56 protein-coding genes, 1 tRNA gene and 1 pseudogene are annotated in these 57,671 nt (G+C 40.7%); 44 read left to right on the forward strand and 14 right to left on the reverse strand.

The window, feature by feature from the left end; translation table 11 throughout:
- Window positions 1-149: 149 nt before the first annotated feature.
- The 3 genes from proB (at window position 150) to proC (ending at window position 3,324) form a co-directional block, all read left to right on the forward strand.
- On the forward strand, window positions 150-1,226 hold the full coding sequence (proB, locus tag L6410_RS03195; protein ID WP_237395986.1) for a glutamate 5-kinase: 1,077 nt from the start codon (window positions 150-152) through the stop codon (window positions 1,224-1,226).
- 64 nt (window positions 1,227-1,290) lie between these two features.
- Entirely contained in the window at window positions 1,291-2,529 is a 1,239-nt protein-coding gene (locus L6410_RS03200; RefSeq protein ID WP_237395988.1) for a glutamate-5-semialdehyde dehydrogenase, read from the forward strand.
- A gap of 9 nt (window positions 2,530-2,538) precedes the next feature.
- Window positions 2,539-3,324 (forward strand): pyrroline-5-carboxylate reductase, encoded by a 786-nt coding sequence (gene proC, locus L6410_RS03205; protein ID WP_172089408.1) that lies wholly within the window; start codon window positions 2,539-2,541, stop codon window positions 3,322-3,324.
- A gap of 173 nt (window positions 3,325-3,497) precedes the next feature.
- Here proC and L6410_RS11075 read toward each other — a convergent pair.
- Window positions 3,498-3,755: pseudogene (locus L6410_RS11075) on the reverse strand (TetR/AcrR family transcriptional regulator); the annotation flags it as partial.
- 127 nt (window positions 3,756-3,882) lie between these two features.
- Between L6410_RS11075 and L6410_RS03215 the strand changes: the two are divergent.
- A complete protein-coding gene (locus L6410_RS03215; protein ID WP_172089407.1) occupies window positions 3,883-4,743 on the forward strand; it encodes a DegV family protein in 861 nt (286 codons plus the stop codon).
- A gap of 246 nt (window positions 4,744-4,989) precedes the next feature.
- Here the strand turns inward: L6410_RS03215 and L6410_RS03220 are convergent, their stop codons facing one another.
- Complete coding sequence (locus tag L6410_RS03220) at window positions 4,990-6,252, reverse strand: aminotransferase-like domain-containing protein (protein WP_172089406.1); 1,263 nt, start codon at window positions 6,250-6,252, stop codon at window positions 4,990-4,992.
- A 115-nt stretch (window positions 6,253-6,367) separates the two neighbouring features.
- Between L6410_RS03220 and yaaA the strand changes: the two genes are divergently transcribed.
- Both yaaA and glf read left to right on the forward strand, forming a co-directional pair.
- On the forward strand, window positions 6,368-7,096 hold the full coding sequence (gene yaaA, locus L6410_RS03225; RefSeq protein WP_237395990.1) for a peroxide stress protein YaaA: 729 nt from the start codon (window positions 6,368-6,370) through the stop codon (window positions 7,094-7,096).
- 8 nt (window positions 7,097-7,104) lie between these two features.
- Window positions 7,105-8,214 (forward strand): UDP-galactopyranose mutase, encoded by a 1,110-nt coding sequence (gene glf, locus L6410_RS03230; protein WP_237396000.1) that lies wholly within the window; start codon window positions 7,105-7,107, stop codon window positions 8,212-8,214.
- A 116-nt stretch (window positions 8,215-8,330) separates the two neighbouring features.
- Here the strand turns inward: glf and L6410_RS03235 are convergent, their stop codons facing one another.
- Window positions 8,331-9,221, reverse strand: a complete 891-nt coding sequence (locus tag L6410_RS03235) for a DUF975 family protein (RefSeq protein WP_336512757.1) — start codon at window positions 9,219-9,221, stop codon at window positions 8,331-8,333.
- 234 nt (window positions 9,222-9,455) lie between these two features.
- Between L6410_RS03235 and tgt the strand changes: the two genes are divergently transcribed.
- Window positions 9,456-10,598, forward strand: coding sequence for a tRNA guanosine(34) transglycosylase Tgt (gene tgt, locus L6410_RS03240; RefSeq protein ID WP_172075792.1), 1,143 nt, complete (start codon window positions 9,456-9,458; stop codon window positions 10,596-10,598).
- Window positions 10,599-10,820: 222 nt separating this feature from the next.
- Here tgt and L6410_RS03245 read toward each other — a convergent pair whose 3' ends face one another.
- Window positions 10,821-11,906, reverse strand: a complete 1,086-nt coding sequence (locus tag L6410_RS03245; RefSeq protein ID WP_237396003.1) for a M24 family metallopeptidase — start codon at window positions 11,904-11,906, stop codon at window positions 10,821-10,823.
- A gap of 205 nt (window positions 11,907-12,111) precedes the next feature.
- On the opposite strand from L6410_RS03245, the gene ccpA reads away from it, so the two are divergent.
- From ccpA to thrS, 6 genes are all read left to right on the forward strand, one after another.
- Window positions 12,112-13,113 (forward strand): catabolite control protein A, encoded by a 1,002-nt coding sequence (gene ccpA, locus L6410_RS03250; protein WP_237396673.1) that lies wholly within the window; start codon window positions 12,112-12,114, stop codon window positions 13,111-13,113.
- Between the two features lie 116 nt (window positions 13,114-13,229).
- The gene (locus L6410_RS03255) at window positions 13,230-14,273 is read left to right on the forward strand and encodes a glycosyltransferase family 4 protein (RefSeq protein WP_024396667.1); all 1,044 of its coding nucleotides are present in this window, start codon (window positions 13,230-13,232) and stop codon (window positions 14,271-14,273) included.
- Between the two features lie 20 nt (window positions 14,274-14,293).
- A complete protein-coding gene (locus L6410_RS03260) occupies window positions 14,294-15,607 on the forward strand; it encodes a glycosyltransferase family 4 protein (RefSeq protein WP_024391251.1) in 1,314 nt (437 codons plus the stop codon).
- A gap of 14 nt (window positions 15,608-15,621) precedes the next feature.
- Complete coding sequence (locus tag L6410_RS03265) at window positions 15,622-15,996, forward strand: hypothetical protein (protein WP_237396005.1); 375 nt, start codon at window positions 15,622-15,624, stop codon at window positions 15,994-15,996.
- A gap of 269 nt (window positions 15,997-16,265) precedes the next feature.
- Window positions 16,266-16,592, forward strand: a complete 327-nt coding sequence (locus L6410_RS03270; RefSeq protein WP_419580009.1) for a nucleoside triphosphate pyrophosphohydrolase family protein — start codon at window positions 16,266-16,268, stop codon at window positions 16,590-16,592.
- A 13-nt stretch (window positions 16,593-16,605) separates the two neighbouring features.
- Window positions 16,606-18,555 carry a threonine--tRNA ligase gene (thrS, locus tag L6410_RS03275; protein WP_237396007.1) on the forward strand — a complete coding sequence of 650 codons (1,950 nt, stop codon included), beginning with the start codon at window positions 16,606-16,608 and terminating at the stop codon, window positions 18,553-18,555.
- A gap of 72 nt (window positions 18,556-18,627) precedes the next feature.
- On the opposite strand, the gene L6410_RS03280 is transcribed toward thrS, so the two are convergent.
- From L6410_RS03280 to L6410_RS03295, 4 genes are read right to left on the reverse strand one after another with little or no spacing between them, the layout of a single operon-like run.
- A complete protein-coding gene (locus L6410_RS03280; protein ID WP_160864594.1) occupies window positions 18,628-19,287 on the reverse strand; it encodes an amino acid ABC transporter permease in 660 nt (219 codons plus the stop codon).
- A gap of 14 nt (window positions 19,288-19,301) precedes the next feature.
- Window positions 19,302-20,000 (reverse strand): amino acid ABC transporter permease, encoded by a 699-nt coding sequence (locus L6410_RS03285; protein WP_160864593.1) that lies wholly within the window; start codon window positions 19,998-20,000, stop codon window positions 19,302-19,304.
- Between the two features lie 16 nt (window positions 20,001-20,016).
- Complete coding sequence (locus L6410_RS03290) at window positions 20,017-20,856, reverse strand: transporter substrate-binding domain-containing protein (protein WP_237396009.1); 840 nt, start codon at window positions 20,854-20,856, stop codon at window positions 20,017-20,019.
- Window positions 20,857-20,865: 9 nt separating this feature from the next.
- Window positions 20,866-21,627: an amino acid ABC transporter ATP-binding protein gene (locus L6410_RS03295; protein WP_237396011.1), complete on the reverse strand. Its 762-nt coding sequence runs from the start codon at window positions 21,625-21,627 to the stop codon at window positions 20,866-20,868.
- Window positions 21,628-21,817: 190 nt separating this feature from the next.
- Between L6410_RS03295 and yycF the strand changes: the two genes are divergently transcribed.
- From yycF to L6410_RS03375, 16 genes are all read left to right on the forward strand, one after another.
- Window positions 21,818-22,522, forward strand: a complete 705-nt coding sequence (gene yycF / locus L6410_RS03300) for a response regulator YycF (RefSeq protein WP_024396182.1) — start codon at window positions 21,818-21,820, stop codon at window positions 22,520-22,522.
- Window positions 22,515-23,864, forward strand: a complete 1,350-nt coding sequence (gene vicK / locus L6410_RS03305; protein ID WP_024391261.1) for a cell wall metabolism sensor histidine kinase VicK — start codon at window positions 22,515-22,517, stop codon at window positions 23,862-23,864. The genes yycF and vicK overlap by 8 nt, the downstream gene beginning before the upstream one ends.
- Window positions 23,865-23,870: 6 nt before the next feature.
- Window positions 23,871-24,674 carry an MBL fold metallo-hydrolase gene (locus tag L6410_RS03310; RefSeq protein ID WP_237396021.1) on the forward strand — a complete coding sequence of 268 codons (804 nt, stop codon included), beginning with the start codon at window positions 23,871-23,873 and terminating at the stop codon, window positions 24,672-24,674.
- Window positions 24,675-24,990: 316 nt separating this feature from the next.
- Window positions 24,991-27,024: a penicillin-binding protein PBP2B gene (gene pbp2b, locus L6410_RS03315; RefSeq protein ID WP_237396675.1), complete on the forward strand. Its 2,034-nt coding sequence runs from the start codon at window positions 24,991-24,993 to the stop codon at window positions 27,022-27,024.
- An 8-nt stretch (window positions 27,025-27,032) separates the two neighbouring features.
- Complete coding sequence (gene recR / locus L6410_RS03320; RefSeq protein ID WP_002935848.1) at window positions 27,033-27,629, forward strand: recombination mediator RecR; 597 nt, start codon at window positions 27,033-27,035, stop codon at window positions 27,627-27,629.
- A 108-nt stretch (window positions 27,630-27,737) separates the two neighbouring features.
- Window positions 27,738-28,784 carry a D-alanine--D-alanine ligase gene (locus tag L6410_RS03325; RefSeq protein ID WP_237396024.1) on the forward strand — a complete coding sequence of 349 codons (1,047 nt, stop codon included), beginning with the start codon at window positions 27,738-27,740 and terminating at the stop codon, window positions 28,782-28,784.
- An 87-nt stretch (window positions 28,785-28,871) separates the two neighbouring features.
- The gene (locus L6410_RS03330) at window positions 28,872-29,252 is read left to right on the forward strand and encodes an OsmC family protein (protein ID WP_237396026.1); all 381 of its coding nucleotides are present in this window, start codon (window positions 28,872-28,874) and stop codon (window positions 29,250-29,252) included.
- Window positions 29,253-30,329 (forward strand): ABC transporter permease, encoded by a 1,077-nt coding sequence (locus tag L6410_RS03335; RefSeq protein ID WP_237396035.1) that lies wholly within the window; start codon window positions 29,253-29,255, stop codon window positions 30,327-30,329.
- A gap of 9 nt (window positions 30,330-30,338) precedes the next feature.
- Window positions 30,339-31,007 carry an ABC transporter ATP-binding protein gene (locus L6410_RS03340; protein WP_044691987.1) on the forward strand — a complete coding sequence of 223 codons (669 nt, stop codon included), beginning with the start codon at window positions 30,339-30,341 and terminating at the stop codon, window positions 31,005-31,007.
- A gap of 54 nt (window positions 31,008-31,061) precedes the next feature.
- Window positions 31,062-32,429 carry a UDP-N-acetylmuramoyl-tripeptide--D-alanyl-D-alanine ligase gene (locus tag L6410_RS03345; protein WP_237396044.1) on the forward strand — a complete coding sequence of 456 codons (1,368 nt, stop codon included), beginning with the start codon at window positions 31,062-31,064 and terminating at the stop codon, window positions 32,427-32,429.
- Window positions 32,430-32,515: 86 nt separating this feature from the next.
- Window positions 32,516-33,202 (forward strand): YwaF family protein, encoded by a 687-nt coding sequence (locus L6410_RS03350; protein ID WP_024396191.1) that lies wholly within the window; start codon window positions 32,516-32,518, stop codon window positions 33,200-33,202.
- Window positions 33,203-33,346: 144 nt separating this feature from the next.
- Window positions 33,347-34,891: a peptide chain release factor 3 gene (locus tag L6410_RS03355; protein WP_237396046.1), complete on the forward strand. Its 1,545-nt coding sequence runs from the start codon at window positions 33,347-33,349 to the stop codon at window positions 34,889-34,891.
- 389 nt (window positions 34,892-35,280) lie between these two features.
- Window positions 35,281-35,664 (forward strand): PH domain-containing protein, encoded by a 384-nt coding sequence (locus tag L6410_RS03360; protein WP_237396048.1) that lies wholly within the window; start codon window positions 35,281-35,283, stop codon window positions 35,662-35,664.
- A gap of 284 nt (window positions 35,665-35,948) precedes the next feature.
- The gene (gene cshA, locus L6410_RS03365; RefSeq protein ID WP_024397276.1) at window positions 35,949-37,529 is read left to right on the forward strand and encodes a degradosome RNA helicase CshA; all 1,581 of its coding nucleotides are present in this window, start codon (window positions 35,949-35,951) and stop codon (window positions 37,527-37,529) included.
- A 130-nt stretch (window positions 37,530-37,659) separates the two neighbouring features.
- Window positions 37,660-38,067: a GNAT family N-acetyltransferase gene (locus L6410_RS03370; protein ID WP_172040856.1), complete on the forward strand. Its 408-nt coding sequence runs from the start codon at window positions 37,660-37,662 to the stop codon at window positions 38,065-38,067.
- A gap of 120 nt (window positions 38,068-38,187) precedes the next feature.
- Entirely contained in the window at window positions 38,188-38,799 is a 612-nt protein-coding gene (locus L6410_RS03375) for an FMN-dependent NADH-azoreductase (RefSeq protein ID WP_172040854.1), read from the forward strand.
- 17 nt (window positions 38,800-38,816) lie between these two features.
- Here L6410_RS03375 and L6410_RS03380 read toward each other — a convergent pair whose 3' ends face one another.
- Together L6410_RS03380 and L6410_RS03385 are read right to left on the reverse strand one after the other, a co-directional pair.
- Window positions 38,817-39,089: a GIY-YIG nuclease family protein gene (locus tag L6410_RS03380; RefSeq protein ID WP_024397279.1), complete on the reverse strand. Its 273-nt coding sequence runs from the start codon at window positions 39,087-39,089 to the stop codon at window positions 38,817-38,819.
- Window positions 39,079-39,828: a tRNA1(Val) (adenine(37)-N6)-methyltransferase gene (locus tag L6410_RS03385; RefSeq protein ID WP_024397280.1), complete on the reverse strand. Its 750-nt coding sequence runs from the start codon at window positions 39,826-39,828 to the stop codon at window positions 39,079-39,081. The genes L6410_RS03380 and L6410_RS03385 overlap by 11 nt, the downstream gene beginning before the upstream one ends.
- A gap of 92 nt (window positions 39,829-39,920) precedes the next feature.
- Between L6410_RS03385 and L6410_RS03390 the strand changes: the two genes are divergently transcribed.
- From L6410_RS03390 to L6410_RS03435, 10 genes are all read left to right on the forward strand, one after another.
- On the forward strand, window positions 39,921-40,664 hold the full coding sequence (locus L6410_RS03390) for a lysophospholipid acyltransferase family protein (protein ID WP_024404506.1): 744 nt from the start codon (window positions 39,921-39,923) through the stop codon (window positions 40,662-40,664).
- Window positions 40,665-40,729: 65 nt separating this feature from the next.
- Window positions 40,730-41,407, forward strand: coding sequence for a helix-hairpin-helix domain-containing protein (locus L6410_RS03395; protein ID WP_237396050.1), 678 nt, complete (start codon window positions 40,730-40,732; stop codon window positions 41,405-41,407).
- Window positions 41,391-43,628: a DNA internalization-related competence protein ComEC/Rec2 gene (locus L6410_RS03400; RefSeq protein ID WP_237396052.1), complete on the forward strand. Its 2,238-nt coding sequence runs from the start codon at window positions 41,391-41,393 to the stop codon at window positions 43,626-43,628. Before L6410_RS03395 ends, L6410_RS03400 begins: the two co-directional genes overlap by 17 nt.
- A 63-nt stretch (window positions 43,629-43,691) precedes the next feature.
- Window positions 43,692-44,723 (forward strand): DNA polymerase III subunit delta, encoded by a 1,032-nt coding sequence (gene holA, locus L6410_RS03405; protein WP_237396063.1) that lies wholly within the window; start codon window positions 43,692-43,694, stop codon window positions 44,721-44,723.
- A 76-nt stretch (window positions 44,724-44,799) separates the two neighbouring features.
- Window positions 44,800-45,405 (forward strand): superoxide dismutase SodA, encoded by a 606-nt coding sequence (sodA, locus tag L6410_RS03410; RefSeq protein ID WP_024391732.1) that lies wholly within the window; start codon window positions 44,800-44,802, stop codon window positions 45,403-45,405.
- A gap of 201 nt (window positions 45,406-45,606) precedes the next feature.
- Window positions 45,607-45,954 carry a 50S ribosomal protein L19 gene (gene rplS, locus L6410_RS03415; protein ID WP_172103451.1) on the forward strand — a complete coding sequence of 116 codons (348 nt, stop codon included), beginning with the start codon at window positions 45,607-45,609 and terminating at the stop codon, window positions 45,952-45,954.
- A 272-nt stretch (window positions 45,955-46,226) separates the two neighbouring features.
- Entirely contained in the window at window positions 46,227-47,966 is a 1,740-nt protein-coding gene (locus tag L6410_RS03420) for an ABC transporter ATP-binding protein (protein ID WP_237396072.1), read from the forward strand.
- Window positions 47,956-49,701, forward strand: coding sequence for an ABC transporter ATP-binding protein (locus L6410_RS03425; RefSeq protein WP_237396074.1), 1,746 nt, complete (start codon window positions 47,956-47,958; stop codon window positions 49,699-49,701). Before L6410_RS03420 ends, L6410_RS03425 begins: the two co-directional genes overlap by 11 nt.
- Window positions 49,702-49,734: 33 nt before the next feature.
- Window positions 49,735-50,409: a beta/alpha barrel domain-containing protein gene (locus L6410_RS03430; RefSeq protein ID WP_237396076.1), complete on the forward strand. Its 675-nt coding sequence runs from the start codon at window positions 49,735-49,737 to the stop codon at window positions 50,407-50,409.
- A gap of 53 nt (window positions 50,410-50,462) precedes the next feature.
- Window positions 50,463-50,534 (forward strand) — tRNA-Arg (locus L6410_RS03435).
- Window positions 50,535-50,641: 107 nt separating this feature from the next.
- Here L6410_RS03435 and L6410_RS03440 read toward each other — a convergent pair.
- The 4 genes from L6410_RS03440 to L6410_RS03455 form a co-directional block, all read right to left on the reverse strand.
- Window positions 50,642-51,826 (reverse strand): chloride channel protein, encoded by a 1,185-nt coding sequence (locus tag L6410_RS03440; RefSeq protein WP_237396078.1) that lies wholly within the window; start codon window positions 51,824-51,826, stop codon window positions 50,642-50,644.
- Complete coding sequence (locus L6410_RS03445; RefSeq protein ID WP_024404233.1) at window positions 51,816-52,094, reverse strand: chorismate mutase; 279 nt, start codon at window positions 52,092-52,094, stop codon at window positions 51,816-51,818. The genes L6410_RS03440 and L6410_RS03445 overlap by 11 nt, the downstream gene beginning before the upstream one ends.
- Before the next feature lie 81 nt (window positions 52,095-52,175).
- Window positions 52,176-52,445, reverse strand: coding sequence for a 30S ribosomal protein S14 (rpsN, locus tag L6410_RS03450; protein WP_002940393.1), 270 nt, complete (start codon window positions 52,443-52,445; stop codon window positions 52,176-52,178).
- Window positions 52,446-52,584: 139 nt separating this feature from the next.
- Window positions 52,585-53,046 carry a flavodoxin gene (locus L6410_RS03455; RefSeq protein WP_024396312.1) on the reverse strand — a complete coding sequence of 154 codons (462 nt, stop codon included), beginning with the start codon at window positions 53,044-53,046 and terminating at the stop codon, window positions 52,585-52,587.
- 94 nt (window positions 53,047-53,140) lie between these two features.
- Between L6410_RS03455 and L6410_RS03460 the strand changes: the two genes are divergently transcribed.
- From L6410_RS03460 to L6410_RS03480, 5 genes are all read left to right on the forward strand, one after another.
- Complete coding sequence (locus tag L6410_RS03460) at window positions 53,141-54,085, forward strand: DHH family phosphoesterase (RefSeq protein WP_237396080.1); 945 nt, start codon at window positions 53,141-53,143, stop codon at window positions 54,083-54,085.
- Complete coding sequence (locus L6410_RS03465; RefSeq protein ID WP_237396083.1) at window positions 54,072-55,100, forward strand: FAD:protein FMN transferase; 1,029 nt, start codon at window positions 54,072-54,074, stop codon at window positions 55,098-55,100. The genes L6410_RS03460 and L6410_RS03465 overlap by 14 nt, the downstream gene beginning before the upstream one ends.
- 151 nt (window positions 55,101-55,251) lie before the next feature.
- On the forward strand, window positions 55,252-55,494 hold the full coding sequence (locus L6410_RS03470) for a type B 50S ribosomal protein L31 (RefSeq protein ID WP_012027466.1): 243 nt from the start codon (window positions 55,252-55,254) through the stop codon (window positions 55,492-55,494).
- A gap of 373 nt (window positions 55,495-55,867) precedes the next feature.
- A complete protein-coding gene (locus L6410_RS03475) occupies window positions 55,868-57,106 on the forward strand; it encodes an FtsW/RodA/SpoVE family cell cycle protein (RefSeq protein WP_237396085.1) in 1,239 nt (412 codons plus the stop codon).
- Between the two features lie 7 nt (window positions 57,107-57,113).
- Window positions 57,114-57,656 (forward strand): DJ-1 family glyoxalase III, encoded by a 543-nt coding sequence (locus tag L6410_RS03480; RefSeq protein ID WP_024396308.1) that lies wholly within the window; start codon window positions 57,114-57,116, stop codon window positions 57,654-57,656.
- The last annotated feature ends 15 nt before the right edge of the window (window positions 57,657-57,671 follow it).

The raw sequence follows: 57,671 nt of genomic DNA on the forward strand, positions 1-57,671 counted from the left end.
GCGGATTAACAAACAATAAGATCGCTAGACGTGATGAGTCTAGCCTCTTTTTTTTCATGCGTATGGCGTGCTCTTTTTTTCATCAGTATAGAAAAATATTTGATTCTATGGTATAATTTTTCAAATATTAGTTTGAGAGAGAAGCTACGATGACTGAAAAAACAATAGTATTTAAGGTGGGAACTAGTTCCCTGACACAAGACAATGGAAGTCTGGATCGAATTAAAATAGCTCGCATTACCAATCAATTGGCTCAACTCCATCAAAAGGGCTATCAAATCGTATTGGTAACCTCAGGTTCTATTGCTGCAGGATTTAGACGATTGGGCTTTGATAAGCGACCGACGAAAATTGCAGAAAAACAGGCTTCTGCGGCAGTGGGTCAAGGACTTTTGATTGAAGAATATACACAAAATTTGATGAAAGATGGCATTGTATCAGCGCAAATTCTATTAACGCAAGATGATTTTGCTGACGCACGACGATATCGGAATGCTTCTCAGGCCTTGCAAGTCTTACTTAAACAACGTGCGATTCCCATTATTAATGAAAATGACACCATTGCCATTGAGGAGATTAAGGTGGGGGATAACGATACCTTGTCTGCTCAAGTTGCCTCTCTCTTAAAGGCAGATCTTCTGGTCTTATTGACCGATGTGGACGGGCTATATACTGCAAACCCAAATAGTGATCCCACAGCAGAGCATTTACCTGAAATTAAAGAAATCACGGAAGACCTATTTGCCATGGCTGCAGGGGCTGGTTCGTCTAATGGGACAGGAGGCATGACTACTAAACTACAAGCAGCTCAGATTGCAACCAAGTCAGGCGTGCCAGTATTTGTTTGTTCTTCCAAAGAAGATACCGCTTTGCTTCAGGCTGTTAGTCAGGCTAATAGAGGAACCTTGTTCTTAGCAGATGAACATGCCATGAATCAACGAAAACAGTGGATGGCTTTCTATGCTCGGACTGATGCGACTGTTGAAGTGGATGCAGGTGCTGTTGAAGCGATGTTGCATCAAGGTCGAAGTTTGTTAGTAGCAGGTGTCAAAGCTATCGAAGGTGATTTTGGTGTAGGGCAGGTTGTCGAAGTATATAGCCAAAGTGAACATCGTTTGATTGGCAAAGGTCGGGTCAAACTATCGTCCGAAGACTTGCAGAACAAGTTGAAAAATGGCAGAGCAGAAGGTGTGTTGATTCACCGAAACGATTGGGTTAGTTTATAGTGATTCAGTTTATCTTTTTTATGTTGACGAATGAGCAAACTGAAAGACTAAGGAGGAGAAATATATGACAACAACACAGGTATTATTAGATAGTTTATTGGCCCACAAGGCTTCAATCAACCTAGCGACAACAGAACAAAAAAATCAGGCCCTATCAGCAATGGCAGACCAGTTGGTTGCTCAGACTGAGGCAATTTTAGCAGGCAATGCCATCGATATGAAAAATGCCCAAGGCAAGATTAGCCAAGTCATGCAGGACAGATTGCTCCTGACTGCTGAACGAATTGAAGCCATGGCAGATGGCATTCGGGCCTTGATTGGCTTGCCAGATCCTGTCGGATTAGTCTTGGAAGAATCCACTCGGGCAGACGGCTTGAACATTTGCAAGAAATCAATACCCTTTGGATTGGTGGGAATGATTTACGAAAGCCGTCCAAATGTGACCTCAGATGCCGCAGCCTTGGCAATCAAGAGTGGTAATGCGGTCATCTTGCGTGGTGGCAAGGAAGCTTTTCATTCGGCCCAGGCTATTGTCACAGCCCTCAAGGCAGGTTTGGAAGAAGTTGGCCTATCACCTAAGGTCATCGAGTTAGTCCAAGATACCAGCCGTGCCTCTGCGACCGAGTTGATGACTGCCAAAGGCAAGATTGACCTCTTGGTGCCACGTGGCGGTGCAGGACTTATTCAAGCTGTTGTTGAAAATGCGACTGTGCCAGTTATAGAAACAGGTACGGGAATCTGTCATGTCTATGTGGACAAGGATGCGGACTTGGAAAAGGCCTTGCGGATTGTGGTCAATGCCAAAACCAGTCGTCCCTCAGTCTGCAATGCGGCTGAAGTCTTGCTGGTCCACGAATCAATTGCCAGTCAATTCTTGCCTCGTTTGGAAGAAGCTCTTTCTGGTCAGGTGGAATTACGTGCTGACAGTCAGGCACAGGCAATTCTAAAACAATCCAAACCAGCAGGCGACCAAGATTTTGACACGGAATTTTTAGACTATATCATGGCTGTCAAAGTCGTATCAAGCGTAGAAGAAGCCATCAGACACATCGGCCAACATTCGACTGGACATAGCGAGGCCATTGTGACGGAAAACAGCCAGACGGCAGACTTGTTCACACTCTACGTGGACTCAGCGGCAGTCTATGTCAATGCCTCGACCCGTTTTACTGACGGCGGCGAGTTTGGTCTGGGCTGCGAGCTGGGCATTTCTACCCAGAAGATGCACGCTCGTGGTCCAATGGGACTGCGTGAAATGACAACTTACAAGTACATCATCACAGGCGACGGCCATATTCGTTAGGAGGACAAGATGAAGATTGGATTTATTGGACTGGGCAATATGGGAGCGGCTCTAGCTCAAGCGGTCAGCCAGCAGGCAGACACTCAGCTCCTCCTCAGCAACCACAACCCAGTAAAAGCCCATGCTCTTCAAGAGAAGGTGGGAGGTCAGCTTTTTTCTAATGGGGAAATAGCAGAGCAGGCCGAGGTGATTTTCCTTGGGGTCAAGCCTCACCTAATTCAGTCTGTCTTATCAGGCTTACAGGACCAGATTAGCCAGAATCCATCAGCTATCTGGATTTCCATGGCAGCAGGAGTGACCCTTAACAGCCTGGAAGAATTTGTGTCTGCAGATAAACTCATTCGTATCATGCCCAATACACCTGTCGCTATCGGCCAAGGTATGACAACCTATAGCGTGGTCAATCAAGAACTCGCTCCGCTATTGGAACAAATTTTAGAAAAATCTGGCAAGGTACAGCAAGTGCCAGAGAAGTTGATAGATGCTGCGACGGCTATCGCGGGCTGTGGACCTGCCTTCGTCTATCAGATGATTGAGGCCCTGACAGATGCGGGTGTGCAGAATGGTCTTACAGCGGAGGATGCGAAAATTTTGGCTGCACAAACCTTGGCTGGAACTGCTCAAATGGTATTATCCAGCGACAAGCATCCAGCCCAGTTGAGGCAAGAAGTGACCTCGCCAGGTGGATCGACTATTGCAGGCGTAGTGGCTCTTGAAGAAGAAGGCTTCCGTTACGCCGTTATCAAGGCAGTCGCCGCCGCCCTCAAAAAGACTAGAAAATTAGGCAAAAAATAGAGAGAAAACAACAAAAAACGGGACTTTTAATCCCGTTTTGTTTTTTCCTTGATCCATTGGCTGACATTGGATATAGTTTTGCTTTGCTCCGCTTTACGTTTTTGATCTTGTACAAAATCCGCAAAACTTTGCTTGACGCCGTCCTTTTGAACCTTGTCCTGTAAATCATGCCATTTCTTTTTAAGGTTGCTGGAAGTTCGCTCGTAATAGGCTTCTAGAATCTCTTCTTTTGATTTGTAGTTCCGATAGAATGCATTTCGAGAAACCCCTGCTTTTCGTACTAACTCAGAAACCGAAATTTGCTTGAGTTCTTTTTTCTCTAGGAGAAATAGCAGAGCGGTTTCGATAGATTCCTTGGTTAGCTGATTGGCTTCTTTATTAGATTGATAGAGATTTTTTAATGATTTGGGTGAAATCTTACGCTCGGTCATATTCATCCTTTCCACTTGTGTGACGTCTGAAAGTAAATGCTTTCAGCTGGGATTGTTTAATGATATAATTGTAAGTAAATAGAGATTTATTGTCAAATAAAAAAGTAAAACTAGAAATGAGAATCCTATGTCAAAATGGAAAATTGTCGCAGATTCAGGCTGTGATTACCGTCAATTAGCAAATCTGGCGCCAAATACCGAATTTATTAGCGTACCACTTACAATTCAGGTGGGAGATGAAGCATTCGTTGACGATGCTAGCTTGGATATTGACCATATGATGCATGTGATGGAAACTTCTAAGGCTGCAGCAGGCTCAGCATGTCCGAGTCCTCAGGCATATCAGTCCGCTTTTGAAGGAGCCGATCATATTATTGTCTTGACAATTACTGGTGGCTTGTCAGGAAGCTTTAATGCAGCTCGGATAGCAAGAGATATGTATTTGGAGGAGCATCCAGAAGTTCAAATTCACCTGATTGATAGCTTGTCAGCCGGTGGTGAAATGGACCTTTTGGTGGATGAAATTAACCGGTTGATTGGAACAGGTTTGGATTTCCCACAAGTAGTAGAGGCCATCACCCATTACCAAAACCATAGTAAGCTTCTCTTCGTATTGGCTAAGGTGGATAATCTAGTTAAGAATGGTCGTCTGAGCAAACTGGTTGGAACAGTTGTTGGACTGCTAAATATTCGAATGGTTGGTGAAGCGAGTGCTGAGGGCAAACTTGAGTTGCTTCAAAAAGCGCGAGGTCATAAAAAATCTGTCAAAGCGGCTTTCGAAGAAATGAAGAAAGCAGGGTATCAAGGAGGGCGCATTGTGATGGCACACCGTAACAATGTGAAGTTTTTCCAAGACTTTTCAGAGTTAGTCCGACATAGTTTTCCTGCCGCCATCATTGATGAGGTTGCAACGTCTGGATTGTGCAGTTTTTATGCAGAAGACGGAGGATTACTGATGGGCTATGAAATTGAGGCCTCCGTCCAATAGTTTTCAATCAAATATTTATTGTCATTTGAATTTGTAGCTTTGCTACCTCGTCACTTTCGGTTTGCCCTACTCTACGAAAGTGATTTGTTTCGCATGTCTAATTTCCAACCTAGAACAGCCTTTAGGCTGTTCTAACTACCTGTACCTCAGTTCCTTTTCTGACAACTCGTTCATTCGACTATAATATGATGTAACTAAATTCCCCTTCGGTACACAAAAAAGCTGAAGGGGATTTGTTTATTCGATTTATTTGGATTGCAATCGTTGCTGAAGCATGTCCAACCTCTCTGGGAGATCCTCCCCATAGTGCAATTGGAGGAAATCATGCTTTTCGCCTTCAAAAAATTGACTCATTCTGATTTGCTGTTGAATGGCAGGCGTCACGGTCCCTTTTTCAAGTTGAAAGGTTACACTTCCTTTTGAAATACGATATGGAACGGATAGTGAATGCTGATTGAGGTATTCTTTCGTTTTATTCCACTGTACGTGATGTATTTGATGAAGGTGCTGTGTATTTCGTGAAAACATACCATTATCAATATACAGTGAAAGTGCCTTTTGCATGATGAGGTTGGTATCGTAGTCAATCAAGCTTTTGTGTTGTATAAAAGCATCGCGTAATTGGTTGGGAAGGCTAATTGCACCAATTCGTAGTGCAGGAAAGAGTGTAGGGGTGAAGGATTTGATATAAATGACACGATTGTCTGTATCAAGGTAATGCAATGGAAGACTGTGGCTGGAGTCAAAGTCTGCTAAATAATCATCTTCAATGATGTAGACGTTGTATTGGTTAGCAAGTTTTACAATGGCTGTTTTAGTGGCCAGGTCATAGGTTGAACCGAGAGGGTTATGCAAGCGAGGAATAGTATAGAAAAATTTGATATTTCCTTTTTTGAAAATGGATTCTAATTCTTCGAGGTCAATGCCATCAAGGTTGCGTTCAATGGTTTGATAAGGAATCCCTTGGTGTTGAACGAGTTCGACCATCCGTGAATAGGTAGGCTTTTCAATTAATATATCAGATTTGTCATTGGTAAAAGTCATTTGTGTTAGAATATACAAAGCTTGTTGGCTACCAGCGGTAATGACCAACTGGTCTTTTTTTGTATAGACATGGTAATCCATTAGAAGGCTCTGGACAGAGGAAATCAATTCTGCCAGTCCTTCTTGTTGGTGGTAGTAGTTAAAGAGATAGTTTTCTCTTCCAATGAGGCTTTCATGAAGACAAATGCGGAAATCTTCGTATGGTAATTCCTGAAAATCGGCTGGATTTAAATCGACCATATCTTCCTTGAAATGTTGGTCTTCCAGGATGTAGTATCCACTTTTTTCGACAGAATAGATTTTCTTTTGGTATTTGAGTTCGACCAAGGCCTTTTGTACAGTGTCTTTGCTGCACTGGTAAGTTTGACTAAGTTGCCGTACTGATGGGAGTTTTTGCCCACGTTTATAAGTATGGTTTTCAATAGCTTGGTTAATATCTGAGATAATTTGCTGGTATTTTGTCATGTCAACTGTCCCCTTACAGATGATTTACTATTAGTATATAGCATTGTTTCAAGTAAGACAAGAACAAACTGTGCAGAGTAGGCAGAGAAGCGAGGCCTGTGTTATAATGAAAGGCATGAAGATTATTTTACCAAATGCTAAAGAATTAAATACAAATATGGATCCACAAGCTTTTCAGGATTTATCTCCAGAAAGTTTGCAAGTTTTATCTGAGCTTGCAAGTAAAGATTCTCAGCAGTTAGCAGATTTTTATAAATTGCCACTGGAAAGAGCGGAGCTGGAGAAAGATCGTTGGACAAGGATAGTGCATGGTCGAGCAAAAACATATCCTGCTTGGCTCTTGTATGATGGATTGATGTATCGTTATATGCACCGAACTGACCTTTCTGACCAGGAACTGTCTTACATGAAAGATCATGTTTATATTGCAACTGGTTTTTATGGATTGATATCTCCATTCTCCCTCATTGCACCTCATCGTTTGGATTTTCAAGGGAGTTTAAAAGTGATGGGAAAATCATTGAAGCAATTTTGGCGTCCCTTTTATGATGCTTGTCTGCAAAATGAAGAAGTCATTATTTCTTTGGCATCTTCGGAATTTGAACAAGTTTTTTCTCCGGAAATTCAAAAGAGAATGATAAGGGTGCTGTTTGAGGAAGAAAAGAATGGCAAGAGGAAAATACATTCCACAATATCCAAAAAGGGGAGAGGCAGATTTTTGTCATGGATGGCAGAGACAAATTGTGTGACCTTGGAACATTTAAAGGAAGCAAGGGTCGACGGTTTTCAGTTTGATGCTATGGCTTCCACTGATAGACAACTTTGTTTTGTAAGAAAGGTTTGATCAAATAAATGAACAATTACGATTATCTAGTTGTAGGTGCTGGTTTGTTCGGTGCAGTCTTTGCTCATGAGGCAGCTAAAAAGGGTAAAAAAATCAAGGTTATCGAAAAACGAGACCACATTGCTGGTAACATCTATACAAAAGAAGTAGAAGGCATTCAGGTCCATGAATATGGAGCTCATATTTTCCACACTTCAGAGAGGGAAATTTGGGACTATGTGAATCAGTTTGCAGAGTTCAACCGCTACACAAACACACCAGTTGCCAACTACAAGGGTGAGATTTACAATCTTCCATTCAACATGAATACCTTCAATAAACTGTGGGGTGTGGTTACTCCTGCGGAGGCAGAGGCAAAGATTGCTGAGCAACGTGCTGTTTTGGGAGGAAAAACACCTGAGAACTTGGAAGAACAAGCCATCTCACTAGTTGGTACAGACATCTATGAAAAATTGATCAAGTCATACACTGAGAAACAATGGGAAAAACCATGTACGGAGTTGCCTGCTTTTATCATCCGTCGTTTGCCCGTGCGTTTGACTTACGACAATAACTATTTTAACGACACATTTCAAGGTATTCCCATTGGTGGTTACACGCAGATTGTTGAAAAAATGTTGGACCATGACAATATTGATGTGGAGACAAGTGTTGATTTCTTTGCCAATAAGGAAGACTATTTAGCTACCTATCCGAAAATTGTCTTTACAGGAATGATTGACGAGTTTTTTGATTACCAACTTGGTGAATTGGAATATCGTAGCCTTCGATTTGAGACAGAGGTCTTGGATATGGAAAACTATCAAGGGAATGCAGTTGTGAACTACACAGATAGTGAAACGCCATTTACTCGAATTATCGAACACAAACATTTTGAATTTGGTACACAACCGAAAACCATTATTACACGTGAGTATTCGAAGACATGGACACGAGGCGATGAGCCATATTATCCAGTCAACAATGATCGTAACAACAAACTCTATACTGCTTATAAACGCCTCGCAGAACAACAAGAGAATGTTATATTTGGTGGGCGTCTCGGTCATTATCGTTACTACGATATGCACCAAGTTATCGGAGCTGCCTTGCAGTGTGTGAGAAGTGAAGTAGAGTAAATATGAAAAAAAGTACCCTTATCCAATTATATTTAGCAATTGGATAAGGGTGTTTTTTTGAAAGCTATGATATATTCTATCAGCTAGTTAGTGAGAAACTAGACCGAAATCATATTCTAAGCTGATGTTTTTACAAATGAATGCTTCTGATCTTCTAATAGTGCAGTGTAAAAGTGGATTTGCGCAGCATGATAGTAAGGCAACACATAAATGCCAACTACACCGAAGGTGATAGTAGAAAGTAGGAACCATCCGATGAAATGCAGATCTAACAGAAAGCGTTTCATTTTGTATCCTTTCATTAGGTTCCGACTGTGTTTAATGGTAGAAAGAGGATTGCGGTAGTCATTCGTGGTTAGTTGATCAAATAAAACTGTCTCAACTTGCGAATAGGCGTAGATTTGAGGTAGATAAATAATCAACCCAATGATTATCAGCAAAAATCCGATGAAAAACAGCATACCTGTCACACTGAGAATGTCATAGGGAATTTGAACCTCGGTAACGCTCCCTTGTGAAAGGAGAAAACTCGATAAATAGATAATTGAGCCTAAAAAACATACTAGTCCGATGTAGAAAATAAGGCCCCAAAGAAATAACAAAATGCGCTTTAAGATGAAAGTAAAGAAAATTTTTTTAAACTGTTCATGTTGAAAAATGGCCAATGAACTGCTCACTCTGTATTCATTCGCTCCCTGTTTAATGCCTTTGAAAAGAGTCCACATTATAGATAGATATAACAGGCTCATTAAAAGTCCATAAAAGATAGGAAATAGTATGCTAGACAGTAGGTAACTGAAATGTAGATTGGATCCATCTTGTGACAAGTATACCTCAAGAATAGATTGACGAGTGGATGAGAAAAGTTGGACACTGACGGATATGAGCACTGGAATAAGTGCAATTTGAAAGATGTTGGGAGTATTTTGTAATGTTTTTCTAGCCTTGTCAGTAATTGTAGCAATAGTCAACATAGATAGGGTCTCCTTTGATAGACATTGTAACATAATTCTAGATGACAAGCTAGATTTTTTTTGATAGACTGGAAGGTGCTGTGGAAATTAATCGATTCCTTATTTCAAGTTAGTTACAGTAAGTTTTGTTCTTCTCAACTTTCAAAACGATTCGTCGGATATACATGAAAATGATACTTGTTTATTTTTCATAAGACAGAACAATCGATTAGACCATGCAAGATTAAATTCCTAGGACTGTTTTTCCTAGCGGGAGGTAAATAAAAGATGACAGATGTTCCAATCAAGTATCGCTTGATTAAGAAAGAAAAGCATACAGGTGCTCGTTTGGGTGAAATTATTACCCCACATGGGACCTTTCCAACCCCCATGTTTATGCCAGTTGGGACTCAGGCAACGGTAAAGACCATGTCGCCTGAAGAATTGAAAGAGATGGGATCAGGGATTATCCTATCCAATACCTATCATCTGTGGCTTCGTCCAGGTGACGACTTAGTGGCGCGTGCAGGTGGTTTGCACAAGTTTATGAATTGGGATCAACCAATTCTGACTGACTCAGGCGGTTTCCAAGTATACTCTCTAGCAGATAGCCGAAATATTACTGAAGAAGGTGTTACATTTAAGAACCATCTTAATGGTAGTAAAATGTTCTTGTCACCTGAAAAAGCTATTTCCATTCAGAACAATCTTGGCTCTGACATTATGATGAGCTTTGATGAGTGTCCGCAGTTCTATCAACCTTATGACTATGTAAAAAAATCGATTGAAAGAACCAGTCGTTGGGCAGAACGTGGTCTTAAGGCTCATCGTCGTCCCCATGATCAAGGCTTATTTGGTATTGTACAGGGTGCTGGTTTTGAGGATCTTCGTCGCCAATCAGCTCATGATTTGGTTAGCATGGATTTTCCAGGCTACTCTATTGGGGGATTGGCTGTTGGTGAAACACACGCTGAAATGAATGCTGTCCTGGACTTCACCACCCCTCTTTTACCGGAGAATAAACCACGCTACCTCATGGGTGTTGGAGCACCAGATAGCTTGATTGATGGTGTGATTCGTGGGGTTGATATGTTTGACTGTGTACTACCAACACGCATTGCACGTAATGGAACTTGCATGACAAGTCAAGGACGTCTTGTGGTTAAAAACGCTCAGTTCGCTGAGGACTTTACACCATTAGATCCAGAGTGCGATTGCTACACATGTAAAAACTACACACGTGCGTATCTCCGTCATTTACTTAAGGCCGACGAGACATTTGGTATTCGTTTGACCAGTTATCACAATCTATTTTTCTTGATTAACCTAATGAAAAATGTCCGTCAAGCAATCATGGATGATAACCTTTTGGAATTCCGTCAAGACTTTATGGAAAAATACGGTTACGGTAAAAACGGACGAAATTTTTAAGATAAAAAGCCTTCTTGGTTGGACTGAGACATGTTTTTAGTTACACTTTCTTAAAATTTTGTAAGACAGGCATACAAATAAATAAAGCATACGATTATGAAACTCTTCGGTAACATGATCGTATGCTTTTATTTTAATAATCGGCATCACAGCACTTTTATTTTAGATAAAAATGAACTGTTGCCAACGAGCTTTGAGGAGTGAAGAAACGATTGGTTCCCATTACCCTTCAAAATACAGTAATTCTTTTGGTGTTTTTGTAAAGACTTCAAAGCCATTTTTGGTAACGTAACCACAATCCTCGATACGAACACCAACTTTTCCAGGGATGTAAATACCAGGCTCGACAGAGAAACACATACCTTCTTCTATGACCAAATCATTGCCTTCCATAATCGATGGGAATTCATGGACACTCATGCCCAAACCATGTCCAAGACGGTGGTTGAAATACTCACCATAACCAGCTTTTTCAATCACTGATCGTGCGGCATTGTCAATTTCACTAGCGGTCACACCAGGCTTGATCATATTAACTGCAGCCATATGAGCCTCTAAAGTTAAGTTGTAAATATCCTGTTTAAACTGGTCTGGCTTACCGACAGCGACTGTGCGCGTCATATCGGAAGTATATCCCAAAGTTTCTACACCAAGGTCGAACAATAGCAGAGCGTCATTTTCGATTTTGTTTGTTGATGGAATTCCGTGAGGGTTAGCGGCATTATTTCCTGTTAAGACCATGGTATCAAAGCTCATTTTTGAAATGCCTTGTTTTTTCATTTCAAATTCAATCTGAGCAATGATATCAGTTTCTGTTACATTGAGTGAGATATTATCAAAGCCAACTTGCATTGCTTTATCTGCAAATTCACCAGCAACCAACATTTTTTCTATTTCATCACGCGACTTGATCAATTTCATAGTATTAATCAGAGGTGTAATGTCTGAAAATGGTTGGCTAAAGATAGACTGAAGACCATGGTAGCGGGTTAAATTCAAATTATCAAATTCTGCACTGATTGCTGAGAAAGATTTTTGTGGCAATTTGCTCTTGATAATCTTCCATGGGTTTTCTGAGTCCATATAGCCGGCTACAGGAAAGTCAACAGTCGCAACCGCACGTTCTACATCCAAGGCAGGAAGGAAAAGGAGTGATTCATGATCAGGCATGACAAAGAGCAACATATGGCGCTCATGTGGATCACTGAGGTAACCAGTCAGGTAATAAATGCTAATTGGATCTGAAAAGATTGCTAAATCTAATTTATTTGAATCGAGGTAATTTTGGACGTGTTGCAATTTTGACATGGCTTTTCCTTTCAAATTTGGTAATTATTTTGAAATTTTCTTTTATTATATTGACTATTGTTTCAAAAAATCAAAAAATTTGCAAGTACAAAGGAAAAAATTGCGATTTTCTCTTGAAAGTGGTTTCAAAAAATGATACACTATGATTGAGTGAAAGCGTAATTTTCATAGAAATTTGATTTAAGAAAGGAAGTATAAATAGATGATGAATACAGACGATACCGTGACGATTTATGACGTTGCGCGTGAAGCTGGTGTGTCAATGGCTACAGTCAGTCGTGTAGTCAATGGTAATAAAAATGTCAAGGAAAATACTCGTAAAAAAGTGTTAGAGGTGATTGATCGATTAGATTATCGCCCAAATGCTGTTGCGCGTGGTTTGGCAAGTAAAAAAACGACAACTGTGGGGGTTGTGATTCCAAATATTGCCAATGCCTACTTTGCAACCTTGGCTAAGGGGATTGATGACATTGCTGATATGTATAAGTATAATATCGTGTTGGCAAACAGTGATGAAAATGACGAGAAAGAAATTAATGTAGTCAATACATTGTTTTCTAAGCAAGTCGATGGTGTTATCTTCATGGGCTATCATCTGACAGATAAGATTCGTGCAGAATTTTCGCGTTCACGCACTCCGATTGTATTAGCAGGTACTGTCGATTTGGAACACCAATTGCCAAGTGTCAATATTGACTACGCAGCTGCAAGTAGTGATGCAGTAAAATTACTTGCTAAGAATAACCAAAAGATTGCCTTTGTTTCAGGTCCATTGGTTGATGACATCAATGGGAAAGTTCGTTTTTCTGGTTACAAAGAAGGACTTCAAGCGAGTGGTTTAGAGTTTAATGAAGGTCTTGTCTTTGAATCAAAATACAAATATGAAGAAGGCTATGCCTTGGCGGAACGTGTCTTGAATGCGGGAGCAACTGCAGCATATGTTGCTGAAGATGAAATTGCTGCTGGTTTGTTAAATGGTATTAGTGATCGTGGTATAAAGGTTCCTGAAGAATTTGAAATCATTACAAGTGATGATTCACAGGTAACAAAATATACTCGTCCAAATCTGACGTCCATCAATCAACCAATCTACGACATTGGTGCAATTGCCATGCGTATGTTGACAAAAATTATGCACAAGGAAGAATTGGATAATCGCGAAGTTATCTTGAATCATGGTATCAAGGAACGTAAATCTACAAAATAAGGATTCAGAAGTCGAACTAATCAGTCGACTTCTTTTTATTTTTTCAGAAAATAGGTAAGGAATTTCCCTATCTGTTCGCGGTTTCACTATTTGAAAAAGTAGTGTATAATACATATATGAGTACAAAGAAATTAGTCATAAACATGTTAAGTTCTAGCGAAAAAGTAAAGGGACAAGGGGTATCAGGGGCCTATAGAGAACTGATGCACTTATTGCGAGAACGTGGAACAACTCAGCTAGACATTCAAGAAAAACTATTTGGTAAGGCGGATGTAACCCATTACCATACCATCGATCCTATCTTTTTTTTGACGACATTTTTCAAGAAAAGAACAGGGCGACGAGTTGGTTATGTGCATTTTCTTCCTGATACTCTTGAAGGTAGCTTACAAATTCCACGTTTTCTTGCTCCTCTTGTATCTTGGTATGTGATCACCTTTTATAATCGTATGGACCAGTTAGTGGTCGTCAATCCGAGTTTCATAGATGATTTGGTGGAGTATGGAATTTCACGTGATAAAATTACTTATTTACCAAACTTTGTAAATCGTGATCAGTGGCATCCTCTTTCAACAGAAGAAGTGCAAGATGTTCGAAAACACTACGCAATTTCTCCAGAGCAATTTGTTGTATTAGGTGCAGGGCAAGTGCAGAGACGAAAAGGAATTGACGACTTTGCACAATTAGCAAGAGAATGTCCAGATGTGACCTTTGTTTGGGCAGGTGGTTTTTCATTTGGTAATATGACTGATGGACATGCAGAATACAAAAAATTAATGGAACAGCCTCCTAAAAATCTCGTTTTCACTGGGATAGTTGAAGCAGAAGAAATGCTAAAATTGTATAACATGGCTGATGTTTTCTTTTTACCTAGTTATAGCGAATTGTTCCCAATGACGATTTTAGAAGCAGCCAGTTGCGGTACAGCCATCATGTTGCGAGACATTGATTTGTACAAGGTTATTCTCGAGGGAATGTATTTGCCAGTAAAAAATATGGATGAAATGAAAACGGCTATAGAAACGTTGCAGAGTCAACCAAATCAGCTGGTTGAGTTGACAAATAAAGCGGGAGAGATTTCTAACTATTATTCTCCGGAAGCCTTACTTGAAAAGTGGCTTGCCTTTTACCAAGAGCAGGCTGATTTAGCTAAATCATAATACATAAAATGGGAGAAAGCATGCGGATTGGATTATTTACAGATACCTATTTTCCACAAGTTTCGGGTGTGGCAACTTCGATTCGAACTCTCAAAACTGAGCTTGAAAAATTAGGTCATACAGTATTTATTTTTACAACAACAGATGAGGGTGTCAATCGCTACGAGGATTGGGATATTATACGTATTCCAAGTGTTCCGTTTTTCGCATTTAAAGACCGGCGAGTAGCCTATGCTGGTTTTACAGATGCCTTAAAGATAGCTAGTCGCTATAAGTTGGACTTGGTTCACACCCAGACAGAATTTACCTTAGGTATTCTAGGTAAGATGGTTGCAAAAGAACTACAAGTTCCTGTTGTGCATACCTATCATACTCAATATGAGGATTATGTACACTATATCGCTAAGGGACGGTTGATTCGTCCTGGAATGATAAAATATTTTGCACGCTCGTTCCTGCATGATTTAGATGGTGTCATTTGCCCAAGTGAAATTGTTGAGGAACTATTGGTACGATACAATGTTCCTATTCCAAAAAGGGTCATACCAACAGGGATTGACTTGGCAAAATTTGACCGCCCTGAAATCTGTCCTTCGGACATTGAGGAATTAAGGGAACAACTGGGCATTGGACCAGATGAAACCATGTTACTCAGCCTATCTCGTATCTCACATGAAAAGAATATTCAGGCTGTTATTAAAGCAATGCCGAACATTTTGGCGGACAATCCAAAGGTAAAACTAGTTATTGTTGGTGGTGGGCCATATGAGACAGCTTTGCAGGATATGATTGTTGAATTGGGACTGACAGATTCTGTTCAGATGACGGGAATGGTTGCTCCAAGTGATACAGCTCTGTATTATAAAGCTGCCGATTTCTTTATTTCGGCTTCAACAAGTGAAACCCAAGGGTTGACCTTCTTAGAGAGCTTGGCAACGGGAACCCCCATTATCGCTCACTCGAATCCCTATTTGTCTAATGTTATCACTGATAAGATGTTTGGAACGCTATTTTTACATGAAGAGGAAATTTCAGATGCGGTTATTGAAGCAATTGTTATGACCCCTCCTATGAATCCTCATGTTTTGGAAAAAAAATTATATGAAATTTCCGCGACTAATTTCGGACGCAGAGTGTTTGAATACTATCTAGATTTGAAAATTTCATATGATTTCAGAAAACAGCATACAAATCAAGATAGTGTGGCTGAAGTATTGTTAAAAGAAGCCATTTATTTACCACGTAAAGCAGTAGTCAAATCAACAGATACCACAGCAAGGATACTAAAAAAATCTGTTGAACAGGTGAAGTCTATTCGGAATTTCTTTGATTAATTTGGAGGTTTCAAATGGAAAGATTACAAAAGGAAAGTTGCAAGAATCTGGCTATAGTTGCGCTTATTATACTTTTCATGTATGCAGGTATTTACCTGATTGCCTTTCATCTGATTAGTGACACCATGCTTTCTAAGGAGCTGGTGGTTGGGAATATATTACTCTATACACCCATTGTGTTATTCCTAACGGGTCTTCTTTATGGATTTTTTTATGGCTTTTCTCCTAGCCTTCTTGCCTTGGTATTGCTACTATATCCTGTAACCATCTTCTTCTTTAGGGAATGGATTCTACTTTATCAGATTGTCTACACCTTATGTGCTCTGATTGGAAATGGGATAGGAGCTCTGCTATTTACCCAAAGGAAGAAAATGAAGAAAAATCCTTGAAAAATCAGGAAATCCTGTTATAATAGCTGTTAGAGACTTATCAATTCTAGAAAATCTTTGAGAGAGTGTGCGGTGGGTGCAAGCACATAGAGGATAGAATTGACACTACTCGGTATGATTTTATGCAAACATAAAAGGGTGGTTCCCTTATCGCCAAACATGAGGTCTATGACACTTTTTTGTCGTAGATAAATGAAGGTGGAACCACGTTACGACGTCCTTTTGCGAGGGCGTCGTATTTTCATTTTTGACAAAATAAGGAGATGAAGTTGACCAGCATTCCACAAGAAACGATTGACCGTTGCAAAACTATTCGCAAGGCTTACAGAGAGTTGGAGGTCAAGCACCACGACAAAGAGTGGTCTATTGAAGAGGACCTCTTGGCTTTGACTAACGATATTGGCAATATGAATCGTCTCATTATGACCAAGCAGGGTCGTTACTATGACGAAACGCCCTATACCTTGGAGCAGAAACTGGCTGAAAATATCTGGTGGTTGATCGCATTGGCTTACCGCCTCGATATCGATATTCAAAAAGAAATGGAAACCTTTTTAGCTCAAAAAGAAGAGTTATTAGGGATTAAAAATAAATAATAAGGAGATAACCATGATTAACATTACTTTCCCAGATGGTGCTGTTCGTGAGTACCAAGCTGGTGTGACTACTTTTGAAATTGCAGAGAGCATCAGCAAGTCTTTGGCGAAAAAGGCTCTTGCTGGTAAGTTCAATGGTAAATTGATTGACACTACTCGTGCCATTGAAGAGGACGGCTCGCTTGAAATCGTAACGCCCGATCATGAGGATGCCTTGGATATCTTGCGTCACTCAGCTGCCCACTTGTTTGCCCAAGCGGCTCGTCGTCTTTTCCCAGACATCAAGTTGGGGGTTGGTCCAGCTATTCAGGACGGTTTCTACTATGACACGGACAATGTGGCTGGCCAGATTTCAAATGAAGACCTACCACGCATTCAGGAAGAAATGATGAAGATTGTCAAAGAAAACTTCCCTTCCGAACGCCGTGAGGTGACCAAGGAAGAAGCTCTTGAGATTTTCAAAAATGATCCATACAAGTTGGAATTGATTCACGAGCACTCTGATGATGAGGGCGGTTTGACCATTTATACTCAGGGTGAATACGTTGACCTCTGCCGTGGCCCACACGTTCCGTCAACAGGTCGTATCCAGATTTTTGAATTGCTCAATGTGGCTGGTGCATACTGGCGTGGTAAGAGCCAAAATCCGATGATGCAACGTGTTTATGGTACAGCTTGGTTTGACAAGAAAGACCTCAAAGCATACCTGCAAATGCGTGAAGAGGCCAAAGAGCGTGACCACCGTAAACTTGGTAAGGAATTGGATCTTTTCATGATTAGCCAAGAGGTTGGTCAAGGTTTGCCATTCTGGTTGCCAAATGGAGCGACTATCCGTCGTACCTTGGAGCGTTACATCACAGACAAGGAATTGGCTTCAGGCTACCAGCACGTATATACGCCACCATTGGCTTCTGTTGAACTCTATAAGACTTCAGGTCACTGGGATCATTACCATGAAGATATGTTCCCAACTATGGACATGGGTGACGGTGAGGAGTTTGTGCTTCGTCCGATGAACTGCCCGCACCACATTCAAGTTTATAAAAACCATGTGCGTTCTTACCGCGAATTGCCAGTGCGTATCGCTGAGCTTGGTATGATGCACCGCTATGAAAAATCTGGTGCTCTTACTGGTTTGCAGCGTGTACGTGAGATGACTCTTAACGACGGTCATATTTTCGTGACACCTGAGCAAATCCAAGAAGAGTTCAAAAAAGCTCTCCAGTTGATTATCGATGTGTACGCAGATTTCAACCTAAACGACTACCGTTTCCGCCTATCTTATCGTGATCCAGAGGACAAAGAGAAGTACTATGACAACGATGAGATGTGGGAAAATGCCCAGCGTATGTTGAAGGGTGCCATGGATGAAATGGGCGTGGATTACTTTGAAGCAGAGGGTGAAGCAGCCTTCTACGGTCCGAAGTTGGATATTCAGGTTAAGACTGCCCTTGGAAATGAGGAAACGTTGTCAACTATTCAGTTGGACTTCCTCTTGCCAGAACGTTTTGGTTTGACCTATATTGGTGCTGACGGTGAGGAGCACCGCCCAGTGATGATTCACCGTGGTGTTATCTCGACTATGGAACGCTTCACTGCCATCTTGATTGAAACCTACAAGGGTGCCTTCCCAACTTGGTTGGCTCCAACCCAAGTGACCATGATTCCGATCTCTGTGGAAGCTCACTTGGATTACGCTTGGAAGGTTGCAAAAGAATTGCAAGACCGTGGTGTTCGCGTACACGTGGATGAACGTAACGAGAAGATGCAGTACAAGATTCGTCAGAGTCAGACCAGCAAGATTCCATACCAGCTCATCGTCGGTGACAAGGAAATGGAAGACAATGCTGTCAACGTCCGTCGATACGGAAGCAAGGCAACGCAAACTCAGTCAGTGTCAGAATTTGTGGACCATATCTTAGCAGATATTGCCCGCAAGTCAAGACCAGCAGAAGAAGAATAAATAAAGCAAGAAGTCCGAATGGGCTTCTTTTTTGACAACAAAAAAATCCCAACCGACTGGCTGGGAGAAATCTTACTCTATACTGTTCGCCCAAGACTTCGCCACATAACGTGACAGACTTGAAATGGCAAAGTTGATAATGAAATAGATGAAAGCGACCATGAGATAGAGGGCAAAGACTTGCTCTGCCTCAAAGTAGCGTCCCATGAGGATTTGACTAGAACCGAAGAGTTCTTGCAGGGCGATAACGGAGTAGAGGAAACTAGTGTCCTTAATGACTGTTACAATCTGCGAGATGATGGCTGGCAACATCTTGCGAATGGCCTGCGGCATGATAATATATACCATGATTTGCACTGGGGTAAAGCCCTGTGACAAACCTGCTTCGGTCTGCCCAGGTCCAATGGCGTTGAGACCACCGCGGATAATCTCAGCCATGGCTGCCGTGGTAAAAATAGTAAAGGCAGTAATACCAGCAGGAGTTGATTTCATTTGGAAGACTAAGAAAACCGTGAAAATCCACAGCAAGTTTGGTACATTACGCACAAATTCAATATAAATCGTTGCAATCCACTTGAAAATTGGATTTTTTCCGTTGCGCATGATGGCGAGAATCATTCCAAAAAGAATGGAGAGGATTACCGAAATGCTTGAGATATAGAGTGTTAACTTCAATCCACTCCACAAGAGTTGGAAGGTTGAAGGCTTGAGTAATTCTAAAATATAATTCATTTTTCAACCTCCTATTAGTGTGAATAGGCAGACTTATTCTTTTCTTCAATGCGACGTCCCCAGCTTGCAACAGGGAAGCACATGATGAAGTAAAGAAAAGCAGCGCCAGCAAAGGCTGGGATGTAGTTAGCATTCATAGCGGACCAAGATTTTGTCATAAACATAATGTCTGCTCCTGAAATGATGGCAACAGTCGCAGTATTTTTGATCAAGTTTACTACTTGGTTGGTCAAAGGTGGCAGAATGGTCGGAATGGCCTGTGGTAAGATGATGATCCGCATGGTTTCAGCCTGGGTAAATCCCTGTGAAAGTGCGGCTTCTGTTTGCCCAGTTGGCACAGCTTCAATCCCTGCACGAATGACCTCTGCGATATAGGCACCATGATAGAGTCCCACGCAGATAACAGCTGTCCAGTAGATGGATGGCATGAGAACATAATTTGAAATTAGGGGAAGTCCATAATAAACAATCATAAACTGCACTAGAAGTGGGGTGTTCTGATAGTATTCAACATAGACACGTGCAATGAATTTAAGAAATTTGTTTTTGCTTGCTGAAAGACTACCAAAGACGATTCCCAAGAACATGGCCATTATGAAGGCTCCGACAGAAATCGCCAAAGTAAAAAGAAATCCTTGGAAGAAGGTTGGGAAATCATTGAAGTAACTGACCCAATTTTCCCAAGCATAGGGGCTGGTTGTTAACATATTCATAGATTTAAAAACCTTTCTATTCGTCAGTTTCTGTGACTGGTTTGAGGCCATTGGCATCATAGATGGCGTGAAGACTACCATCAGCTGTCCATTCTTCAATTAAGCTATTTAAGTAGTCGTTAAGTTCTGTATTAGATAATTTAGTAGCGATACCGTAGTTTGAAGCGGAGAAACTATAGTCCATCAGTTGAGACTTGGAACTTACGTAGCCGGACAAAATGGATTGGTCAACTGAAAAAGCATCAATGCGATGTGCTCGTAAGGAAACAGATAACTCTGGATATGAACCTAACTCTGTGTAGCTAACATCAAGTCCGTATTTATCAGCAAGTTCAGAAATAAGTGTACGGGTATTGGAGCCTTGAGCAACGCCGATGTTTTTACCATCTAAATCCTCTATATCGTTTATGCCACTATCCTTATTTACTAAGAAACCAACTGCATCTGTGTAGTAAGGAGTAGTGAAATTATAGAGGAGTTTCCGTTCATCAGTAATAGTAAATGTAGCAATTACCATATCTACTTGACCATTATCGAGAAGTGGTCCACGTGTTTGGGCAGTAACCGGAGTGAATTCAATATCTACACCTAATTCGTCTGCGATTTTGCGAGCAATGTCAATCTCCATTCCTTCAAATTCACCAGAATCTGGGTTCTTGTAGCCAAAGTTTGGAACATCCTGTTTGACACCAACTCGGAGAACACCTCTCTCGATTATTGCCTGAACTTGGTCACTGTTCGATAATTCTGTAGGGGTATCTGTTTGCGCAATGGGCTGTTTAACTACGAATAGGAGTATGGCTACTAGGACTAGTAGTGGAAATGTCAGAAAGAGAGTACGATTCTTCTTTTTCATAGGTACCTCCTATAACTTTACCTTATCAGATTCGTGGTTGATGATCTTACTGAGGAATTGCTTAGCTCTTGGCTCGGTTGGGTTTTCAAAGAATCCATTGACATCGGTCGTGTCTACCAAAACCTCTCCCTCAGCCATAAAGATAATACGGTCAGCAACCTCACGTGCAAAGCCCATTTCATGCGTTACAACAATCATGTTCATCCCATCTCGCGCTAATTTTTGCATGACCGCTAAAACATCACCGATGGTTTCTGGATCGAGGGCAGAAGTTGGTTCATCAAACAACAAAAGTTCAGGTTGCATAGCCAATCCACGTGCAATTGCGACACGTTGTTTTTGTCCGCCAGATAGCATAGCAGGATAGGAATCTTTTCTATCCCAAAGGTTAACAAACTCGAGGTATTTTTGAGCAGTTTTTTCAGCAGTTGCCTTATCAATACCTAAGACCTTTGTCGGAGCTAGGGTAACATTTTCTAAAACTGTCTTGTGTGGATAGAGATTAAAATGCTGGAAGACCATGCCGACTTCTTTACGTAAGGCAACTAATTCTTTGATGGACGTAGAAGAAACATCATGACCATTTACGACCAATTGACCTTCATCAATTGCTTCTAAACCATTGATAGTTCGGATGAGGGTCGATTTTCCTGAACCAGATGGTCCGAGCAATACGACAACCTGTCCAGGTTCAAATTCCAAGTTTATATTGCGTAAGGCGTGGTAGTCGCCATAGTATTTATTTACATTTTTAAAATCAACTAATGCCATAAGTATCTCCTTCAAGAAAAAATAGGGTATTAGCATCATAGCATTGCAAACATTAAATGTCAAGTAAATTCAGACAATTTAATAAATGACATGTCATAAAACATAACATAAGATTATATGCATATCTTGTAAAATGAAATTTTTAAATAAGTTTGATATAATAGATAAAAGATTATAAAGGTAATAAAAAATGAAGAAAATTTTAATTGTTGATGATGAGAAACCAATCTCGGATATTATTAAATTCAATATGACACGTGAAGGATATGAGGTAGTCACTGCGTTTGATGGACGTGAGGCGCTTGATATTTTTGAAACAGAGTTTCCAGATATTGTTATTTTAGATTTAATGCTTCCAGAAATAGATGGATTAGAAGTAGCACGGACGATTCGAAAAACAAGTAATGTTCCTATTTTAATGTTGTCAGCTAAAGATAGTGAGTTTGATAAAGTTATTGGGCTTGAAATTGGTGCAGATGACTATGTGACAAAGCCATTCTCAAACCGTGAATTACAGGCGCGTGTTAAAGCTCTTCTTCGTCGAAGTGAATTGGCTGAGACGCAAGGAGCAGTTGAATCATCTGGTACTCCAGAATTGGTAATCGGTGATTTGGTCATTGTTCCAGATGCTTTTGTAGCTAAGAAACATGGAAAAGAACTTGAACTAACACACCGTGAATTTGAATTATTGTATCATTTGGCCAAGCACATTGGGCAAGTCATGACGCGAGAGCATCTACTTGAGACTGTTTGGGGATACGATTATTTTGGAGATGTACGTACTGTGGATGTGACAGTACGACGCTTGCGTGAAAAAATTGAAGACACTCCAAGTCGTCCGGAATATATCTTGACACGCAGGGGAGTAGGTTATTTTATAAAAGCTTATGATTAATCAATTACGCTATCTAATTACAACAGCTGAATTTTGGTTTGTTGTTATTTTGATTGGCTTTCTAATTGCGTTGACAGTATTGTTGATAGAAAACTATCGTGACAATAAACAGATACAATTACTCAATAAAAAGGTTGGCGCCTTGATAGATGGTAATTACTCTGATGTATTGGATTTGCGAGGAAGTCCAGAGATTACTGAAATGGCAAATTCACTGAATGATTTGTCAGAAGTAATCCGCTTAACGCACGATCATCTAGAACAAGAAAAAATCCGTCTCAGTTCCATTCTTTCCTACATGAGTGATGGAGTCATTGCTACAGATCGTATTGGCCGAATTATCATGGTCAATGATATGGCGCAGAAACAACTGGGGTTAAAAGATCATAAACAGGAGCAATATTTTTTACTTGATGTTCTAGAACTTGAAGACCAATATAGTCTGCGGGAGTTGTTATCCCAAACACCTGAAATCGTCTTAGAAAAAGTTAATGAGAATCAAGAATTTCTGACCTTGCGAGCTAATTTTGCAACGATTAGGAGCGAAAGTGGCCTCATATCAGGTTTGGTTGTTGTCCTACATGATATGACGGAGCAGGCCAAGGAGGAACGTGAGCGCAGACTGTTTGTTTCTAATGTCAGTCACGAATTGCGTACACCGTTGACTTCGGTTAAATCATATTTGGAAGCCTTGGATGAGGGAGCACTGACCGAATCGGTTGCCCCAAGTTTTGTCAAGGTATCCTTAGATGAAACCAACCGGATGATGCGGATGATTACAGATCTTTTAAGTTTATCTCGCATTGATAATCAGGTTGGAGAGATGGATGTAGAGCTAATCAACTTTACGGCTTTTGTCACTTTCATCTTGAATCGCTTTGATCAGATGAAGAATTCTGATGCTGGTAAGACCTACGCTATTATTCGTGATTACCAGATTAGTCCAATTTGGGTTGAAATTGATACCGATAAGATGACGCAGGTACTGGATAATATTTTGAATAATGCTATCAAGTATTCTCCAGATGGGGGAAATATTACCTTTAGTATGAAAACGACAGATAGTCAGCTAATTATTTCTATTTCAGATGAAGGTTTGGGAATTCCTAAAGCTGATTTGCCTAAAATATTTGATCGTTTCTATCGAGTAGATAAAGCGCGTTCGAGAGCCCAAGGTGGCACTGGTTTAGGTTTGGCGATTGCAAAAGAGATTGTAAAGCAACATAAAGGTTTCATTTGGGCTAAAAGTGAGTATGGACATGGTTCGACATTTACGATTGTCTTACCATATAGTAAGGATATTGCACTGGATGAGTGGGAAGAGGTTGCTGAGGAAGAATAGGAGAGTATGATCGGAACAGGTTTTAATTATAGTATTTTAGCATCCGGGTCTAGTGGAAATTGTTTTTATTTGGAAACGGATAAAAAGAAAATTTTAGTGGATGCAGGTTTATCGGGAAAAAAAATCACCAGTCTTTTGGCGGAAATTAATCGAAAGCCTGAGGATATTGATGCTATCCTGGTAACGCATGAACATAGCGATCACATCCATGGTATCGGTGTTTTAGCACGTAAGTATGGCATGGACATTTATGCCAATGAATTGACCTGGCAGGCTATGGAGAGCAAATTGGGCAAGATTGATGTGGCTCAAAAACATATCTTCGAATTGGGTGCTATGAAGACTTTTGGAGACTTGGATGTTGAGTCATTTGGTGTCAGTCATGATGCTGCTTGTCCGCAGTTCTACCGCTTTATGAAGGATGATAAATCCTTTGTTATGTTGACGGATACTGGTTATGTCAGTGACCGAATGGTGGGTATTGTGGAAAATGCAGATGCCTATTTGATTGAATCCAATCATGATGTTGAAATCCTGCGTTCGGGGTCCTATTCTTGGAATTTGAAGCAACGGATTTTGTCGGATAAAGGGCATCTTTGTAACGAAGATGGTGCAGATGCCATGATTCGTTCGCTCGGAAATCGGACCAAGAAGATTTACCTAGGGCATTTGTCAAAGGAAAATAATATCAAGGAACTGGCACATATGACTATGGTTAACCAATTGGCACAAGCTGATTTAGGTGTTGGTACAGATTTTCAAATTTATGATACTTCGCCAGATACGGCGACTGTCTTGACCAAGATTTGATAGATAGAAAGATCCGTAAAAGGTCGTGTTCGCACGGCTTTTTTGTTTTTTTGCTATGAAGTGTCAGAAGGAAAAAATGCAAGAGTTCGCTTTATTCTTTCAAATTTATTCACTGTTACTAGTAGGATTGAAAAGACTTATTATTGGAGACGATTTTATTGTGGAGGAACATTATTGTATGGAGAAAATATTTCTTGAAAGGGAGGCTAAGGCTAAAAATTATGATTTGCCTGTGGTATAATAAGAAGAATATTTCTAGAACGAGGTTTGTCTTTTGAAAAAAAAGAATCATCAATCAACTGGTAATGCAAGAAATATGATTCCAATTCGATTAAATATTTTATTTGGAGTCGTCATTTTATTATTTACAGTGCTGATTGTCCGGTTGGCAGATATGCAGATTGTGAATCATGATTTTTATAGTAATAAATTAGCAACTGCTAGTCAGAAAGTAGTCACTAAAAGTTCTGTTCGAGGACTGATTTACGATGCTAAAGGAAAGCCTTTGGTTGAAAATCAGATACAACAAGTAGTGTCCTTTACGCGCTCTAATAAAATGACTGCTGAGGAAATGAAGCAGGTTGCTAAAAATTTACTTCAATGGGTCACAGTTTCGGATGTCAGTGTTTCAGATCGGGATAAAGCTGACTACTATTTGGCAGATCAAGCAGTCTACCAGGAAGTGGTGAATAAACTTCCTAAAGAGCAGCGATTTGATGCAGATGGCAATTATTTAAGTGAATCAGAAATCTATACAAATGCTGTTGCTAGTTTAACGCCTGAACAGTTAAACTACTCTGATGAAGAGTTGAAAGCAATTGAACTATTTACGCAGATGAATGCTGCATCTTATTTTGAGACAGTCAATCTTGTCACAGACAGCCTTGCCGCTGAGCAGGTGGCTTTGATTGTAGCGAATTCTGATCAACTTGAAGGAATCTCAACTACAAATAACTGGCAACGGAGTATTCTAGATACTTCACTTAGCTCAATTATTGGTACTGTAACAAGCGAACAAGCAGGTTTACCAGCTGAGGATGCCGATTATTATTTGTCAAAAGGGTATTCTGCGAATGACCGTGTGGGGACTGCCTATCTTGAAAAACAATACGAAGAAGTCTTGCAAGGTCAACGAGAGAAGAAAGAAATTAATTTAGACAGAAATGGTAACGTTGAAAGTATTGAGACTGTTCAAGAAGGACAACAGGGAAACAATATTAAGTTGACCATTGACTTGGCCTTTCAAGATGGCGTCAATGCGATTCTAAAAAAATATTTTGAGAGTGAGTTGTCAACGGGAAGTGCACTGTATTCGGAAGGTGTTTATGCAGTTGCATTAAATCCTTCTACAGGTGCAGTGCTTGCTATGTCTGGTTATAGTCATGAAAAAGGCTCAAGTACCATTAACGAAGATGCTCTTGGAACGATTACGAGTGTCTTTACACCTGGTTCAATTGTCAAAGGTGCTACAATTAGTTCTGGATGGGAAAATGGGGTTATCAGTGGCAACCAAGTACAATTAGATGAGCCAATATATTTTGCAGGTTCAGCTCCGATTACATCTTGGTACGGTGCTTACGGTAGTTTTAATATTGATGCAACTCAGGCTTTAGAGTATTCATCAAACGTTTATATGGTTAAGATTGCCTTAGGACTACTTGGGCAAACCTATTCTGCAAATATGTATTTGAATGATGGGGAAACTTTGACAAATGCCATGACAAAACTGCGGTCAACATTTGCAGAATATGGTCTTGGTGCTTCTACAGGGATTGATCTTCCACTTGAATCCACTGGTTTTTTACCTGATGAATATAGCACAGCGAACTTCATTACCAACGCATTTGGTCAGTTCGACAACTATACACCAATGCAAATGGCACAGTATGTGGCAACAGTTGCCAATAAAGGAACTCGCATTTCACCACATTTGGTTGAAGGGATTTATGGCAATACGGACCAAGGTGGGCTTGGAGACCTGATTGAACCCGTTTCAGGAAAAGAGTTAAATCAGGTAAATATCTCTGAGGACGAAATGGCCATTCTTCGACAAGGGTTTTATCAAGTGGTAAATGGAAATGGTCAATTTAATACAGGTAGTGCAATTGGGCAAGGAGCAAGTGTGACAATCAGTGCGAAAACTGGTACGGCAGAAACTTATACAACAACTCCTTCAGGTGAAGTCGTAACAGCAGTAAATACAAACGTAGTGGCCTATGCACCGAGTGACAATCCCCAAATTGCTGTTTCGGTGGTGCTACCAAACTTAACAAATCAATCATCTATGACAACAAAAACGATTATGCGTGAAATAATCAACTTATACCAATCAATGTATCCCATGAACTAAGGAGGCCTATGCTCTACCCAACACCCATTGCAAAGCTAATTGATAGTTATTCTAAATTACCCGGTATTGGTATCAAAACTGCCACTCGTCTAGCATTTTATACAATTGGTATGGAGGATGATGTCGTTAATGAATTCGCCAAAAATTTATTGGCAGCCAAGCGAGATTTATCTTATTGCTCGATTTGTGGTAATCTGACGGACCAAGACCCTTGTGCTATTTGTCAGGACTCAACGAGAGATCAATCTACAATTTTGATTGTAGAGGATAGTCGGGATGTTACAGCTTTGGAAAATATTCAAGAATACCACGGTCTTTATCATGTCTTGCATGGTTTGATCTCGCCAATGAATGGTATCGGACCAGATGATATTAATTTGAAAACCCTCCTCACTCGTCTGATGGACAATGAGGTTACAGAAGTTATTGTGGCGACCAATGCAACAGCAGATGGAGAAGCTACATCTATGTATATCTCACGTGTCCTCAAACCTGCGGGAATCAAAGTAACCCGACTAGCTCGTGGCTTAGCGGTAGGCAGTGATATTGAATATGCCGATGAAGTTACTCTACTGCGAGCAATTGAAAATCGAACAGAGTTGTAGACAAATGGCTGGTTGACTCATAATCATTCGAATTTACCTTAGGTCAATTTCGAGTGGTTAAAATATGCTATACTAATAGAGAAACTATTGACACAGGAAGGATAGAATATGTCAAAAGAAACCTTGATTTTACTTTATGGTGGACGTTCAGCAGAACGTGAAGTATCTGTTTTATCTGCAGAAAGCGTTATGCGCGCCATCAATTATGATAAATTTTTTGTCAAAACCTATTTCATTAGCCAGACAGGGGACTTTATTAAGACGCAAGAGTTTTCTCAAAAACCGTCTGCTGATGAAAAACTCATGACAAATGCGACAATTGTTGAAGAACAAAAAATCCGTCCGAGCGATATCTATGAAGAAAAGGCAGTCGTTTTCCCTGTTCTTCATGGCCCAATGGGTGAAGACGGATCTATACAAGGATTCTTGGAAGTGCTTCGTATGCCGTATGTTGGTACCAATATTTTATCTTCTAGCGTTGCCATGGATAAGATTACAACCAAGCGCGTACTAGAATCTGCTGGTATTGCCCAAGTGCCTTATGTGGCGGTTATTGAGGGCGAAAATATCAACGATAAGATTGCAGAGATTGAAGGGAAATTGACTTATCCAGTCTTTGTAAAACCAGCTAATATGGGGTCAAGTGTTGGTATCTCAAAAGCTGAGGATTTAGCTGACTTGCGTAAGGCACTTGATCTGGCCTTCAAGTATGATAGCCGTGTCCTCGTTGAGCAGGGTGTCAACGCGCGTGAGATTGAGGTCGGTCTTTTGGGAAATGCTGACGTGAAAACGACACTTCCTGGTGAAGTAGTCAAAGACGTTGCCTTTTATGACTATGATGCCAAGTACATTGATAACAAAATCACAATGGATATCCCAGCCAAAATTGACGAATCAATTATGGATATCATGCGAGAAAATGCTGCCAAGGCCTTTCGTGCAATCGGTGGTTGTGGACTTTCTCGCTGTGATTTCTTCTTGACAGAAGACGGCGACATCTTCCTCAACGAGCTCAACACCATGCCAGGTTTTACCCAGTGGTCTATGTATCCACTCCTTTGGGATAATATGGGCCTAGCTTACCCAGACTTGATTGAAGAGCTTGTTCGTTTGGCTAAGGAAATGTTTGAGAAACGCGAAAGTCACCTCATTTAATTATTATCAAGATTGGAATCATTCCAATCTTTTTTCTTGCAAAGGTTTGCAAAAAGGAATAAAATGGAACAAGTCCTGGAGGTGTTTATGTATCAAACGACAGTAAAAGGGGAAGGTCTGTTTCAGGCTCTTTCTCAAGGTTATGGCGAACCGGTTCGTACCTTTGGGGTAACGGAGAAGGGTGAGACTCCGGTTAGTCTAGTTAATATTGGCTTAGCTGCCTGTATCACCATGTGTGTGCAGGGCTACTATGCCAGCCAAGAAGGCAATAAAACCATGCCTGTTCAGGTGGAGAGTCGTTTGGATAATGAGCACATTGAAGTGTTGATTGGAATCGGAGAGGAGGTTTCTTCGGAAAAGCAGGAAAAGATTCTTGCATACGTTGAACAAAAGTGTAAAGTTAAAGCTTTTTTAAAAGAAAGTATTATATTTGAGACAAATTTTTATGTCTTAGAAAGTGTGGAGTAGATGTTTTTAGCAATTGAAGAAATGCGACAAAATAAGTTGCGTTACGGCTTGATTTTAGGTTTGTTAATCCTGATTTCCTACTTGGTCTTTTTCCTGACAGGTTTGGCTTATGGTCTCATGCAGGAAAATAGAACAGCAGTTGATAAATGGCAGGCAGATTATGTCTTGCTTAATTCAGAAAGCAATCGCCTGATTACAGCCTCCAAAATTGATATAGCCTTACTCAATCAGGTGGATGCTAGTGACAAGGCCTTGATTCGCCAACAAGCTGGAGTTGCTTATGTGGATGAAAATGCCACCTCAGACGAAAAAGAAAAGGTAAACATCTTTGCCGTTGAATCAGATAGTTTTATCGTGCCGAATATTGTAGAAGGTCGTTTGTATGAAAAAACGGGAGAAGTCCTTGTAGACAAAACCTTGTCAGAGGTAGAAGGTTTTGGGCTTGGAGATCAAATCTATCTATCAGGTTCTGATGAAAAAGTGACTATTGTTGGGTATACAGATAATGCCTACTTTGGAGTGGCGCCTGTTGTATATATGGACTTTACGGCATTTGCAGAATTGATGCAGGCTGATAAACAACAAGCTGCAACGAGTAATCTTGCCAGTGCCATTGTCGTTCGTGGAGATGTCGCTTCTCTACCAGATGAGCTGGAAAAAGTTGCCATTGCAGACTTTATTGAAAATCTACCAGGATATAAGGCACAAAATATGACCTTTGGCTTTATGATAGGATTCTTGATTGTCATATCAGCCATTGTTATTGGTATTTTTATCTTTGTTTTGACAACACAGAAATCTCCGATTTTTGGCTTGATGAAAATTCAAGGTCTTTCAAATGGCTATATTTCAGGTTCTGTATTGGCGCAAACCTTCCTACTTGCTGGTGTGGGAACAGTCCTTGGATTGGCTGGGACTTATTTGTCATCCCTTGTCTTGCCAAGTGCTGTTCCATTTGAGAATAACTGGACCTTCTATATTGCAATCGGTTTGGCTCTGGTTGTGTTTGCCCTATTGGGTGCTAGTTTCTCTGTACGTTCTATCTTTAAGGTAGATCCATTACGAAATTTATCTTAGGAGGTTGTTATGAAAACACTTATTTTTGAAAATATTAGTAAGACCTTCCAAGATGGCAGTCAAACCATTACGGCTCTTAAATCAACAAATTTTAGCATTGAAGAAGGCGAATTTGTCGCTATTATCGGACCGTCTGGGTCTGGGAAGTCAACATTTTTGACCTTGGCAGGTGGTTTACAAACACCTACAACGGGTCGTGTTTTAATCAATCAATCGGACTATTCTGATTTACCTGAGAAAAAACGTGCCAAATTGCGCTATAAGGACATAGGTTTTGTCTTGCAGGCTTCCAATTTGATTCCATTTCTAACAGTCGAAAAACAATTAACCTTGGTTGATAAGGTCAATAAGAAAGCTGATCCGAGCAAGCGAAACGAACTCCTATCTGAATTGGGTGTGGACCATCTCAAAAACAAGTTCCCTAAGGATTTGTCAGGCGGAGAACGGCAGCGTGTAGCTATTGCCCGTGCACTTTATAACGATCCAGCCTTGATTCTAGCTGATGAACCGACAGCCAGTCTAGATAGTAATCGCGCTTTTGAAGTGGTTGAGTTATTAGCTAAGGAAGCCAAAGAGCGGAACAAATCCATCATCATGGTAACACATGACCAGCGCATGATTGAAAAATGCGACAAGGTTTACGAGATGAAAGATGGTGTCCTCACTCAAGTTCGGTAAAAAGTGGTATAATAGAAAGAGCGAAAGCTCTTTTTTAGTTTATTGGAGAAAACAATGAAATTAACCCTACACGAAGTCGCTCAGGTCTTGGGCGCAAAAAATGAAATTAGTCTTTATCCCGATACAGCACTCAACAAGGTGGAGTTCGACAGTCGCCTGATTACAGAAGGGGATCTTTTTGTTCCCCTCAAGGGAGCGCGTGACGGTCATGACTTTATTCCTGTGGCTTTTGAAAATGGCTGCGCAGTAACCCTTTCGGAAGTCAGCCTTGATGTTCCTCACATCCTAGTAGATGACTGCTTGGCTGCGCTTCAACAATTAGCGGCCTACTACCTAGAGAAAATAGGGGTAGAAGTCATTGCTGTGACAGGCTCAAACGGTAAAACAACCACCAAGGATATGATTCATGATATCCTTGCAACTACATACAAGACTTACAAAACACAAGGCAACTATAACAACGAAATCGGTCTGCCATACACCGTCCTCCACATGCCTGATGATACAGAAAAACTGGTTTTGGAAATGGGCCAAGACCACTTGGGTGACATTCATCTCCTATCTGAAATTGCCAAACCAAGTCTGTCGGTTATTACTCTATTTGGCGAAGCCCATTTGGAATTTTTCGGCTCACGAGAAGAGATTGCCAAAGGAAAATTACAGATTGCAGATGGAATGACAGCAGGAAGTAAATTGCTGATCCCTGCAGATCCGATTGCGGATAAGCTCTTGCCGAGCCATGTAGACCTCATTCGTTTCGGTGAGCAGGCTGATTTGCAGGTGACTAGTCTGGTCGAGTCAAAAGATAGCCTGACCTTCACCGTCAATTTTATGGACGGCGATATTTTCCTCCCAGTAACGGGTAAGTACAATGCCACTAATGCCATGGTAGCAAGCTACGTAGGTAAGGCTTTGGGTGTGCCAGATGAGGCAATCAAGTCAGCCCTAGCTGGTCTGAACTTGACCCGCAACCGCACCGAGTGGAAGAAGGCAGCAAACGGAGCAGATATTCTCAGCGATGTCTACAATGCCAACCCAACCGCTATGCGTTTGATTTTGGAAACCTTCACTAGCATTCCAGCCAATGAAGGTGGCAAGAAAATAGCCGTTTTGGCAGATATGAAAGAACTGGGGAGCCAGTCCGTCGATCTCCACAATCAGATGATTTTGAGCCTGTCGCCTGATGTGCTAGACACCGTCATTTTCTACGGTCAGGATATTGAAGGTCTGGCCCAGTTGGCTAGTCAGATGTTCCCAATTGGAAAAGTCTATTTCTTTAAGAAAAATGCGGAAGAAGACCAATTTGAAGACCTGGTCAAACAGGTTCAGTTAGTTTTAGGGGCCAATGATCAAATATTGCTCAAGGGTTCTAACTCAATGCAGCTAGCTAAAGTCCTTGATATTTTAGAACATGAGAAATGAGAGTTGATACCTCTCATTTTTTAGTTATCCTTGTCAATTCTTGACAAATTTGATATACTGGTCAGATAGTAGATAGGAGGGACAATATGACAGAATTCTTTACCAATCATATTTCACAAGGCCCTGATTTATCGAGTTTTGAGCAAATGGGCTTCATTCTACTTTTACTATGTTTTCTATTTTTAAGTTTGAAATTCTATCAGAAAAGATGGTTTAGAGGCTTGTTTTACATTCTTCTAGCCATTCAAGTTGTTAGTCTATATACCTGGTATATCGTGCAGTCTATTCCCTTATTTGAAAGTCTTCCCTTTTATCATTGTCGTCTGGCTATTTTGGTTCTTTTGTTTGGAAAACCGGGAGCAATCAAGCGTTATTTTGCTTATTTAGGGCTGTTTGGCTCAGTACTAGCATTTTTACATCCAGTATTTGACCCATACCCTTTTCCTCATCTTACTTTTTTCACCTATGTGGTTGGACATTATGCTTTGGCTGTCAATGCCTTGGTATATTTGCTGGGTGAGCAGTCCTTTGAAAAACTTTCTCTGAAACAGATCCTTTCTTGGACATTGCTGATGAATAGTGTGATTTTTATGGTCAATATATTCACAGGAGGAAACTATGGTTTTCTAAGTCACTTGCCCCTAGTTAATAGCCAGAAAGCTAGTCTGAACTTTTTTGTTGTAAACTTGGGTTTGGTGCTAGCTATTGAAATGACCCAAGTGGCTTTTCTGTCTTATTGGAAGAAACATGAAGTTTTTATCTTACAAGAATGATTTTCCAAGTGTTTGAAAAATTCCAATATTTCCGATATAATAAGAGAGTTGCAGTAGTTGCTCTCTTTTTTTGTACTCTTTTGATTTGGTAGGAAAAAGAAGAAGTCAGCTCTGCTATGGACCAAAGAAAAAGGAATCAATATCATGTCACTACAAGAAGAAATCAAGAAACGTCGCACTTTTGCAATCATCTCTCACCCGGACGCGGGTAAGACTACGATTACAGAGCAGCTGCTCTATTTTGGGGGCGAGATTCGTGAGGCTGGGACGGTCAAGGGGAAAAAGACTGGTAACTTTGCCAAGTCGGACTGGATGGATATTGAGAAGCAACGTGGTATCTCTGTTACCTCATCTGTCATGCAGTTTGACTATGCAGGCAAGCGGGTCAATATCCTAGATACGCCAGGACACGAGGACTTCTCTGAGGATACCTATCGGACCTTGATGGCGGTCGATGCGGCTGTCATGGTGGTGGACTCTGCCAAGGGTATCGAGGCCCAGACCAAAAAGCTTTTTGAGGTTGTGAAACATCGCAATATTCCCGTTTTCACCTTTATCAACAAGTTGGACCGTGACGGTCGTGAGCCACTTGATTTGCTACAGGAGTTGGAAGAAGTTTTGGGTATTGCCAGCTATCCGATGAACTGGCCGATTGGTATGGGGAAATCCTTCGAGGGACTTTATGACCTTCATAACAAGCGCTTGGAACTCTACCGAGGTGATGAGCGATTTGCAAGTTTGGACGAGGGTGACAAGCTCTTTGGTTCTAACCCCTTTTATGCACAAGTTCTAGATGATATTGAACTTTTGGCGGAAGCTGGGAATGAATTTTCAGAACATGCGATTTTGGACGGCGATTTGACACCTGTCTTCTTCGGTTCAGCCCTGACAAACTTTGGTGTGCAGACCTTCCTTGATACCTTCTTGGAATTTGCTCCAGAGCCACATGGACACAAAACGACAACTGGTGATGTCATTGATCCACTCAACAAAGACTTTTCAGGCTTTGTTTTCAAAATCCAAGCTAACATGGACCCTCGTCACCGTGACCGTATCGCCTTTGTCCGTGTGGTTTCAGGCGAATTTGAACGTGGTATGGCGGTTAACCTGCCTCGTACAGGCAAGGGGGCTAAGTTGTCCAATGTGACGCAGTTCATGGCCGAGTCCCGTGAGAATGTGGAAAATGCAGTAGCGGGTGACATTATCGGGGTTTACGATACCGGAACCTACCAGGTAGGCGATACCTTGACCGTAGGCAAGAACAAGTTTGAATTCGAACCGCTACCAACCTTCACCCCGGAAATTTTCATGAAAGTGTCTGCTAAAAATGTCATGAAACAAAAATCTTTCCACAAGGGAATCGAGCAACTGGTGCAAGAAGGAGCTATCCAGCTCTACCAAAACTACCAGACTGGCGAGTATATGCTGGGGGCCGTAGGTCAGCTCCAGTTTGAAGTTTTCAAACACCGCATGGAAGGTGAGTACAATGCTGAGGTAGTTATGACCCCAATGGGCAAAAAGACTGTCCGTTGGATCAAGCCAGAAGACCTGGATGAACGCATGTCATCAAGCCGCAACATCCTAGCCAAGGACCGCTTTGACCAACCAGTCTTCCTCTTTGAAAACGACTTCGCCCTCCGCTGGTTTGCTGACAAATATCCTGATGTGGAGTTGGAAGAGAAGATGTAACAACAGTCCGGGGGACTGTTGTTAGTTGGAGATGAGAGCCGACGGGAGTCGGCTTACCAATGCCTAAGGTTCAGTGGAGTGAAACAGTTCGGGGATACGAATAGTCCAGTGGACTATTCGTACCTGAGCCTAAAAATAAGGGGGCGAAGTATTTCAGCTGGTCACCTTAAAACGAAAAAGTGACCATAGAAACCCGAGCCTAGATATAGGGAAGCGAGGTTAAGGCTGGAGATGAGAGCCGACAGCAGTCGGCTTACCTAATTTCGAACTTTCGCGTTTATATAGAACTAGTTTACTATATATGATGGCAAAAACTTCCTAGAGGTTTTTGCTTTTTTTATTACCAGTTTTTAGGTAAAATAGATAAAAATCAACAAAGGAGTCAAATAATGGGACTATTTTCAGGTTTGCTTGGTAATGCTTCGCAATTAAATAATGACAAAATTGAGCAGGAATTAGAACATGTATTGTTGGACAATGAACAGGTTGAGATGGCTTTCAGCTTGGTTCGTTACTTGATTGTGTTTACGGAATATCGTTTAATTTTGGTGGATAAACAAGGAGTGACTGGGAAGAAAGTATCCTATAAGTCTATTCCTTATCGCTCTATTTCGCGCTTTACAGTAGAAACATCAGGACATTTTGATTTGGATGCCGAGCTCAAAATTTGGATTTCTTCGGCTACAGAACCTGCTGAAATTCTTCAATTTAAGAGTGATAAGAGTGTGATTGCCATTCAAAAAGCTTTGGCTACCGCAGTTTTAGTAAAATAAAGAACACTCAAAAATGTAAGAGATAACTTTTAGTTTTTGAGAATTGTGGATATTCAAAAAATTTACCAAGATAAAGTGTAAAAAGCAGAGATTGGAAATCTGCTTTTTTTCATGAAAACGTATTATTTTTATTTTCAAAGTATTTACTAACGATTATTCCTAGATTGTGTTATACTAGGTAAGTTGCAAGTCTGATACTGGTTAGTTCGCTGCCAGTGGAAATAATTGTTACAAATAACGTGAGATAAGGTAGCTTCGCACTGCCTTTTAGAAAAGAGAAAACATTGAAATTTACCGAATTAAACTTATCCGAAGATATTTTACTTGCTGTTGAGAGAGCAGGTTTCGAAACGCCATCACCAATCCAAGAGCAAACGATTCCGCTTGCTTTGGAGGGAAAAGATGTGATTGGTCAAGCCCAGACAGGTACGGGAAAAACGGCAGCCTTTGGGCTGCCGACTCTAAATAAAATCGACACAAGTAATCCAACTGTTCAAGCTTTAGTTATTGCTCCTACGCGGGAATTGGCAGTTCAAAGTCAGGAAGAGTTATTCAAATTTGGTCGTGATAAAGGCGTAAAAGTTCGCTCGGTTTACGGTGGTTCTAGTATTGAAAAGCAAATAAAGGCTCTTCGATCAGGTGCCCACATAGTTGTCGGTACACCAGGACGTCTATTAGATTTAATTAAACGTAAAGCTTTACGTTTGGATGGAGTTGAAACTCTTATTCTTGATGAAGCTGACGAAATGCTCAACATGGGTTTCTTAGATGATATTGAAGCAATCATCGAACGTGTACCTGTGAGTCGCCAAACACTTCTATTTTCTGCAACTATGCCTGAACCAATTAAGCGCATTGGTGTCAAGTTCATGAAAGAACCTGAGCACGTTAAGATTGCAGCCAAGGAATTGACCAATGTCAACGTTGAACAGTACTTTATTCGTGTTAAAGAGCATGAAAAGTTTGATACGATGACACGTTTGATGGACGTTGACCAGCCAGAATTGTCTATCGTCTTCGGTCGTACTAAGCGCCGTGTTGATGAATTGACTCGTGGTTTGAAACTGCGTGGCTTCCGTGCTGAAGGTATTCATGGTGATTTGGACCAGAATAAACGTCTCCGTGTCATTCGTGATTTTAAAAATGACCAGATTGATGTCCTTGTTGCGACGGACGTTGCGGCCCGTGGTTTGGATATTTCAGGTGTAACCCATGTCTATAATTACGATATTCCACAGGATCCAGAAAGTTATGTTCACCGTATCGGTCGTACAGGTCGTGCGGGTCAATCAGGTCAGTCTATTACCTTTGTATCTCCAAATGAGATGGGTTACTTGGCCATCATCGAAGATTTGACCAAGAAACGCATGAAAGGTCTCAAGCCTGCGACTGCACAAGAAGCTTTTGAAGCTAAGAAAAAAATTGCTTTGAAAAAGATTGAACGTGATATGGCTGACGACACCATCCGTAGCAATTTTGACAAGTTCAAGAAAGATGCCATCCAGTTAGCGGCTGAATTTACCCCTGAAGAATTAGCACTTTATGTATTAACTTTGACTGTTCAAGATCCAGAAAGTTTGCCAGAGGTAGAAATTGCGCGTGAAAAACCATTGCCATTCAAGTTTGGACCTGGTCAAGCTAAGGGCAAAGGTGGACGCGGTGGTCGCGACCGTGACCGTGGAGGTCGTCGTGATGGAGACCGCAATCGTGATCGTGGAGGACGCCGTGGTGACCGCACTGACCGCGACCGTCGTGATGACAAGTTTAAACGCGACAACCGCCGTCAGGATAACAAAAAACCACACCAACGCACATCAAGTGAAAAGAAAACAGGCTTTGTTATCCGCAATAAGGGTGAGAGATAAAGTTAAAACTGCTTCATAATTGGAGCAGTTTTTGTTATACTAATTGTAGTAAAACAGGAGGGTTGATCATGGGTATTTTGACCATGGGTAGAGCCTTTGTATTCTAAAAAACAATACAAAGGAGAGAGACATGATTACTTACAAACAAAATCCTCAACTTGATTTTCAAGCTGTCCTAGACCTCTATGCTTCTGTGGGTTGGACAGGCTATACTAGCCATCCAGAAATGCTAGAGAAGGCCTTGGAACATAGTCTGCTCGTTCTTGCTGCCGTTGACGGTGACCGTCTAGTTGGTCTTTTGCGGGCGGTTGGTGATGGTTACTCTATCATCTTCATTCAGGATATTTTGGTCCTCCCCGCCTATCAGCGTCAGGGAATTGGTCGAAATCTTTTAGAGCAAGCCATTACATATTTTCCAGGTATTTATCAGCTTCATCTTTTGACGGATAATACTGAGAAAACAAGGTCATTCTATGAAGCACTCGGTTTTACGGCTGTTGATAGTTTAGGCTGTGTTGCTTATACTTATTTAAAATAAGAAACAAATAAGAAAAGCAGAGGCTGGTTGACCAGCCTCTGCTTTGAGCAGATGATTTGAATTTCAAATTAAAAAGAGTAGAATATATTTATCAATAATTAGTAACAAAGGAGATGAACAATGGCAACTGTATTAATTGTAAAGGCCCACCCCCTTGACCCACAAAAGTCCTATGCTTTGAGGGTATTGAAAGAATTTGAAACTCGATACGCCAGTTTGCATCCAGAAGATCGGATTGAAATAGTAGATGTTTTTGAAGACCAGATTCCTGCCCTAGATAAACCTTTGTTGGAAGCGATGGCAGCTGCAAAGAAGGGGGAGGAGATTGCATCTGAACAAGTCGAGCGGTTGGAACGGTATAATGCTTTTACTCAGCAGTTTTTGTCGGCGGATAAGATTGTGGTCGTCAATCCCCTATGGAACCTCAATGTGCCAAGTCAATTAGTGTCATGGATTAATACCATTAACGTTGCAGGACTGACATTCAAGTATGGACCTGAGGGGTCTATCGGTCTGGTCAAGGGCAAAAAGCTCCTGCACATCCAGTCCAATGGTGGTGTTTATGCAGGTCAGGATCCAGCTGCCCAGTACATCAAGTCTATCTTTGAATTTTTAGGTTTTGAAGATATTCATCAGGTCTTTATCGAAGGGCAATCTGCCGATCCAAGTCAGGCTCAAGCGATATTTGAAGAAGCTATGGGGAAAATTGATAATATTTTACTAGATTTCTAATAAAAAATAGCCACGCTTCATTTGGAGCATGGCTTTTTTTGCATTTCTGCAATATAATTTAACTTGCTCTGCCGGCTACGTTTTTTAAACAAGGCTTCGGCAGACATGGCTTCCTGCTTACTGGCAAAAGCTTCTTGATAGAGTAGGCTGACAGGCAAGCGTCCGCGGGTGTATTTGGCCCCTTTCCCACGATTATGGGTAGCAAGCCGCTTCTCCACATCAGTCGTATAGCCAGTATAAAGACTCCCATCGGCACATTCCAGCACATAAAAGTAGGCTTTATTTTCCATAATAAATCTCATGAATAGCAGGAGTATAGTCGCCGTTTTCCTCGTGAACAACCAGAGGTGGCAGGATATGTAATCCATCTACAGAACCATCTTTGATAGCCTCAATCAGTAACATATTCGCTTCCTTACTGGCCTTGGGATAGACAAACTGGATGCGTTTGGGAGCCAGTTTGTAGGTACGTAGCTTATCTAAAATATCCAAAAATCGGTCGGGCCTGTGGACCATGGCCAAGCGACCATTGGATTTGAGTACTTGTTGTGCTACCTGGCAAATACTGTCTAGGTTGGTTGCAATCTCGTGTCTGGCTAAAAGGTAATGCTCGCTTTCATTGAGATTAGAAGATTCATCTACTTTAAAGTAAGGAGGATTGCAGAGCATTAAATCAACTTTTGATCGTAAATCATATTGAGGTAAGTTTGCCAAATCATCATTGATAACCGAGACCTGTTCCTCCAAACCATTGAGTTCGATGGATCGCCGGTTCATGTCCGCTAAGCGTTCCTGTAATTCAACCTGGACAATCTGAGCCTTTGTACGTGTGGAGGCAAAGAGGCCCACCGCCCCATTTCCGCTACAAAGGTCGACAATCAATCCTTTTTTAGCTGGCATTTTCGGAAAACGCGATAGGAGGACGCTATCAACTGAATAACTAAAAACTTCCCGATTCTGAATAATTTGAACATCTGTTGAGAAGAGCTGGTCAATCCGCTCCCCTTCTTGTAATTCTATTTTATGCATATGATAATTATAGCATATTGTAAGAACAGAACTTCAGATTTTTTTTGGAGATAAAATATGGTATAATGGTAAGGACTGAAAAGGAGATGACTATGTTTTACGCCTATTTACGTACCTTACTATCTTTTTTACTTTGGGCAATTAATGGAAATATCCATTATCATGATAAAGAAAAGATGTTGCCACAAGAAGAGAATTATATTTTAATCGCTCCACATAAGACCTTCTGGGATCCTGTTTTTTTAGGATTTGCTGCTGCGCCAAAACAGTTTATTTTTATGGCTAAAAAAGAACTCTTTAAGGATCGCGGTTTTGGCTGGTGGATTCGCAAATGTGGAGCTTTCCCGATTGATCGTGAAAATCCTGGGATGGCAGCTATTAAATACCCTGTCAACATGTTGAAAAAAAGCAATCGTTCTTTGGTCATGTTTCCTTCTGGAAGTCGTCATTCTTCAGAACTTAAAGGTGGTGTAGCGGTCATTGCCAAGTCAGCCAAGGTTAAACTCATGCCTGCAACCTATGTGGGACCGATGACCATCAAGGGGCTCTTGGCTGGTGAGCGAATCGATGTGGCTTTTGGAAATCCTATCGATGTTTCAGACATTAAGCGCATGGACGATGCAGGGACGGCTGAAGTAACTCATCGAATCGAAACTGAATTTAAACGTTTGGATGATTACGCAGCATCCTTCCAAACTAAGAAAAAACCAAATATATTAACTTATATTTACCGTCTCCCTATCCTTATCCTAGTAGCAATTATTTTAGGATTGACCTATGTTTTTAGTTACATAGCAAGCTTCTTTTGGAATCCATCGGTAGAATTAAAAAAGTGATTTGAAAAACTCGTTTCTGCGGGTTTTTCTTTTTTATTTTCGAATAAAAGGATGGAGGTAAATTTATGGAAGAAATGTTAAACATAGTAAAGGAACATAAGTGGTTTTGTGCAATTGCAAGTATGATGACAGTAGTGGTTGTGAGTGTTCTATTGCTCAACCAGCCCCCTAAGCCTGCAGATCAAACGGGTTTGGCAGCATTTTCACAGGAGAACCAAGCAAGCAGTGTTCCAGCAGAGGTTGAAGAATCCAGTACAGAAAGCAAAACAAGTGATACTGAACAAGAAATCCAACTGGTTGTGGTAGATGTTAAAGGAGAAGTAGAGAGACCTGGACTTTACACTCTTAAGTTCGAGAGTCGCGTCAATGATGCGATTGTTGCGGCTGGTGGTTTTACAGCAGAAGCAAATCAAAAATCAGTCAATTTAGCTCAAAAATTGGCAGATGAAGAGATTATTTACGTCGCACACAAGGATGAGAATATTTCGGTAATAACAGCACCAAATTCCAGTGCTGTAGCTACTCAAACTAAAGATGAGAGCCAATCTTCTTTGGTCAATTTAAATACTGCTACCGAGGCAGATTTACAAACCATTTCAGGTATAGGTGCAAAGAGAGCGGCGGATATCATTGCTTACCGTGAAGCCAATGGTGGCTTCAAATCGGTTGACGATCTGAATAATGTTTCAGGAATTGGTGATAAAACGATGGAAAGTATCCGACCATATGTCACGGTTGATTAGACTCCCTTGTCAGCCCATTCACTTTGCAGTATTGGCGGTGTTAACCTACTTTGCAGTCCACTCTTTTTCACTTTTGACAATGAGCCTGCTGAGTCTGTTACTAGCAGTCTTTGGGTTTCGGCAAGGAAAGGTGGTCTTCATCAAAACGCTACCGCTTCTAGCCTTATGTGGTCTCTTCTTCGGATGTCAGAAGATACAATGGGAGTGGACAAATCAATGGGCTCCAGAGCAAGTGACAACTGTGCAGGTTATTCCTGATACCATTGATGTCAACGGAGACAGTCTATCTTTTCGTGGTCGGGCTGAAGGTCAAGTTTTTCAGGTTTTCTATAAACTTGCAAGTCAGGAAGAACAAACCTACTTTCAGGAGCTTACGGACTTGGTGCAGTTAGAGGTAGATGCAGAAGTTAGCCAACCAGCAGGTCAACGTAATTTCAATGGTTTTGATTATCAGGCTTATCTCAAAACCCAGGGCATCTATCGGACAGTAAAAATAAGTACTATTAACAATATTCTCCCTATTCATTCCTGGAATATCTTTGACTGGTTGTCAAGCTGGCGGAGGCAGGCTCTCGTTTATATCAAATCTCATTTTCCTGCTCCCATGAGCCACTACATGACTGGATTACTATTGGGAGAGTTAGATAGTGACTTTGACCAAATGAGTGACCTCTATTCTAGTCTAGGGATCATTCATCTTTTTGCCCTGTCTGGGATGCAGGTTGGTTTTTTCATTGACAAATTTCGCTGGCTTTTATTGCGTTTGGGTTTAACCAAGGAAACTGTCGATAAGCTTCAAATTCCGTTTTCTCTTGTTTATGCAGGATTGACAGGATTTTCAGTCTCAGTCGTGCGGTCCTTAGTCCAGAAAATTCTGGGTAATCTTGGGCTACGAAAATTGGATAATTTTGCAGCAACTGTCTTTGTTTGTCTCTTGTTTATGCCACGTTTTCTTCTGACAGCAGGAGGTGTGCTGACATTTACCTATGCTTTGTTATTGACAGTCTTTGATTTTGAAGAGCTAGGGCAGCTAAAGAAGATAGCAGTGGAGAGTCTGAGTATTTCTCTTGGAATTTTACCGGTCTTGATGTCCTATTTTTTTGCCTTTCAGCCCTTATCTATCCTTTTAACGTTTGTTTTTTCCTTCGTTTTTGATGTGTTGTTGTTACCTGGGCTATCTGTTATTCTTTTACTATCGCCCTTCATTAAAATTACGTGGGTCAACGGATTCTTTATCCTTATGGAAAAGATTATTGTTTGGGTGGCAGAATTGGGGATTCGACCTTGGATTTTAGGAAAACCTACGGGCCTTGTCTTTTTGCTCTTGCTGGGCTGCCTTTTCTTGCTTTATGATTTTCACAGAGAGAAGAAATGGCTCCTTGGATTGAGTCTGGTCCTTGCTCTGCTATTTTTCATAACCAAGCACCCACTGGAAAATGAGGTAACGGTGGTAGACGTAGGGCAGGGGGATAGTATCTTTTTGCGGGACATGCGGGGGCGGACGGTTCTGATTGATGTAGGTGGTCGGGTTGACTTTGTTGCAAAGGAAGCTTGGCGGGAGCGGTCTAGGGAAGCAAATGCGGAGCGAACTCTGATTCCTTACCTGCATAGTCGAGGTGTTGATCGGATTGATGATTTGGTTCTGACCCATACCGATGCAGATCATGTGGGTGATGTGCTAGAAGTGGCTAAGCAGATTCAAATAGGTAAGATTTACGTTTCTCCAGGTAGTTTGACTGTACCAGATTTTGTTGCGACTTTGAGGAAAATAAATGTCCCTGTTCATGTTGTAAATCCTGGAGATCGATTGCCCATTTTTGATTCCTATCTAGAAGTTCTATATCCCAATGGAATTGGAGATGGAGGCAATAATGACTCAATTGTACTCTATGGTCGTTTGTTAAAAACGAATTTCCTCTTTACCGGTGACTTGGAGCAAGGGGAATTAGATTTAATCACTTCTTATCCGCAGCTACCAGTCGATGTGCTGAAAGCAGGTCACCATGGCTCCAAGGGCTCTTCATATCCAGAATTTTTAGCCCATATTGGAGCAAAAATTGCTCTGATTTCTGCCGGTGAAAATAATCGCTATCAACATCCACATCAGGAAACTCTGGAACGTTTCGACAGCCAAAATATGCAGGTTTACCGAACGGATCTGCAAGGAGCAATCCGTTTCCGAGGTTGGAAACAGTGGAGTATTGAAACGGTAAAAGAGTGACGCACTCTCTGTAGCTGTTTTCTTTTTTGCATGGTATAATGGAGAGAAGAATACGGAGAGGTTATGACAGTAATTAAACAGATTGAACAAATAAAAAAAGGGAACTTAGGTTTATTGACCATTTTGTGTGGTGATGATGTTGGTCAATATCACATTGCGAAAGACTTATTGATGAAGCAACTGGAATTTGATACTTCGGACTTGGGTTTTGCCTATTTTGATATGTCAGAGGCTGACTATCATCAGGTGGATTTGGATTTAGTTTCTCTTCCCTTCTTTTCTGATGAAAAAGTAGTGATTCTTGATTATTTCGCAGATTTAACAACGGATAAGAAGCGCTACTTGACGGATGACGAGCTGAAGCAATTTGAGGCTTATTTGGAAAATCCAGTTGAGACCACGCGCTTGATTATTCTAGCACCTGGTAAGTTGGATAGTAAGCGTCGCCTTGTCAAACTTCTGAAAAGAGATGGATTGGTTTTAGAAGCCAATCCTCTAAAGGAAATGGAGTTGAAGAATCATTTCCAGAATGAAGTCGGTCGACTTGGGTTGCGGATGGATCCAGATGTTTTTCACTATCTTATGGTAAAATCTAACTTTGATTTTGCAGAAGTTAGTAAAAATTTGGTCTTTCTACAATCTTATAGAGGACAAAATGCAATTTCGCTGGCCGATATAGATGCGGCAATCCCAAAGACCCTTCAAGATAATATCTTTGATTTAACCCAACTTGTCCTTCAGTCCAAAATGGATGAAGCAAACCATCTTGTTCGGGATTTACGATTGCAAGGAGAGGACGAAATCAAGTTGATTGCGATTATGTTAAATCAGTTTCGCACCTATCTTCAAGTGCAAATACTACATGAGCAAGGTCGTGGTGAACAGCAGATTGTTACTGCCTTGTCAGATTTATCTGGTCGCAAGATCAATCCCTATCAGGTAAAATATGCCTTGCGTGATTCAAGAAATCTGTCGGTTGGTTTTTTGAAAAAGGTCGTCAAGCTATTAATTGAAACAGATTACAAAATTAAAACAGGACAATTTGATAAGGATTATCTATTTGACATTGCCTTGCTAAGAATCGCTACATCGTGATTTTCAGACAAATAAATTGAAAAGGCTCTCAGAAAGGGTTACAATAGAACTATCAAATTTATAGGAGAACAGAATTATGGCGATTATTTTACCAGATTTACCTTATGCTTATGACGCTTTGGAACCACATATTGATGCGGAAACAATGACTTTGCACCATGATAAGCACCATGCGACTTATGTAGCAAATGCCAATGCAGCACTTGAAAAGCATCCTGAAATTGGCGAAGATTTAGAGGCTCTCCTTTCAGATGTTGAACAAATTCCAGCAGATATTCGTCAGGCCTTGATCAACAATGGTGGCGGACATCTTAACCACGCTCTCTTTTGGGAATTACTTTCTCCAGAGAAAACTGAAATTTCTGAAGAGTTGGCTGCAGAAATCGATGCGACATTCGGCTCTTTTGATGCCTTTAAGGAAGCATTTACTACAGCTGCAACAACACGCTTTGGTTCAGGTTGGGCTTTCTTGGTAGTCAATAAAGAAGGAAAATTAGAAATTCTTTCAACCGCTAACCAAGATACACCAATCATGCAAGGATTGAAGCCGATCTTGGCTCTCGATGTTTGGGAACATGCATACTACCTAAACTATCGCAACGTTCGACCAAATTACATCAAAGCCTTCTTTGAAGTGATAAATTGGAACAAGGTTAACGAACTTTATAAAGCTGCAAAATAAGCTATTTACTCTTCCATTTGGGAGAGTTTTTTATGTTAATAGACTGTAGCCCTACCTTAGCCACGGTAGAAAATTCATCAAAATGCTTTACATAGGCGGTTAGTTAGGGTATAATGTAGTCTGTGTGTAATGGACACACAAAAATACAGTTTATCCGCTGGGTTTAAAAGCACCTAAGATTGACAAAGATAGGAGAATAAAATGAATCCATTAATCCAAAGTTTGACTGAAGGTCAACTTCGTACTGACATTCCTTCATTCCGTCCTGGTGACACTGTACGTGTTCACGCTAAGGTTGTCGAAGGTAATCGCGAACGTATCCAGATTTTCGAGGGTGTTGTTATCTCTCGTAAAGGCCAAGGCATCTCAGAAATGTACACTGTACGTAAAATTTCTGGTGGTGTTGGTGTTGAGCGTACTTTCCCTATCCACACTCCACGTGTTGATAAGATTGAAGTCATTCGTTACGGTAAAGTTCGTCGTGCTAAATTGTACTACCTACGTGCATTGCAAGGTAAAGCAGCACGTATCAAAGAAATCCGTCGTTAAGATAGTCCTTTGGACTGACTTAGTCGGAATGAGAAGAGGCAGCGTTGGCTGTCTTTTTTCGTTCTAGACAATTATTCAGCAACAGTCTATGATGATATCGAAAAAGACGGGCGGTTTGGTAGAATACTAAGAAGAGATATCTGGAAAAATATGAGACAGACGCATCGCAATCTTTCTATTCATCATTAATTGTGATAAACTAAATATAATATCATATGGTTGGCAGTTTTCTAATACTGCCAATACTTGTTTCATCATTTAGAAAGTCAGAAATGAAAATAATAAAACAACTTTGGTGGTTTTTTAGGCTAGAGAAAAAACGGTATGTAATGGGGATTGTTTCCTTGTGCTTGGTAAGTGCATTGAACTTGCTTCCGCCCTATATCATGGGAGAAATTATTGATCAGATTGCAGGGAACCGTTTATCAGGCAATCAACTTCTGATTGGGGTCGCTGGTTTGGTTCTCTCTGCAATCGGTATGTATGTATTGCGTTATATTTGGAGAATGAATATTCTAGCGACTTCCTTTCGGCTTGGCAAAATTATGCGTGCTAGGCTATTTGAACATTTTATGAAAATGTCTCCATCCTTTTTTCAAAATCACCGAACAGGTGATTTGATGGCGCACGCTACTAACGATATCAATGCTTTGACACGATTAGCAGGTGGAGGAGTGATGTCATTTGTCGACGCGACGGTAACGGCCCTCATGACCTTGGTGACCATGTGTTTCATGATTTCTTGGAAAATGACCCTAGTTGCCATTCTTCCCTTGCCTTTTATGGCCATGACAACTAGCTTTTTGGGCAGAAGGACACATGAGAATTTTAAGGCTTCTCAGGCAGCTTTCTCAGAATTAAATAACAAGGTTCAAGAATCGGTATCAGGCATCAAAGTGACCAAGTCATTTGGTTATCAGGAACAGGAAACTCATGCATTCCAAGAAGTCAATCAAGCAGCCTATTTACAAAATATTAAGACCATGCGGTATGATGCCATGTTTGATCCAGCCGTTTTATTCTTTGTTGGTCTTTCTTACGTACTGAGCTTGTTCGTTGGTGCTCAATTTATTCGACAAGGTCAGGTGACAGTTGGACAACTCGTAACCTTTATGACCTATTTGGATCTATTAGTATGGCCCTTAATGGCAATTGGTTTCTTGTTTAATATTACACAACGTGGCGCTGTTTCCTATGAGCGTATCCAACGATTATTAGATATTCGTTCAGATGTTGAAAATCCACAGAATCCTTTACCAGCACCTGAAAATGGAGATATTTGTTACGAAATTGATGCGTTTTCATATGAAGAACAACCGACACTTGAAGACATCTATTTCACTATTGAAAAAGGGCAGACGGTTGGTCTAGTAGGTCCTACAGGATCTGGGAAAACTACTTTATTAAAATTAATCTTGCGTGAATATGATGTGGAAGATGGTCGTATTTTATTAAACAATGAAAATGTAAAAGACTATCGTTTAGCAGATTTGAGGAGTCTGCTGGGCTATGTTCCCCAAGATCAGTTTCTATTTGCAACAAGTATTTCTGAAAATATTCGCTTTGGACATCCCAATTTGGGAAAAGAGGAGATTGAGGAAGCTGCTAAAATTGTTCATGTGTATGATGATATAATGGATATGCCTGAAAAATTTGACACCATTGTGGGGGAAAAAGGGATTGCCTTATCTGGTGGACAAAAGCAGCGATTGGCTATGGCACGCGCAATGATTTTAAATCCAGAAATCCTATTGTTAGATGATTCCTTATCAGCAGTTGATGCCAAGACGGAACATGCTATTATTGAAAATGTCAAGGAGGGCAGGCGAGGTAAAACAACCATTATCACAGCCCATCGTTTATCGGCAGTAGTCCATGCAGATATGATTTTGGTATTAGAGAATGGCCGTATTATTGAACGGGGACGTCACCAAGAATTACTTGAGAAGAAAGGTTGGTACTATAATACATATAGGATGCAGCAATTGGAAATGGAGGAGTATGATGAATAAGAAAGCACCACAAAATGTCTTTTGGCGGCTATTGTCCTATGTCAAACCCTATCTATTTCTAACCATCGCTGCCTTAAGTTTTTTATTGTTAACCACAGTTATTCGTAGTATCATTCCCTTGCTGGCATCTTATTTTATTGATCATTATGTCCATCAAGTAACAGATGGGGTTTTGTTGGTTTTAGGTGGCTATTTTGGTCTGTATATCCTCCAGATGTTGTTTCAGTATATTGGTAATTTTTGGTTTGCTAAGGTTTCTTACAGTATTGTTCGAGATATTCGCCAGGATGCCTTTTCTAAAATGGAATCTTTGGGGATGGCCTATTTTGATCAAACACCGAGTGGTTCGATTGTATCTCGATTGACAAATGATACGGAGAGTATTTCAGAGATGTTTTCTGGGATACTGTCCAGCTTCATTTCCGCTATTTTTGTCGTAGCTGTCACTTTGTATACCATGTTTGCTCTTGATTGGAAATTAACCAGCCTCATTGTCCTCTTTTTACCAATCATTTTTATATTGGTGAATATGTATCGAAAAAAATCAGCACCCGTTGTGGAAAAAACACGGAGTTTATTGAGTCAAATCAATAGTAAACTTGCTGAGAGTATTGAGGGAATTCGGATTATTCAGGCTTTTAGACAAGAGGAACGTTTATCTGATGAGTTTGAAGCTATTAATCAAGAACATCTAGCCTTTGCCAGTCGGTCAATGGCTTTGGATAGCCTGTTTTTGCGACCTGCTCTTTCGCTGATAAAAATACTAGCCTATGCTTTTCTAATGACCTATTTTGGCTTGGATTGGTCAGATGCACCGGTTTCCGCAGGACTCATTTATGCTTTTATCCAATATGCCAATCGTTTATTTGATCCTCTTTTAGAAGTTACCCAACACTTTTCAACCCTTCAGACTTCTATGGTGTCTGCAGGGCGCGTGTTTACGCTAATGGATCAAACGATTGAGGAGCCAAGGCAAGAGAGTACGGATGGGCGAATCACTAAAGGTGATATTGTCTTTGAAGATGTGTCATTTTCTTATGATGGCAAGCGGAAAATTTTGGATCATGTTTCATTCGAAGTAAAAAAAGGACAAACTATTGCTTTTGTTGGGGCTACAGGATCTGGAAAATCTTCCATAATAAATGTATTTATGCGTTTTTATGAATTTCAATCTGGACGAATTCTGATTGATGGTCAAGATATTCGTCAATTTTCGACGCAGGAACTGCGTTCTAATATTGGGCTTGTATTGCAGGAACCGTTCTTGTATCATGGGACCATTGCATCTAACATTCAAATGTATCAAGATATCAGTCAGGATGACATCATTGAAGCTGCTCGTTTTGTTGATGCAGCACCATTTATTGAAAAATTACCTAATGGTTACCAACAGCTTGTTACAGAGAGGGGTTCTTCCTTTTCAACTGGGCAACGGCAGTTACTTGCCTTTGCCAGAACAATGGCTAGCCAGCCCAAAATATTAATTTTAGATGAGGCTACAGCCAATATTGATTCTGAAACCGAGCAGACTGTTCAATATTCTCTTGAAAAAATGAGAAAAGGTCGGACCACCATTGCAATTGCACATAGACTATCTACGATTCAGGATGCGGATTGCATTTACGTTCTAGATAAAGGAAAAATTATTGAATCGGGTAGCCACGACGAATTACTAGCTCTCAAGGGAACCTATCATCGAATGTATGAGCTGCAAGCTGGCCAATTGGCACAGTAGCCTGGTTTATAATCAACCGTAGGAGGTATTATAATGACTCAACCACATATTCCATCAGTCATGTCAGATTTACGACAAGATATTGTTCAAATGCCCGAGGTTATAAAAGAATGTAGTGGTATTCGCATTTACGGACGTCGTATTCGTTCCATATTATTTTCCACCGATGTTTCAATTATTGCTAACCACAATGCAGATGCTATTCTGGCTGTTTATCCATTTACTCCAATTCCTGCCATTATTAAGAGTATTATGATGGTTGCGTCCGTTCCTGTACTTGCAGGTGTTGGTGGTGGTTTAACAACCGGTATGCGCTCGGCAAATATGAGTTTATTGTCAGAGTCTGAGGGGGCTTATGCTGTAGTAGTAAATGGACCAACAACGGTTGAAACAATTGAAGAAATCAATAAGGTCATTGATATTCCGATTATTTATACTGTGGTTTCAGACAAAACGGATATAAAATCTCGTATTGAAGCGGGGGTTGATATCTTGAATGTATCTTGTGGAACTGAAACTCCAAAAGTGGTTGCGAAAATCCGTAAAGACTATCCTGATTTTCCTATCATGGCAACTGGTGGACCAACCGAAGAGAGCATTCGTCAAGTTATAGCAGCAGGAGCAAATGCCATTACCTATACCGCACCAAGTAATGGGGAATTGTTCAAAGGAAAAATGGAAAAATACCGTAAACATGCAGTAGACTAAAACAGTCTCAGTCTTGCATTCTGTCCTTTTCTGAGTTACAATAGAAAGGCAGACTTCCCTTAGTTAAATGGATATAACAAATTCCTCCTAAGAATTAGTTGCAGGTTCGATTCCTGCAGGGGAGATATAGAAAATAACGAAAACCCTTGAAATATTAATATTTTCAAGGGTTTTGGTTTGGCTAAAATGTGACTGAGGGGCAAGAAAGGGGCAAATTATGAATCCAATACTTTCATCTCACTTGCTCCCCATAAATAGTCGGTTTTCTGTTTATTAGATAAGCTATGGCATGTACAGGAATGGCATAGGGGATTAGGTTGGCTCCAAATACCTCATACCCAATAAATACCGGAGTTAGTAAGGTGTTGGTGGCTGTTCCAAATACGGCACAATACCCAAGGGCTGCAACAAGTTCAGTTGGTAGTCCTAGTAATCCTGCTAAAACAGCCCCAGCACTTGCTCCAATCGCAAAGAGGGGAGTGACTTCGCCTCCTTGAAAACCTGCAGCCAAACAAAGACAGGTGAGTAGGAGTTTTAGTAGCCAATCGTAAGCAAACACCTGTTCCCCAGCTAAACTGGCGTCAATCAAATTGGTTCCCAAACCAGTATAACGACCTTGATGAAAGAAGAATAGTAGAACGGTCAGTCCGACTCCCATGATAGCTATTTTAATGTAAGGATTTGGAAGCCATCGAGTTGAGATATTTTTTGCTTGTGCCAAAAACCAGGCAAATAAATTGCCGATGAAACCGAAGCAAAGGGCAATAAATAGCCATTTGAAACTATCTGTAAACTGGAATGAAAAAGATGAAATAGTGTGGGAAAATTTTTCTAATCCCAATAAATGGGAAGTAGTAGAAGCCGTGAAAGCGGCAACTAGACAATAGGGAAGACTTGTCCAAGAATATTGGCCAACGACTAAAACCTCAATGGCAAAGAAACTAGCAGCCAATGGTGTTTGAAATAGCCCAGCAAAACCTGCGGCCATACCAATCTTTGTTATCATGTCTTTGGGCAAGTGTGTGAAACCATGTTTTTGTAACCAATGCGAGAGACTGGCACCAAGTTGAACAGCTACCCCCTCGCGACCAACGGAAGCGCCAAAAAGATGACTGAGCCAAGTTGTAGAGATGATGAGCGGAATGAGAACTGGAGAAATTTGCACATTCTCACCTTGTCCAGCTTTGAAGACTAAGCCCATACCTGCTTGGACTTCCCTCCCCCATTTTTGATAAATGAAAACAATCAACACACCTGCAAGTGGTAAAAAGGGGATTAGAAAAGTAAAATATTCAGATCGTAAGTCTCCAACTCCTAGTAGAATTTTTCCAAAAAGTGTGGTGATAATTCCTGCACCGACTCCAATTAAGCTGGAAAAGAAAAGGAGTTGGATGGCTTGTTTCCTCTTATTCCTCATGATTCGCTAGCTTGGAAGATTGATAGGCTCTTGATTGGGCCATCATATCACTAAAGGTTGCTTGAATGGCAGAGCGGTAATCATCCTTTTGAACTAATTTTCCAACTCTTTCAAGGATAGCTTTTTCTCGGCTGGTATCCAAAACAGGCTTACCTGTTGCTCGTTTATAGGCTGCGACTTGATCAACAAGTTCCATTCGTTTTTCCAATAGTGCAACAAGTTCCTCATCAAGCTGATTAATTTGTGAACGAATCATGTCTAAATCCATAATTAACTCCTCCAGAGATTGTTTCAGTTGGTTTTTAGTATAACAAAAAACAAGGCGGAAAACCAGCCTTGTTAAGAATCTTTACCAACTTGCTTTTTTAACCCCAGGGAGTTGACCAAGATGAGCTAATTCACGGAATGTAATTCGACTCACACCGAATTTTCGCATATAAGCATGCGGACGGCCATCTGTCCGGTCTCTGTATTTCAGCCGATTTGGATTTGAGTCGCGAGGCAATTTTCTGAGTGCTTGGTAGTCACCTTTTTCTTTGAGACTTTTTCGCAAATCTGCGTAACGTTCGATTAATTCCAATTGCCTCTGATAGCGTGCCATTTTTGATTTTTTAGCCATAAAATTCTCCTTTTTTTAAAAACTTAACCAGTTAATTATATATCAAAAAAATAAAGATTGCAAACAATAGGTGTACAATCTTAATAAATGGCTAAAAGAAAACAGACTAGACCTATTGATAAGCCAGTCTGTTTGTCAATTAATTCAAAGTATCTAATTTTGCAACAAGGTCAGTTGCGAATTGCTCAAGGTTAACAATATCCTCATCTTCAGCGGCAAGATCTACCTTAACATTTTCGGCACCCTTAGTTGCACCACGTGAACCCAACATGACATCGAAGTCGTCTACTGCACTGCAGAAGTCATCATAGAAGGTATCACCAGATCCACACACACCGTACACTTTACCAGTCAAATCTAAGTCAGCTAAGTCAGCATAGAAATCAACAATTTCATCTGGAAGTTCACCATCTCCACCGTAAGAATAGGTGTAGCTGGCTACCACGATAAGGTCAGCATCCAAGATTTCTTCTGTTTCAATAGTCGTACATTCGTGAACCTGTACTTCTAAGCCTAACTCTTCTAGCTTACTGGCGACGATGTCAGCGATTTCTTCTGTGTTACCAGTCATACTAGCGTAAACTATTTTTGCTAGTGCCATAATTTCCTCCAAATTACATAGTAATCCCATTATACCACACTCCTATCATTTTCAAAAGGGGAAGTTTATGCTAAAATGATGAAAAGGAGTTGCTATGACAATTTACAGTAAAATTATTGAAAAAATTCAAGAAAACGATACAATCATCATTCATCGCCACAAACGTCCGGATCCGGATGCCATTGGTAGTCAAGTTGGCTTGCAGAAACTCTTGCAGAAGAATTTTCCTGAAAAAACCATCAAGGTAACCGGTTTTGAGGAACCAAATCTTGCTTGGATGTCAGGAATGGACGTAGTTGCAGACCAAGACTATCAAGGAGCCTTGGTTATCGTGACAGACACTGCCAATACAGCGCGTGTGGATGACGACCGCTATGTTCAAGGAGATTTCTTGATTAAAATCGATCATCACCCCAACGAAGAGCCTTATGGCGACCTGCTCTGGGTCAATACGGAAGCCAGTTCATGCAGTGAAATGATTGCGGAACTGGCCATCCAGAGCCAACTGGAACTAGATGGAGAGATTGCTCGTCTACTCTATGCAGGAATTGTGGGCGATACAGGCCGCTTTCTCTATCCAGCAACCAGCTCGCGCACCTTTGAGATTGTCGCTCGTCTCCGCCAAGAAGATTTTGACTTTGCAAGGATGTCTCGCCAGATGGATACCATTGATTTCAAGATTGCCAAGTTGACAGGTTACGTCTACGACAACTTGGAAGTGGATGAACATGGTGCGGCACGTGTCGTTTTGACACAGGATATTCTCGAAAAATATGGCGTGACCGATGCGGACACTTCCTTTATCGTAGGTGCACCAGGACGGATTGGAATCGTTCAATCTTGGGGGATTTTTGTGGAACAAACTGACGGAAATTACAGAGTCCGTTTGCGCAGTAAGTATCTTCCAATCAACGAGATTGCCAAACGCCACGATGGCGGTGGCCACCCACTAGCAAGTGGTGCTAACTCTTATTCACTCTCCGAAAATGAGCAAATATACCAAGAAATCCAAGAGGTAGTGAGGAATGCAAGCAAGTAGTCGTTCCCTTCGGCTTATGGGCACTGTCATTGAAACCAGAATATGGCATCCTCAGGCAGAACCAATTTTGGATCAGGTAGAAGAGCTTCTCTATCTCTATAAGGATCGGTTTTCTGCTAATGATTTGACTTCTGAATTGATGGAGGTCAACCTCAATGCTGGTGTTCAGGCGGTTCCTGTTGCCGATGACCTGTATGAATTGATTAAATTGGGCAAAGAACACAGTCTGGCTCAGGGATCTTTTTTGAATATTACCATTGGTCCCCTTGTGCAAAGCTGGCGGATTGGATTTAGCGATGCCAAACTTCCAACTCAAGAAATGATCAGTGAAAAACTCCAACTCATCAATCCAAGGGACATTGAGTTAGATGACCAAATGCGAACAGTCTATTTGAGAAAAGAAGGCATGGCGATTGATCTAGGTGCTCTTGCTAAAGGATATGTAGCAGATAAGATTGTCGACTTCTTGAAAAGAATAGGTGTGGAAGCTGGATTGATTAACCTGGGTGGCAATGTCCTGACCTTTGGTCAAGCTCCTCACAATGCGGATGGCTATTGGCGAATTGGTATACAGGATCCTCAGAAACTACGTGGTGAAAATGCCCTCGTCCTCAAAATAGGAGAAGAATCGGTAGTCACCTCTGGTATTTACGAAAGAACCCTTACCGTGAATGGAAAGACCTATCATCATATTTTGAGTCCTGAGACTGGCTATCCAATCGAGTCGCAGCTGGCAAGTTTGACCATTGTGTCCAAACAATCTGTTGATGGTGAGATTTGGACGACTCGACTGTTTGGTCAAGAAATAACTCGGATTTATAAGATGGTAGAAGAAACGGATGGTATCGAAGCGGTTCTGATTGGGCTGGATGGCAGGATTCTAGTGACCTCAGGGCTTTCTGAGAAAGTTCTTGCTGGTAAAGAAAGGATTTCTGATAGCTTGGGCAGTCCTTCAAGAGGGGGATTTGGAGCAAGGGTCACATCTGATGTAGCTTCGGGTGCATCAGCACTTTAGTTTTTGAAATGGTTTTTGGGAGTTTTTGAAATTTCCTAAAATAGTTAAAAATTGGTTTAAAAGACTTGCCAGAAGGAAAAACTTTTGGTAAAATTAAATGGTTATAATCTATGGCTCGAAAAAGAGACCATGGCAGAAAGGAATTTTTATAATGAAAAAAGATATCCATCCAGAATATCGCACTGTTGTCTTCATGGACACAACTACTGGCTACAAGTTCCTTAGCGGTTCAACTAAGAAATCTAACGAAACAGTTGAATTCGAAGGTGAAACTTACCCATTGATCCGTGTGGAAATTTCATCAGACTCACACCCATTCTATACTGGACGTCAAAAGTTCACTCAAGCAGATGGACGTGTGGATCGTTTCAACAAAAAATACGGTCTCAAATAAAAAAACAGTCCTTAACGGACTGTTTTTTCACGAGCTTGAAAACAAAAGAGCGAGTTATGGTCCAGTGGACCATTTTTTCTTTGACTCTAGAAATTGGAGAGGGCTATTTTCGTGCGTGATTGCCAAAATGATTGCCATTGGTTTACATACTCATGAATTGGGCAAACTTTTCAGCCGTTTTTTCTTTTGTGTTTTCGTTTTATGGATGTATTACTGTTTAAAGTAGTGGTTGTTCCGTCAATTGGTTTATTATGCCTTGATGAGATTGAACTAGTTTGAACTTTTACGATTTTGGCTATACATTGCAACTTTTGATTTCAATGACCAGTCTTTTTTTGCTATAATGGAAAGAGTTAGTATTTGAGTTGAAAGTATGAGGTCATTCATGAATAACAGAGGAACAATTGATAGTCGAATAGATTATTCACTTATTCTACTCGTCTTTTTTTTACTAGTTGTAGGTATACTCTCATTGTATATCGCAGTTAGTCAGGATTATCCTGATATTGTACTTCAGATGGTTGGGCAACAGGTTGCATGGATAGGAATTGGAGTTGTTGCCGCCTTCTTCGTCATGTTTTTTTCTACCAAGTTCTTATGGCAAATTACACCGTTTCTATATGTTTTTGGTTTAGGATTGATGGTTCTTCCATTATTTTTCTACAGTCCGGATTTAGTTGCTTCAACAGGTGCTAAGAACTGGGTTACGATTGGAGATACAACGCTGTTTCAACCTTCTGAATTTGTGAAAATCTCATACATCATCATGTTGGCAAGAGTGATTGTTACATTTCACCAGTACCATGAAGAACAGTCCATAAAGAATGATTTCAAATTAATAGGATATTTGACACTCTTTACCATTCCTGTTTTGGCATTATTGGCCTTACAAAGTGATTTAGGTACATCCTTGGTTTTCATTGCTATTTTTTGCGGAATGGTTCTTTTATCAGGAGTATCGTGGAAAATATTGTTGCCCATTAGCCTTGTTGCTTTCGTTTTGGTGACTGGCTTTATGTTGATTTTTATTTCACCTGGTGGAACAACTCTTTTGCATAATTTGGGAATGGACACCTATCAAATCAACCGGATTTCCGCTTGGTTGGATCCCTTTAAAAATGCTCAAACTACGACCTATCAACAGGCACAAAGTCTCATTGCGATTGGAAGTGGTGGTTTAAAAGGGATTGGATTTAATCAGACTAATTTACTCATCCCAGTTCGTGAAAGTGATATGATTTTTACTGTTATCGCTGAGGATTTTGGTTTTATAGGTAGTAGTGTATTGATTGGTCTATATTTATTGTTAATTTATAGAATGTTACGGGTTACCTTGAAATCGAACAACAAATACTATACCTACATATCTACAGGCTATATCATGATGCTTTTGTTCCACGTTTTTGAGAATATTGGTGCAGCAACTGGATTATTGCCTTTGACAGGTATTCCTTTACCTTTTATTTCACAAGGTGGATCATCAATGGTAGCCAACTTAATTGGTATAGGATTGATTTTGTCCATGGGTTACCAGTATCATTTGTCGAATGAAAGAGACAATGATCATTCACGTAAATTTAAAAAAATCACGATCAAACGTGTAGAAAGATAGGTTTCATATGGTAAAAGTTGCAGTAATGTTGGCACCGGGTTTTGAAGAAATCGAGGCTTTGGCACCTGTTGATATTTTTCGTAGGGCTGGATTTGACTGTCATATGATAGGATTGCTGGATCGAACGGTTGAAGGTTCTCATGGAATTCGTGTGGAAGCTGATACAAGGTTTTCGGGACAATTAACTTCCTATGATCTTGTTGTATTGCCGGGGGGGATGCCAGGTGCTACAAACCTTCGTGATCATAGTGAATTGATTGCGGACTTACAGGCTGTTGTTGACACTGGTAAAGTTGTTGCTGCTATCTGTGCTGCTCCTATTGTGTTGGACAGAGCTGGCTTATTGGAGAACAGAAATTACACGTGCTATCCAGGTATGGAACAGGATATTCAATCAGGGAATCATATTGAAGAAGTAGTTGTAGTTGATGGTCCAATCGTTACAAGTCGTGGGGCAGGAACCAGTCTGGAATTTGCTTATACGTTGGTAGATATGTTTGGCAATGATGGGCATGAATTAGCTAAGAAGATGGTTTATCGCCGTAATTAAGTAGAATGGGAAAGG

Source organism: Streptococcus parasuis, assembly GCF_021654455.1.
Classification (GTDB): Bacteria; Bacillota; Bacilli; order Lactobacillales; family Streptococcaceae; genus Streptococcus; species Streptococcus parasuis.

What these genes read in the sequence shown, in the direction of transcription:
- proB (WP_237395986.1), top strand. Translation starts at nt 150, where the DNA reads ATGACTGAAAAAACAATAGTATTTAAGGTGGGAACTAGTTCCCTGACA.
- L6410_RS03200 (WP_237395988.1), top strand. Translation starts at nt 1,291, where the DNA reads ATGACAACAACACAGGTATTATTAGATAGTTTATTGGCCCACAAGGCT.
- proC (WP_172089408.1), top strand. Translation starts at nt 2,539, where the DNA reads ATGAAGATTGGATTTATTGGACTGGGCAATATGGGAGCGGCTCTAGCT.
- L6410_RS03215 (WP_172089407.1), top strand. Translation starts at nt 3,883, where the DNA reads ATGTCAAAATGGAAAATTGTCGCAGATTCAGGCTGTGATTACCGTCAA.
- L6410_RS03220 (WP_172089406.1), bottom strand. Translation starts at nt 6,252, where the DNA reads ATGACAAAATACCAGCAAATTATCTCAGATATTAACCAAGCTATTGAA.
- yaaA (WP_237395990.1), top strand. Translation starts at nt 6,368, where the DNA reads ATGAAGATTATTTTACCAAATGCTAAAGAATTAAATACAAATATGGAT.
- glf (WP_237396000.1), top strand. Translation starts at nt 7,105, where the DNA reads ATGAACAATTACGATTATCTAGTTGTAGGTGCTGGTTTGTTCGGTGCA.
- L6410_RS03235 (WP_336512757.1), bottom strand. Translation starts at nt 9,221, where the DNA reads ATGTTACAATGTCTATCAAAGGAGACCCTATCTATGTTGACTATTGCT.
- tgt (WP_172075792.1), top strand. Translation starts at nt 9,456, where the DNA reads ATGACAGATGTTCCAATCAAGTATCGCTTGATTAAGAAAGAAAAGCAT.
- L6410_RS03245 (WP_237396003.1), bottom strand. Translation starts at nt 11,906, where the DNA reads ATGTCAAAATTGCAACACGTCCAAAATTACCTCGATTCAAATAAATTA.
- ccpA (WP_237396673.1), top strand. Translation starts at nt 12,112, where the DNA reads ATGAATACAGACGATACCGTGACGATTTATGACGTTGCGCGTGAAGCT.
- L6410_RS03255 (WP_024396667.1), top strand. Translation starts at nt 13,230, where the DNA reads ATGAGTACAAAGAAATTAGTCATAAACATGTTAAGTTCTAGCGAAAAA.
- L6410_RS03260 (WP_024391251.1), top strand. Translation starts at nt 14,294, where the DNA reads ATGCGGATTGGATTATTTACAGATACCTATTTTCCACAAGTTTCGGGT.
- L6410_RS03265 (WP_237396005.1), top strand. Translation starts at nt 15,622, where the DNA reads ATGGAAAGATTACAAAAGGAAAGTTGCAAGAATCTGGCTATAGTTGCG.
- thrS (WP_237396007.1), top strand. Translation starts at nt 16,606, where the DNA reads ATGATTAACATTACTTTCCCAGATGGTGCTGTTCGTGAGTACCAAGCT.
- L6410_RS03280 (WP_160864594.1), bottom strand. Translation starts at nt 19,287, where the DNA reads ATGAATTATATTTTAGAATTACTCAAGCCTTCAACCTTCCAACTCTTG.
- L6410_RS03285 (WP_160864593.1), bottom strand. Translation starts at nt 20,000, where the DNA reads ATGAATATGTTAACAACCAGCCCCTATGCTTGGGAAAATTGGGTCAGT.
- L6410_RS03290 (WP_237396009.1), bottom strand. Translation starts at nt 20,856, where the DNA reads ATGAAAAAGAAGAATCGTACTCTCTTTCTGACATTTCCACTACTAGTC.
- L6410_RS03295 (WP_237396011.1), bottom strand. Translation starts at nt 21,627, where the DNA reads ATGGCATTAGTTGATTTTAAAAATGTAAATAAATACTATGGCGACTAC.
- yycF (WP_024396182.1), top strand. Translation starts at nt 21,818, where the DNA reads ATGAAGAAAATTTTAATTGTTGATGATGAGAAACCAATCTCGGATATT.
- vicK (WP_024391261.1), top strand. Translation starts at nt 22,515, where the DNA reads ATGATTAATCAATTACGCTATCTAATTACAACAGCTGAATTTTGGTTT.
- L6410_RS03310 (WP_237396021.1), top strand. Translation starts at nt 23,871, where the DNA reads ATGATCGGAACAGGTTTTAATTATAGTATTTTAGCATCCGGGTCTAGT.
- pbp2b (WP_237396675.1), top strand. Translation starts at nt 24,991, where the DNA reads ATGATTCCAATTCGATTAAATATTTTATTTGGAGTCGTCATTTTATTA.
- recR (WP_002935848.1), top strand. Translation starts at nt 27,033, where the DNA reads ATGCTCTACCCAACACCCATTGCAAAGCTAATTGATAGTTATTCTAAA.
- L6410_RS03325 (WP_237396024.1), top strand. Translation starts at nt 27,738, where the DNA reads ATGTCAAAAGAAACCTTGATTTTACTTTATGGTGGACGTTCAGCAGAA.
- L6410_RS03330 (WP_237396026.1), top strand. Translation starts at nt 28,872, where the DNA reads ATGTATCAAACGACAGTAAAAGGGGAAGGTCTGTTTCAGGCTCTTTCT.
- L6410_RS03335 (WP_237396035.1), top strand. Translation starts at nt 29,253, where the DNA reads ATGTTTTTAGCAATTGAAGAAATGCGACAAAATAAGTTGCGTTACGGC.
- L6410_RS03340 (WP_044691987.1), top strand. Translation starts at nt 30,339, where the DNA reads ATGAAAACACTTATTTTTGAAAATATTAGTAAGACCTTCCAAGATGGC.
- L6410_RS03345 (WP_237396044.1), top strand. Translation starts at nt 31,062, where the DNA reads ATGAAATTAACCCTACACGAAGTCGCTCAGGTCTTGGGCGCAAAAAAT.
- L6410_RS03350 (WP_024396191.1), top strand. Translation starts at nt 32,516, where the DNA reads ATGACAGAATTCTTTACCAATCATATTTCACAAGGCCCTGATTTATCG.
- L6410_RS03355 (WP_237396046.1), top strand. Translation starts at nt 33,347, where the DNA reads ATGTCACTACAAGAAGAAATCAAGAAACGTCGCACTTTTGCAATCATC.
- L6410_RS03360 (WP_237396048.1), top strand. Translation starts at nt 35,281, where the DNA reads ATGGGACTATTTTCAGGTTTGCTTGGTAATGCTTCGCAATTAAATAAT.
- L6410_RS03370 (WP_172040856.1), top strand. Translation starts at nt 37,660, where the DNA reads ATGATTACTTACAAACAAAATCCTCAACTTGATTTTCAAGCTGTCCTA.
- L6410_RS03375 (WP_172040854.1), top strand. Translation starts at nt 38,188, where the DNA reads ATGGCAACTGTATTAATTGTAAAGGCCCACCCCCTTGACCCACAAAAG.
- L6410_RS03380 (WP_024397279.1), bottom strand. Translation starts at nt 39,089, where the DNA reads ATGGAAAATAAAGCCTACTTTTATGTGCTGGAATGTGCCGATGGGAGT.
- L6410_RS03385 (WP_024397280.1), bottom strand. Translation starts at nt 39,828, where the DNA reads ATGCATAAAATAGAATTACAAGAAGGGGAGCGGATTGACCAGCTCTTC.
- L6410_RS03390 (WP_024404506.1), top strand. Translation starts at nt 39,921, where the DNA reads ATGTTTTACGCCTATTTACGTACCTTACTATCTTTTTTACTTTGGGCA.
- L6410_RS03395 (WP_237396050.1), top strand. Translation starts at nt 40,730, where the DNA reads ATGGAAGAAATGTTAAACATAGTAAAGGAACATAAGTGGTTTTGTGCA.
- L6410_RS03400 (WP_237396052.1), top strand. Translation starts at nt 41,391, where the DNA reads ATGTCACGGTTGATTAGACTCCCTTGTCAGCCCATTCACTTTGCAGTA.
- holA (WP_237396063.1), top strand. Translation starts at nt 43,692, where the DNA reads ATGACAGTAATTAAACAGATTGAACAAATAAAAAAAGGGAACTTAGGT.
- sodA (WP_024391732.1), top strand. Translation starts at nt 44,800, where the DNA reads ATGGCGATTATTTTACCAGATTTACCTTATGCTTATGACGCTTTGGAA.
- rplS (WP_172103451.1), top strand. Translation starts at nt 45,607, where the DNA reads ATGAATCCATTAATCCAAAGTTTGACTGAAGGTCAACTTCGTACTGAC.
- L6410_RS03420 (WP_237396072.1), top strand. Translation starts at nt 46,227, where the DNA reads ATGAAAATAATAAAACAACTTTGGTGGTTTTTTAGGCTAGAGAAAAAA.
- L6410_RS03425 (WP_237396074.1), top strand. Translation starts at nt 47,956, where the DNA reads ATGATGAATAAGAAAGCACCACAAAATGTCTTTTGGCGGCTATTGTCC.
- L6410_RS03430 (WP_237396076.1), top strand. Translation starts at nt 49,735, where the DNA reads ATGACTCAACCACATATTCCATCAGTCATGTCAGATTTACGACAAGAT.
- L6410_RS03440 (WP_237396078.1), bottom strand. Translation starts at nt 51,826, where the DNA reads ATGAGGAATAAGAGGAAACAAGCCATCCAACTCCTTTTCTTTTCCAGC.
- L6410_RS03445 (WP_024404233.1), bottom strand. Translation starts at nt 52,094, where the DNA reads ATGGATTTAGACATGATTCGTTCACAAATTAATCAGCTTGATGAGGAA.
- rpsN (WP_002940393.1), bottom strand. Translation starts at nt 52,445, where the DNA reads ATGGCTAAAAAATCAAAAATGGCACGCTATCAGAGGCAATTGGAATTA.
- L6410_RS03455 (WP_024396312.1), bottom strand. Translation starts at nt 53,046, where the DNA reads ATGGCACTAGCAAAAATAGTTTACGCTAGTATGACTGGTAACACAGAA.
- L6410_RS03460 (WP_237396080.1), top strand. Translation starts at nt 53,141, where the DNA reads ATGACAATTTACAGTAAAATTATTGAAAAAATTCAAGAAAACGATACA.
- L6410_RS03465 (WP_237396083.1), top strand. Translation starts at nt 54,072, where the DNA reads ATGCAAGCAAGTAGTCGTTCCCTTCGGCTTATGGGCACTGTCATTGAA.
- L6410_RS03470 (WP_012027466.1), top strand. Translation starts at nt 55,252, where the DNA reads ATGAAAAAAGATATCCATCCAGAATATCGCACTGTTGTCTTCATGGAC.
- L6410_RS03475 (WP_237396085.1), top strand. Translation starts at nt 55,868, where the DNA reads ATGAGGTCATTCATGAATAACAGAGGAACAATTGATAGTCGAATAGAT.
- L6410_RS03480 (WP_024396308.1), top strand. Translation starts at nt 57,114, where the DNA reads ATGGTAAAAGTTGCAGTAATGTTGGCACCGGGTTTTGAAGAAATCGAG.